This is a genomic window from Intestinimonas timonensis (assembly GCF_900626145.1).
Classification (GTDB): Bacteria; Bacillota; Clostridia; order Oscillospirales; family Oscillospiraceae; genus Intestinimonas; species Intestinimonas aquisgranensis.
Window position 1 is genome coordinate 1 of the sequence record NZ_LR130835.1, and the last position, 57,264, is coordinate 57,264.

51 protein-coding genes and 1 pseudogene (1 of these 52 only partly in view) are annotated in these 57,264 nt (G+C 62.1%); 17 read left to right on the plus strand and 35 right to left on the minus strand.

From position 1 onward, the window contains the following. Window positions 1-294, minus strand: a 294-nt coding sequence (locus tag E0E29_RS17340; protein WP_130850999.1) for an acyl-CoA dehydrogenase family protein, incomplete at its 3' end; no start/stop codon positions are given. Between the two features lie 307 nt (window positions 295-601). Here E0E29_RS17340 and E0E29_RS17345 point away from each other — a divergent pair. Next, window positions 602-2,011: a sigma-54 interaction domain-containing protein gene (locus tag E0E29_RS17345; RefSeq protein WP_130851000.1), complete on the plus strand. Its 1,410-nt coding sequence runs from the start codon at window positions 602-604 to the stop codon at window positions 2,009-2,011. Between the two features lie 269 nt (window positions 2,012-2,280). Here the strand turns inward: E0E29_RS17345 and E0E29_RS17350 are convergent, their stop codons facing one another. Next, window positions 2,281-3,429 carry an acyl-CoA dehydrogenase family protein gene (locus E0E29_RS17350; RefSeq protein WP_165449974.1) on the minus strand — a complete coding sequence of 383 codons (1,149 nt, stop codon included), beginning with the start codon at window positions 3,427-3,429 and terminating at the stop codon, window positions 2,281-2,283. 406 nt (window positions 3,430-3,835) lie between these two features. Here E0E29_RS17350 and E0E29_RS17355 point away from each other — a divergent pair, with 406 nt between their 5' ends. Both E0E29_RS17355 and E0E29_RS17360 read left to right on the plus strand, forming a co-directional pair. After that, entirely contained in the window at window positions 3,836-4,261 is a 426-nt protein-coding gene (locus E0E29_RS17355; RefSeq protein WP_130851002.1) for a MarR family winged helix-turn-helix transcriptional regulator, read from the plus strand. A 193-nt stretch (window positions 4,262-4,454) separates the two neighbouring features. After that, on the plus strand, window positions 4,455-4,655 hold the full coding sequence (locus E0E29_RS17360; protein WP_130851003.1) for an alpha/beta-type small acid-soluble spore protein: 201 nt from the start codon (window positions 4,455-4,457) through the stop codon (window positions 4,653-4,655). Window positions 4,656-4,758: 103 nt separating this feature from the next. On the opposite strand, the gene E0E29_RS17365 is transcribed toward E0E29_RS17360, so the two are convergent. Genes E0E29_RS17365 through E0E29_RS17375 form a run of 3 tightly spaced genes read right to left on the minus strand, consistent with a single transcriptional unit; the run spans window position 4,759 to window position 7,780 of the window. After that, complete coding sequence (locus tag E0E29_RS17365; protein WP_130851004.1) at window positions 4,759-5,901, minus strand: acyl-CoA dehydrogenase; 1,143 nt, start codon at window positions 5,899-5,901, stop codon at window positions 4,759-4,761. 53 nt (window positions 5,902-5,954) lie between these two features. After that, complete coding sequence (locus tag E0E29_RS17370; RefSeq protein WP_130851005.1) at window positions 5,955-6,959, minus strand: electron transfer flavoprotein subunit alpha/FixB family protein; 1,005 nt, start codon at window positions 6,957-6,959, stop codon at window positions 5,955-5,957. Between the two features lie 17 nt (window positions 6,960-6,976). Continuing rightward, a complete protein-coding gene (locus E0E29_RS17375) occupies window positions 6,977-7,780 on the minus strand; it encodes an electron transfer flavoprotein subunit beta/FixA family protein (protein ID WP_130851006.1) in 804 nt (267 codons plus the stop codon). A gap of 366 nt (window positions 7,781-8,146) precedes the next feature. On the opposite strand from E0E29_RS17375, the gene E0E29_RS17380 reads away from it, so the two are divergent. The 3 genes from E0E29_RS17380 to E0E29_RS17390 all read left to right on the plus strand — a co-directional run bounded on the left by E0E29_RS17380 (window position 8,147) and on the right by E0E29_RS17390 (window position 10,521). Beyond that, complete coding sequence (locus tag E0E29_RS17380) at window positions 8,147-8,998, plus strand: transporter substrate-binding domain-containing protein (protein WP_130851007.1); 852 nt, start codon at window positions 8,147-8,149, stop codon at window positions 8,996-8,998. An 85-nt stretch (window positions 8,999-9,083) separates the two neighbouring features. Beyond that, window positions 9,084-9,722 (plus strand): amino acid ABC transporter permease, encoded by a 639-nt coding sequence (locus E0E29_RS17385; RefSeq protein WP_130851008.1) that lies wholly within the window; start codon window positions 9,084-9,086, stop codon window positions 9,720-9,722. A 13-nt stretch (window positions 9,723-9,735) separates the two neighbouring features. Continuing rightward, entirely contained in the window at window positions 9,736-10,521 is a 786-nt protein-coding gene (locus tag E0E29_RS17390; protein ID WP_130851009.1) for an amino acid ABC transporter ATP-binding protein, read from the plus strand. A 53-nt stretch (window positions 10,522-10,574) separates the two neighbouring features. Here E0E29_RS17390 and E0E29_RS17395 read toward each other — a convergent pair whose 3' ends face one another. From E0E29_RS17395 to E0E29_RS17420, 6 genes and pseudogenes are all read right to left on the minus strand, one after another. Then, on the minus strand, window positions 10,575-11,201 hold the full coding sequence (locus E0E29_RS17395) for a single-stranded DNA-binding protein (protein ID WP_130851010.1): 627 nt from the start codon (window positions 11,199-11,201) through the stop codon (window positions 10,575-10,577). A 121-nt stretch (window positions 11,202-11,322) separates the two neighbouring features. Next, a pseudogene (locus tag E0E29_RS17400) lies at window positions 11,323-13,683 on the minus strand (vitamin B12-dependent ribonucleotide reductase); the annotation flags it as partial. Between the two features lie 195 nt (window positions 13,684-13,878). Then, window positions 13,879-15,378, minus strand: coding sequence for a HAMP domain-containing sensor histidine kinase (locus E0E29_RS17405; RefSeq protein WP_130851012.1), 1,500 nt, complete (start codon window positions 15,376-15,378; stop codon window positions 13,879-13,881). 24 nt (window positions 15,379-15,402) lie between these two features. After that, a complete protein-coding gene (locus E0E29_RS18375) occupies window positions 15,403-15,900 on the minus strand; it encodes a hypothetical protein (RefSeq protein ID WP_165449970.1) in 498 nt (165 codons plus the stop codon). Between the two features lies 1 nt (window position 15,901). Next, on the minus strand, window positions 15,902-16,585 hold the full coding sequence (locus tag E0E29_RS17415) for a response regulator transcription factor (RefSeq protein WP_130851013.1): 684 nt from the start codon (window positions 16,583-16,585) through the stop codon (window positions 15,902-15,904). A 24-nt stretch (window positions 16,586-16,609) separates the two neighbouring features. Beyond that, window positions 16,610-17,161, minus strand: a complete 552-nt coding sequence (locus tag E0E29_RS17420) for a UBA domain-containing protein (RefSeq protein ID WP_130851014.1) — start codon at window positions 17,159-17,161, stop codon at window positions 16,610-16,612. A gap of 223 nt (window positions 17,162-17,384) precedes the next feature. Here E0E29_RS17420 and E0E29_RS17425 point away from each other — a divergent pair, with 223 nt between their 5' ends. From E0E29_RS17425 to E0E29_RS17435, 3 genes are all read left to right on the plus strand, one after another. Next, on the plus strand, window positions 17,385-18,581 hold the full coding sequence (locus E0E29_RS17425; RefSeq protein WP_130851015.1) for a polysaccharide deacetylase family protein: 1,197 nt from the start codon (window positions 17,385-17,387) through the stop codon (window positions 18,579-18,581). Between the two features lie 17 nt (window positions 18,582-18,598). Next, entirely contained in the window at window positions 18,599-19,759 is a 1,161-nt protein-coding gene (locus E0E29_RS17430) for an aminotransferase class V-fold PLP-dependent enzyme (RefSeq protein WP_130851016.1), read from the plus strand. A 434-nt stretch (window positions 19,760-20,193) separates the two neighbouring features. Beyond that, window positions 20,194-21,660 (plus strand): carbon starvation CstA family protein, encoded by a 1,467-nt coding sequence (locus E0E29_RS17435; RefSeq protein ID WP_130851017.1) that lies wholly within the window; start codon window positions 20,194-20,196, stop codon window positions 21,658-21,660. Between the two features lie 411 nt (window positions 21,661-22,071). Here E0E29_RS17435 and groL read toward each other — a convergent pair whose 3' ends face one another. The 6 genes from groL to E0E29_RS17465 form a co-directional block, all read right to left on the minus strand. Then, window positions 22,072-23,700 carry a chaperonin GroEL gene (gene groL / locus E0E29_RS17440; protein WP_130851018.1) on the minus strand — a complete coding sequence of 543 codons (1,629 nt, stop codon included), beginning with the start codon at window positions 23,698-23,700 and terminating at the stop codon, window positions 22,072-22,074. Window positions 23,701-23,777: 77 nt separating this feature from the next. Beyond that, the gene (locus tag E0E29_RS17445; protein WP_130851019.1) at window positions 23,778-24,062 is read right to left on the minus strand and encodes a co-chaperone GroES; all 285 of its coding nucleotides are present in this window, start codon (window positions 24,060-24,062) and stop codon (window positions 23,778-23,780) included. Window positions 24,063-24,257: 195 nt separating this feature from the next. Then, on the minus strand, window positions 24,258-25,184 hold the full coding sequence (locus E0E29_RS17450; protein WP_130851020.1) for a diacylglycerol/lipid kinase family protein: 927 nt from the start codon (window positions 25,182-25,184) through the stop codon (window positions 24,258-24,260). Window positions 25,185-25,213: 29 nt separating this feature from the next. Further along, window positions 25,214-25,429 carry a helix-turn-helix transcriptional regulator gene (locus E0E29_RS17455; protein WP_165449971.1) on the minus strand — a complete coding sequence of 72 codons (216 nt, stop codon included), beginning with the start codon at window positions 25,427-25,429 and terminating at the stop codon, window positions 25,214-25,216. A 95-nt stretch (window positions 25,430-25,524) separates the two neighbouring features. After that, a complete protein-coding gene (locus E0E29_RS17460; RefSeq protein ID WP_130851022.1) occupies window positions 25,525-26,652 on the minus strand; it encodes a WG repeat-containing protein in 1,128 nt (375 codons plus the stop codon). Further along, window positions 26,636-27,781, minus strand: coding sequence for a THUMP domain-containing class I SAM-dependent RNA methyltransferase (locus tag E0E29_RS17465; protein WP_130851023.1), 1,146 nt, complete (start codon window positions 27,779-27,781; stop codon window positions 26,636-26,638). Before E0E29_RS17465 ends, E0E29_RS17460 begins: the two co-directional genes overlap by 17 nt. A 221-nt stretch (window positions 27,782-28,002) precedes the next feature. Here E0E29_RS17465 and E0E29_RS17470 point away from each other — a divergent pair, with 221 nt between their 5' ends. Then, entirely contained in the window at window positions 28,003-28,464 is a 462-nt protein-coding gene (locus tag E0E29_RS17470) for an NfeD family protein (protein WP_130851024.1), read from the plus strand. A gap of 37 nt (window positions 28,465-28,501) precedes the next feature. Further along, window positions 28,502-29,437, plus strand: coding sequence for an SPFH domain-containing protein (locus tag E0E29_RS17475; RefSeq protein ID WP_130851025.1), 936 nt, complete (start codon window positions 28,502-28,504; stop codon window positions 29,435-29,437). Window positions 29,438-29,509: 72 nt separating this feature from the next. On the opposite strand, the gene E0E29_RS17480 is transcribed toward E0E29_RS17475, so the two are convergent. Both E0E29_RS17480 and proB read right to left on the minus strand, forming a co-directional pair. Further along, window positions 29,510-30,757, minus strand: a complete 1,248-nt coding sequence (locus E0E29_RS17480; RefSeq protein WP_130851026.1) for a glutamate-5-semialdehyde dehydrogenase — start codon at window positions 30,755-30,757, stop codon at window positions 29,510-29,512. Between the two features lie 68 nt (window positions 30,758-30,825). Continuing rightward, a complete protein-coding gene (gene proB / locus E0E29_RS17485) occupies window positions 30,826-31,635 on the minus strand; it encodes a glutamate 5-kinase (protein ID WP_130851027.1) in 810 nt (269 codons plus the stop codon). 227 nt (window positions 31,636-31,862) lie between these two features. Here proB and E0E29_RS17490 point away from each other — a divergent pair, with 227 nt between their 5' ends. The 6 genes from E0E29_RS17490 to E0E29_RS17515 all read left to right on the plus strand — a co-directional run bounded on the left by E0E29_RS17490 (window position 31,863) and on the right by E0E29_RS17515 (window position 39,676). Beyond that, the gene (locus tag E0E29_RS17490; RefSeq protein ID WP_130851084.1) at window positions 31,863-32,375 is read left to right on the plus strand and encodes a tRNA (cytidine(34)-2'-O)-methyltransferase; all 513 of its coding nucleotides are present in this window, start codon (window positions 31,863-31,865) and stop codon (window positions 32,373-32,375) included. Window positions 32,376-32,485: 110 nt separating this feature from the next. Continuing rightward, on the plus strand, window positions 32,486-33,754 hold the full coding sequence (locus tag E0E29_RS17495; protein ID WP_130851028.1) for a phosphoglycerate kinase: 1,269 nt from the start codon (window positions 32,486-32,488) through the stop codon (window positions 33,752-33,754). A gap of 201 nt (window positions 33,755-33,955) precedes the next feature. Next, complete coding sequence (gene tpiA / locus E0E29_RS17500) at window positions 33,956-34,732, plus strand: triose-phosphate isomerase (protein ID WP_130851029.1); 777 nt, start codon at window positions 33,956-33,958, stop codon at window positions 34,730-34,732. A 210-nt stretch (window positions 34,733-34,942) separates the two neighbouring features. Further along, window positions 34,943-36,463 (plus strand): 2,3-bisphosphoglycerate-independent phosphoglycerate mutase, encoded by a 1,521-nt coding sequence (gpmI, locus tag E0E29_RS17505; protein WP_130851030.1) that lies wholly within the window; start codon window positions 34,943-34,945, stop codon window positions 36,461-36,463. A gap of 310 nt (window positions 36,464-36,773) precedes the next feature. Further along, window positions 36,774-38,078 carry a phosphopyruvate hydratase gene (gene eno / locus E0E29_RS17510; protein WP_130851031.1) on the plus strand — a complete coding sequence of 435 codons (1,305 nt, stop codon included), beginning with the start codon at window positions 36,774-36,776 and terminating at the stop codon, window positions 38,076-38,078. A 647-nt stretch (window positions 38,079-38,725) separates the two neighbouring features. After that, window positions 38,726-39,676: a hypothetical protein gene (locus tag E0E29_RS17515; protein WP_130851032.1), complete on the plus strand. Its 951-nt coding sequence runs from the start codon at window positions 38,726-38,728 to the stop codon at window positions 39,674-39,676. 73 nt (window positions 39,677-39,749) lie between these two features. On the opposite strand, the gene E0E29_RS17520 is transcribed toward E0E29_RS17515, so the two are convergent. The 16 genes from E0E29_RS17520 to E0E29_RS17605 form a co-directional block, all read right to left on the minus strand. Further along, window positions 39,750-42,593, minus strand: a complete 2,844-nt coding sequence (locus E0E29_RS17520) for an S-layer homology domain-containing protein (RefSeq protein ID WP_130851033.1) — start codon at window positions 42,591-42,593, stop codon at window positions 39,750-39,752. A 319-nt stretch (window positions 42,594-42,912) separates the two neighbouring features. Continuing rightward, window positions 42,913-45,291, minus strand: coding sequence for an S-layer homology domain-containing protein (locus E0E29_RS17525; protein ID WP_130851034.1), 2,379 nt, complete (start codon window positions 45,289-45,291; stop codon window positions 42,913-42,915). 34 nt (window positions 45,292-45,325) lie between these two features. Beyond that, complete coding sequence (locus E0E29_RS17530; protein ID WP_130851035.1) at window positions 45,326-46,603, minus strand: ABC transporter permease; 1,278 nt, start codon at window positions 46,601-46,603, stop codon at window positions 45,326-45,328. Then, on the minus strand, window positions 46,600-47,295 hold the full coding sequence (locus tag E0E29_RS17535; RefSeq protein ID WP_130851036.1) for an ABC transporter ATP-binding protein: 696 nt from the start codon (window positions 47,293-47,295) through the stop codon (window positions 46,600-46,602). The genes E0E29_RS17530 and E0E29_RS17535 overlap by 4 nt, the downstream gene beginning before the upstream one ends. A gap of 10 nt (window positions 47,296-47,305) precedes the next feature. Next, window positions 47,306-49,015 carry an efflux RND transporter periplasmic adaptor subunit gene (locus E0E29_RS17540; RefSeq protein WP_130851037.1) on the minus strand — a complete coding sequence of 570 codons (1,710 nt, stop codon included), beginning with the start codon at window positions 49,013-49,015 and terminating at the stop codon, window positions 47,306-47,308. Window positions 49,016-49,992: 977 nt separating this feature from the next. Further along, on the minus strand, window positions 49,993-50,433 hold the full coding sequence (locus E0E29_RS17555; protein WP_242622578.1) for a hypothetical protein: 441 nt from the start codon (window positions 50,431-50,433) through the stop codon (window positions 49,993-49,995). After that, entirely contained in the window at window positions 50,430-50,819 is a 390-nt protein-coding gene (locus E0E29_RS17560) for a hypothetical protein (protein WP_130851039.1), read from the minus strand. The genes E0E29_RS17555 and E0E29_RS17560 overlap by 4 nt, the downstream gene beginning before the upstream one ends. Window positions 50,820-50,845: 26 nt before the next feature. Continuing rightward, entirely contained in the window at window positions 50,846-51,883 is a 1,038-nt protein-coding gene (locus E0E29_RS17565; RefSeq protein WP_130851040.1) for a phage tail sheath subtilisin-like domain-containing protein, read from the minus strand. Next, entirely contained in the window at window positions 51,880-52,389 is a 510-nt protein-coding gene (locus tag E0E29_RS17570) for a hypothetical protein (RefSeq protein ID WP_130851041.1), read from the minus strand. Before E0E29_RS17570 ends, E0E29_RS17565 begins: the two co-directional genes overlap by 4 nt. After that, complete coding sequence (locus tag E0E29_RS17575) at window positions 52,379-52,729, minus strand: hypothetical protein (protein ID WP_242622579.1); 351 nt, start codon at window positions 52,727-52,729, stop codon at window positions 52,379-52,381. The genes E0E29_RS17570 and E0E29_RS17575 overlap by 11 nt, the downstream gene beginning before the upstream one ends. Further along, a complete protein-coding gene (locus tag E0E29_RS17580; protein WP_130851042.1) occupies window positions 52,729-53,082 on the minus strand; it encodes a head-tail connector protein in 354 nt (117 codons plus the stop codon). Before E0E29_RS17580 ends, E0E29_RS17575 begins: the two co-directional genes overlap by 1 nt. Window positions 53,083-53,113: 31 nt before the next feature. Next, on the minus strand, window positions 53,114-54,142 hold the full coding sequence (locus E0E29_RS17585; RefSeq protein ID WP_130851043.1) for a phage major capsid protein: 1,029 nt from the start codon (window positions 54,140-54,142) through the stop codon (window positions 53,114-53,116). Window positions 54,143-54,164: 22 nt separating this feature from the next. After that, window positions 54,165-54,515, minus strand: a complete 351-nt coding sequence (locus E0E29_RS17590) for a hypothetical protein (protein WP_130851044.1) — start codon at window positions 54,513-54,515, stop codon at window positions 54,165-54,167. 34 nt (window positions 54,516-54,549) lie between these two features. Next, entirely contained in the window at window positions 54,550-55,482 is a 933-nt protein-coding gene (locus tag E0E29_RS17595; protein ID WP_130851045.1) for a hypothetical protein, read from the minus strand. Between the two features lie 14 nt (window positions 55,483-55,496). Continuing rightward, the gene (locus tag E0E29_RS17600; protein WP_130851046.1) at window positions 55,497-56,648 is read right to left on the minus strand and encodes a phage portal family protein; all 1,152 of its coding nucleotides are present in this window, start codon (window positions 56,646-56,648) and stop codon (window positions 55,497-55,499) included. A 27-nt stretch (window positions 56,649-56,675) separates the two neighbouring features. Then, a protein-coding gene (locus tag E0E29_RS17605) for a PBSX family phage terminase large subunit (protein ID WP_130851047.1) crosses the window boundary here: on the minus strand, window positions 56,676-57,264 show its 3' end. The gene runs 659 nt beyond the window's last position; the window shows 589 of its 1,248 coding nt (coding positions 660-1,248); the start codon falls outside the window, past its right edge; its stop codon occupies window positions 56,676-56,678.

Genomic DNA, 57,264 nt, shown 5'->3' on the forward strand with positions numbered 1-57,264 from the left:
GTGCTTGAGGAAGATGTCGTTGACCAGGGTGTGGACGGAAATGACCTCGGCGGTGCTGGCGCACTGCTTGGCCAGCTCGGAGACCACCAGCACCTTGCACATGGTGTCCAGCTCGGGGCCGCCGTAGGCCTCGGGCACGTTCAGGGCGGTGAAGCCGATCTCCGCCATCTTGGCAATGATCTCCTTGGGAATCCGCTCCTCCTGGTCGATCTGGGCCGCGATGGGCGCCAGCTCACTCTCGGCAAAGTCCCGGGCCAGCTGCTGAATGGTGCGTTGATCGTCCGTTAAGCGCATAGAAATGACCTCCTTGTTTTTCAGCCGGCGGGAGATACGTCCCGCCAATATTGTTTCATACGAACTATATGCCAGAATTGTGCCAAGTTTGTGGCAATAAGAGAGAAGGAGCAAAAGTTTTCCAAAACCCCGGTATAGGGGGAAAACAGGTCACTACCGGGAAAATATATGGGGGTACCATACGCCTGCGCGGGAAAATGGCTGTATCCATTTTGCAATTGTGCGTCAAAATTTCCACAAATTTGCTTGCAACCGGCTCCCGGCTGTGCTATAACCGGAGTAGAATACGGGACCGGGAGGAAGCGTCATGACAGAGGATCACAGATACCGCCTGATCTTTGAAGAATTCCTGGACAAGACGGAGGATGGCTTCATCGTGGTGGACCGGGATGGCGTCATCACCGACATCAATCAGAATTATTGCGATTTTTTGGCCAAACGCAGGGAGGACGTGGTGGGACGGCCCATTGGCTCGGTCATCACCACCACCTCCATGTACGATGTTCTGGCCCGGCGGCATCGGGGCGACGGGGGTAGCGGCGTATACATCCAGCCCTATGGACAGGGGGAGACCCGGGATGAGGCGGAGGTGTACGCCGTAGCCAACCGGTTTTGTGTCTTTGATGAGACAGGGGAGCTGATCGGCGCGGCGGCCCATATGAAATTCCGCCAGCGGGCCGTGGATACCGCCCGGGAAATCACCGAAGCCGAGCTGCGCTACTACAAAGAGGCCTACCAGGAAAGCCTCTCCAGCGCCAGCGGGTTTTCCGACCTCATCGGAAAGGACCCCAAGCTGCTGGAGCTCAAGCGGGCGGGGACACAGGCGGCTAAGACGGACTTTCCCGTTCTCATCACCGGGGAGACGGGCACCGGCAAGGAGGTGGTGGCCAAGGCCATCCACCTGGAGAGCGACCGCCGGAATGGCCCCTTCGTGGCCGTCAACTGCGGGGCCATCCCAGACAACCTGCTGGAGTCCGAGCTCTTCGGCTATGAGGAGGGGGCCTTCACGGGGGCCAGGAAGGGGGGCAAGCCGGGAAAATTTCAGCTGGCCAACGGCGGCACCCTCTTCCTGGACGAGATCGGAGACATGCCCTTCCCCCTTCAGGTCAAGCTGCTGCGGGTCCTCCAGGACCAGAAGGTGGAGCGGGTCGGCGGTGAAAATCCCATCCCGGTGGATGTGAGGATCGTGGCTGCCACCCGGCAGGATCTGCAGCAGATGATGGCCGAGGGCCGGTTCCGGGAAGACCTCTACTACCGGTTGGCGGTCATCAACATCGAGACCATCCCCCTGCGGGACCGGCCGGGAGACGTGCTCCTCCATGCAGGGTGCTACCTGAATGAGCTCAACCGGCGGTACAAGACCCACATCCTCCTCTCCGACCGGGTAAAAAGCTGCCTGCGGGCCTACCCGTGGCCGGGAAACGTCCGGGAACTACAGAACGTGATCGCCGGCGCCTATGCCTCCTGTGACAAGGTGCTGATCGATGTGGAGGATCTGCCTCCCAAGGTGGCTTTGCGGGCGCCCGCGGCGCAGTCCGCCGGAAACAGCTGCCTGGCCGACATGGTGGATGCCTACGAGGCGGAGATCATCCGCCAGGCCCTGCGCCGGAACGGACAGAACGTCCGGGCGGCGGCCCAGGAGCTGGGTGTGGAGCGGAGCCTGCTCTACAAAAAGATGCGGCGCTTTGGAATCACCATTCAGAGGGTGCTGCGGTAAAAGCAGAAAAACAAACAGCCGTCCCGCTCTTCAGCATGAGCGGGACGGCTGTTTGTTTTTTTCCGGTCCGAAGCAGGCCGTAAAACGGCGTGTGGGAAATGCTGGACCAGAGTTTGGCGCCTCTGTGCCGGGCAGCGAGACAGGGTCACCTCGGTGGGATCTGCCCGGGCACATTGCGGCGGCCAAAAGGAGGGAGCGAACAGCAGTTCATATGCCTGCTGAAGGCGACAAACTGAGCCGGGATCTGCCGGCAGGGTAGGAAGAAATGCTTACTTCAGGTTCATGGAGCCGGAGATGACCATCTTCATGACCTCGCTGGTGCCCTCGTAGATCTCGGTGATCTTGGCATCGCGCATGAAGCGCTCCACGGTGTACTCACGGGCATAGCCGTAGCCGCCCAGCAGCTGCACGCAGCCGCGGGTGACCTCGTTGGCCACGTCGGAAGCCATCAGCTTGGCCATGGCAGCGTAGACATTGTAGGGCTCGCCCTTGTCCTTGGCCACGGCGGCACGCCAGGTCATCAGACGGGCGGCGTCAACCTTGGTCTGCATCTCAGCCAGCTTGAACTGGGTGTTCTGGAAGGAGGCGATGGTCTTGCCGAACTGGACGCGCTCCTTGTCGTACTTGATGGCCTCGTTGATGGCGCCCTGGGCAATACCCACGGACTGAGCAGCGATGCCGATACGGCCGCCGTCCAGAGCCTTCATGGCCATCTTGAAGCCCTTGCCTTCCACGCCGCCCAGCAGGTTCTCGGCGGGCACGCGGACGTCCTCATACACCACGGCGGCGTTGGAGGCAGCGCGGATGCCCATACGGGGGATGTCGGGGGTGACGGTGATGCCGGGGGTGTTCCGGTCCACCAGGAAGGCGGACATGCCCTTGTGAGCGGGCACGGACTTGTCGGTCAGAGCGAAGACAAGGAAGGTGTCGGCGAAGCCGGAGTTGGTGGTGAAGATCTTCTCGCCGTTGATGACATACTCGTCGCCGTCCTTCACGGCCACGGTGCGGGCACCGGCCACGTCAGAACCAGCGCCGGGCTCGGTCAGACCGAAGCAGCCAATCTTGGAGCCGTCGGCCAGGGGGCGCAGCCACTTCTGCTTCTGCTCCTCGGTGCCGAACTCCTCGATGGTGGAGGCGCACAGAGAGGTATGTACGGAAAGGGTGATGCCGGTGCTGGCATCGACCTTGGACATCTCCTCCATGCACAGCACATAGGAGAGCACGTCGCCGCCGGCGCCGCCATACTCCTCGGAGAAGGGGATACCGAAGAAGCCGCAATCCTGCATCTCCTTCAGCAGGCCGCGGTCATACTCCTCCTTCTCGTCCATCTCGTGGGCGAGAGGCTTGACACGCTCTTCGGCAAACTTGCGGTACATGTCCTGGAGTTCCTGGTGCACAGAGTCGAGGGTAAAGTCGATCATGATAGGTACCTTCCTTTCAAAAAAATGTTGATAATCTGCCATTGCCAGTTCTATTATTTGTGGAACTTGCCTATCGCACACAGTATAGCACTCCCATGTAGTTCTGTCAACAAAATATTTTGAGTAAGTATATTTCGGCAAAATGAAATTTATGCATAAAAAGAAAGAGAAAAAGAAGGATTCTGAATAAAATGAACAGAATCTGCGAAATGTGTCTATTTTCAGGAGAAAAAGAAAAGATACTGGCATTTTATATCTTTGTGTGATATAATACTTTACTATCTAAGTGTATTTTAGCGGTGGCTCCGGGAGGAAAGAACGGTTCCGGTAGGTGTGGGAGCCGGTCTGTTAGGGGAGATACCGCACGTTTTAAAAGGAAAACTAAACAAAGGTGATTCGTGACATGGAACTGCAAAATTGTATCAACTACCTTCTGACCACGGCGCAGCATGAGGTATTCCAGACCTTTTCCGCTGGTCTGACCCAATTTAACATCACTCCGGGCCAATATGGTGTGCTCAGCTGTCTGTGGCAAAACGGCTCCTGTACGCCCAAGGAGATCGCCCAGATTCTGAGACTGGAGAACTCCACCATCTCCGGCGTGCTTGACCGCATGCAGAAGCGGGGACTCATTGACCGTGTGGTGGACCCCAACGACCGCCGCAGCGTTCGCGTGGTGCCCACGGAGGAGGGAAGCAGCCTGAAGGACGATGTGCTCCGGCTCATCGATGAGCTCAATGCCGAAATTCTGAGCGGCTTCACAGCTGAGCAGCGGAGTACCCTGCTCAGCTGTCTCCAGCAGATCAGTAAGCTGGATACGCAGGTCTGAACATAAGACACATAACAGGGCCCGCGTCACTGTGCTCTTTTCGCAAGAGTATCTGTGACGCGGGCCCTGTTTTCAGATGTGGGCGGAAACTGGTGATTTACACAAAATATGGTTCACATAGAACTGAGCGCTGGGGTAATGCTATGTCTGGATTCCCAATCCAACAAAAAAACAGTGAAGGAGATGCATTCTTATGTCCAGCAACAACAGCAATCAGCCTGTGGTCCCCAGCGCCCGTGAGGCCATGAACAAGTTCAAGATGGAGGCTGCCCAGCAGGTGGGTGTCAACCTGAAGCAGGGCTACAACGGCGACCTCACCAGCCGTGAGGCCGGTTCCGTCGGTGGCCAGATGGTTAAGAAGATGATCGAGGCCTACGAGAACGGCATGAAGTAAAGCCCTCCCATAGAGGGGCGGCGCAGAGCTGAAATCAGCCGCGTATAAAAAGCGGGTCCGTACCACTGGTACGGACCCGCTTTTTGTGTTGGTGGGAATTTTCTTACTTCACGCCCATCCAGCCGGAGATGACCATCCGCTGGACCTCGGAAGTGCCCTCGTAGATCTCGGTGATCTTGGCGTCACGCATGTAGCGCTCGAAGGGATACTCACGGGTGTAGCCGTAGCCGCCGATGAGCTGCAGGCAGCGACGGGTCACGTCGGAAGCGGCCTCAGAGGCATACAGCTTGCCCATAGCAGCCAGGTGGCTGTAAGGCTCGTGATCCTGCTTGGCCTGAGCGGCGCGATAGATCAGCAGACGGGCAGCGTCCACCTTGGCCTGCATGTCGGCCAGCTGGAACTGGGTGTTCTGGAACTGGCTGATGCGCTTGCCGAACTGCACGCGCTCCTTGGTGTACTTCACGGTGTCGTCGATGGCAGCCTGAGCAATACCCAGAGCCTGAGCACCGATGCCGATACGGCCGCCGTCCAGGGTGGTCATAGCGATCTTGAAGCCCTTGTTCAGCTCGCCCAGCAGGTTCTCCTTGGGAACGATGCAGTCCTCAAAGACCAACTCGCAGGTGGAAGAGCCGCGGATACCCATCTTCTTCTCGTGAGCGCCGACCTTGAAGCCGGGGAAGCCCTTCTCCACGATGAAGGCGGAGATGCCCTTGGTGCCCAGGCTCTTGTCGGTCATGGCGAAGACCACGAACACATTGGCGAAACCGGCGTTGGTGATGAAGATCTTGGAGCCGTTGAGCACCCAGTGATCGCCCTTGTCCTCAGCGACGGTCTTCTGCATGGCAGCGTCGGTGCCGGCACCGGGCTCGGTCAGACCGAAGGCGCCCAGCCACTCGCCGGAGGCCAGCTTGGTCAGGTACTTCTGCTTCTGCTCCTCGGTGCCGTACTCGCTGATGGGCCAGCAGCACAGAGAACTGTGAGCGGAAACCATGACAGAGGTGGTGGCGCAGTGCTTGGCCAGCTCCTCGCACACGCCGATGTAGTTGACATAGCTCAGGCCGGCACCGCCGTACTCCTCAGGATAGGCAACACCCATCATGCCCATGTCAGCCAGTTTGTGCCAGGTCTCCTCGGGGAAACGCTCATTCTCGTCGATCTCAGCGGCAATAGGGGCGACTTCCTTCTCACAGAAGTCGTGCAGCATGTCCAGAACGTCCTGCTCATCGGGGGTAAAATGGAAATTCATGAAAATCCCTTCCTTTACTTTAAGTAAAATATCCCAACACGGGCAAGGGCTGATCAGGCCCGAGCCTTCTTGATCTCCTCAGTGAGAACGGGGAGGACCTCAAACAGGTTGCCCACCACGCCGTAGTCGGCGATGTCGAAGATGGGGGCCTCGGGGTCCTTGTTGATGGCAACGATGCAGTCGGAGCCGCTCATGCCGGCCACGTGCTGAATGGCGCCGGAGATGCCGCAGGCGATGTACAGCTTGGGGCCGACGGTCTTGCCGGTCTGGCCAACCTGGTGAGCGTGAGCAATCCAGCCAGCGTCAACAGCGGCACGGGAAGCGCCCACAACGCCGCCCAGAGCGTCAGCCAGAGCCTTCACGGGCTCGAAGCCCTCGGGGCCGCCCACGCCACGGCCGCCGGACACGATGATCTCAGCGCCCTCAAGGTCAACGTTCTCGCCGTCAGCTTCCTTGATGAGCTCGAGGATCTGAGTGCGGATGTCCTTGGCGTCGACATGGATGTCTTCCTTGATGATCTCGGCCTTAGCCTCGCCGGCATCGCTCTTCTTGAACACGCCGGGACGGACGGTGCCGATCTGGGGACGGTTGTCGGGGCAGAGGATGGTAGCCATCAGGTTGCCGCCGAAAGCGGGACGGGTCCAAGCCACGTTGCCGCTCTCCTCGTCGATGTCCAGAGCGGTGCAGTCGGCGGTCAGGCCGGTGTGCAGACGGCAGGACACGCGGGGGCCCAGGTCACGGCCGTTGTTGGTGGCGCCGATGAGCATGCTGGTGGGGCCGTACTTCTCCACCAGGGTCACCAGAGCGATGGAGTAAGCGTCGGTGGTGTAGTGAGCGTACTCGGGGCCCTCAACCACGATCACCTTGTCGGCGCCGTGCTCGGAAGCGGCCTTCACAGCAGCGTCCACGTTGTTGCCGATGACCACGGCCACCAGAGCGCCGCCCTGCTTGCCGGCCATCATCTTACCAGGAGTCAGCAGCTCGATGCCGACGTTCTTGGCAGTGCCGTCCTCATTGGTCTCTACAAATACCCAAAGATCCTTGGTCTTAGCTTCCATTGTAATCTCCCCCTCCCTTAGATAATGCTGGCATCGCTCAGCAGCTGGAACAGCTTCTTAGCGGAATCCTCAGCGGTCTCTTCCTTGATCTTCACGCCGCCGCTCTTCTTCTGGGGCACGAAGGTCTTCTTAACCTTGGTGGGAGAGCCCTTCAGGCCGGCCTGAGCCAGGTCGATGGTGGGCAGATCCGCCGCGGTCAGGGTGGGGATCTCAGCGCGGTTGGCAGCCATCTTGCGCTTAATGGTGGGGTAACGGGGATCCCAAGCGGGCTTGGTGAAGGTCACAACGGCGGGCATCTTGGCGGCGATGACTTCAACGCCCTCCTCGACTTCCTTCTTCACCTTGATGGTGTCGCCGTCAACCTCAGCCTCCAGGCCGTAGGTCACCTGGGGATAGTTCAGGTGCTCAGCGATCTCGGGGCCGACCTGGGCGGTGTCGCCGTCGATGGCCTGCTTGCCGCAGAAGATCACGTCGAACTTACCCTCCAGCTCCTCCACCTTCTTGATGGTCTCGCTGATGATGTAGCTGGTGGCCAGGGTATCGGAACCGCCGAAAGCACGGTCAGACACCAGGTAGGCCTTATCGGCGGCGATGGCCAGGCACTCCTTCAGAGCGGCCTTAGCCTGCTCGGGGCCCATGGAGAGCACCACGATCTTGGCACTGGGGTCCTTGTCCTTGATCCGGGCAGCGGCCTCCAGAGCATAGCCGTCAAAGGGGTTGACGATGCTGGGCACGCCTTCGCGGATCAAGGTGTTCTTGACCGGATCGATCTTGATTTCGGTCGTATCCGGCACCTGCTTGACGCAAACAAGCATGTTCATTTCTGTTTCCTCCTATTACGTTTTTTGAGACCGGCACAAGGCCCGTCCCATGGCGTTTTTCAAGCCCGCGCCCACGGATGGGCGCACCTGTCCAAAGCCATTTTTCCCGTAAATCATCATATACCGGGGCGACCGGATTGTCAATCGAAAAAGCATTGGTGCTACCACAATTTTAGTAATTTCTTAAAGTGAGCACGGCGATCTTTGTCATTTCGCACAAAGAGCAGGGTATAAAACTAGGCAACCCAACCGTAGCGCCAGAAGGCCTACTTTCCTCTTTACATTAGCGATTTATCGTGGTAATATGTTAAAGCAACCGGCGAAGTCCGGTGTCACAACACAATCATAAACGGAGGATCTGAAACCATGAGAAAGAAACGTCTGGCTGCCTCTCTGCTGGCCCTGTCTCTGTGCTTCTCCCTGGCCGCCTGCTCCGGCGGCAGCTCCGCCACTCCTGCTCCTGAGAGCGATGCTCCCGAGACCACTGCTCCCGTCGAGACCGACCGCGGCGAGAGCGATCTGGACTATGTCCAGACCAAGGGTACCCTGGTGGTGGGCATGACCGACTTTGCCCCCATGGATTACAAGGACGAAAACGGTGAGTGGATCGGCTTCGACGCCGACATGGCCAAGGCCTTTGCCGAGAGCCTGGGTGTGGATGTGGAGTTCCTGGAGATCAACTGGGACAACAAGCTCATGGAGCTGGACACCAAGGGCATCGACGTCATCTGGAACGGCATGACCATCAACGATGAGGTAGAGGCCGGCGCCTCCGTCTCCGAGCCCTATTGCCGCAACGGCCAGGTGGTGGTGGTCCCCGTGGATAAGGCGGAGGACTACCAGACTGTGGAGAGCCTGAGCGGCCTCAACTTCGCTGTGGAGAACGGCTCCGCCGGCGCCGAGCAGCTGGATGCCCTGGGCCTCAGCTATGTGGCCAAGACCACCCAGGCCGACGCCCTGCTGGAGGTGGCCTCCGGCGCCTCCGACGCCTGCGTCATCGACCTGCTGATGGCAGGCGCCATGATCGGCGAGGGCACAAGCTATCCCGATCTCACCTACACCGTGCAGCTCAACGATGAGGAGTACGGCGTGGCCTTCCGCAAGGGCTCCGGCCTGGTGGACGCCTTCAACGAGTTCTGGGCCTCCGCTTACGCCGACGGCACCGTCATGGAGACTGCCACCACCTATGGCGTGCAGGAGTCTGTCATCGAGAAGTAACAACGGAACAACGCACATTCTGCGGGAGTGAGGCAGAGAGTTATATGGCTCTCTGCCTTTCCCTGACTATAGAGAGGAAAAGCCTATGCTGCTGTCTGTATCCCTCACGCTGCTGGAGGGGCTTGTAGTCACCCTGGAACTCTTTGCCCTCACCCTGCTCTTTGCCCTGCCTCTGGGCCTCATCATCTCCTTCGGCTCCATGAGCCGGTGCACTCCCCTGCGCGCGGTGGTCAAGACCATCGTCTGGATCGTCCGGGGCACTCCGCTGATGCTCCAGATCATGATCGTATTCTATGGCCCCGGCCTGATGTTCGGCCTGCCTCTGCTGCCCAGGTTCACCGCAGCGGTGGTGACCTTCGTCATCAACTACGCCTGCTACTTCTCCGAGATCTTTCGGGGCGGCATCCAGGGGGTGCCCGTGGGCCAGCGGGAAGCCGGTCTGGTGCTGGGTATGACCCGGTCCCAGATCTTCTTCAAGGTCACCCTGCTCCAGGTCATCAAGCGCATCGTTCCGCCGCTGGGCAACGAGTTCATCACCCTGGTGAAGGACACCGCTCTGGTGCGGGTCATCTCGGTGTACGAGATCATCTGGATGGGTGAGTCCTACATCAAAAAGGGCATGATCTGGCCGCTCTTCTACACCGCCGTATTCTACCTGGCCATCAGCGGTATTCTCACCCTGCTGCTGGGCTGGTGCGAGAAGAAGATGGACTACTTTAAGTAAGGAGGTTTGCCCCATGCCTATTCTGGACGTACAGCACATCGAAAAACACTTTGGGGCGACCCGGGTGCTGGAGGATATCAGCTTTTCCCTGGAGCAGGGCCAGGCCCTGGCCATCATCGGCTCCTCCGGCTCCGGCAAAACCACCCTGCTCCGCTGCCTCAACTTCCTGGAGAAGCCCGATCAGGGCAGAATCCTGGTCAATGGGGAGAAGCTCTTTGACGCCGCCGACCCCGCCACCCACCGGGAGGAGGAGGTGCGGAAAAAGCGGCTCCACTTCGGACTGGTCTTCCAGTCCTTCAACCTCTTTCCCCAGTATACCGCCCTCCAGAACGTCACCCTGGCCAAGGAGCTTCTGAGCCAGGAGCGGCCCGACTTCAAGCAGAACAAAAAGGCCATTCTGGAGGAGATCCGGGAAGAGGGCCTGTCCCTCCTGGCCCAGATGGGCCTGAGCGACCGGGCGGGGCACTATCCCCACCAGCTCTCCGGCGGCCAGCAGCAGCGGGTGGCCATCGCCCGGGCCCTGGCCCTGAAGCCTGATATCCTCTGCTTCGACGAGCCCACCTCCGCCCTGGACCCGGAGCTCACCGGGGAGGTGCTGCGGGTCATCCGGGGGCTGGCCGAGCAAAAGACCACCATGATCATCGTCACCCACGAGATGGCCTTTGCTCGGGACGTGGCCGACCAGGTCATCTTCATGGACAGCGGCGTGATCGTGGAGCAGGGATCTGCCCGGACGGTCATTGAGCACCCCACCCAGGAGCGGACCCGGCAGTTTTTGGCCCGGTACGCCGAGCAGTGACGGAACTGTTCTTATTTTAAGGAAGGGACGCGGAAGTGTCCCTTCCTTTTCGTTTAGCCGGAGGCGACGGCTGGGGCTGTGGGCGTCAGGGTGGTCACCGACACCTCGAAGGCGGTGCGCTCCTGGGTGACCCCGCCCACCACCTTCTGGTAGAGCCGGCTCTGGAGCCGCCCCTCCAGCTCCACGCAGTCCCCCACGGCGAGACCGCCGCACCGCTGGGCCAGAGCGCCCCAGGCGATACAGGGCAGGTAATCCGCCCGGCCGTAGCGCCGGTTCATCGCCAGCATCAGGTCACAGATCTCCCGGCCCAGAGGGGTGCGCCGCAGCACCGGAGGCTTGCACAGCACCCCGGAGAGGGTGAGCTGGTTGCAGGGGGGCTCCTCCGTGTCGGACAGGGCACGGGCCAGCAGGGTGATGACCAGCCGGCTGCCGGGGCCGGTGCGATTGTTGAAGGTGCGCACCTCACCCGTCACCTCCAGCCGCCGGCCAGGGGTCGGGGGGCACTCCGTCAGCAGGGGCTGCGGGACCACCACGTTGAGCCGGTCCTCCGTGCCCGACAGGCGGGGGACCGACAGGGGAAAGACAAAAAAGTCCACGCCGTGATTGGTGTGGGAAAAGACCGGCTCCGCCGCCGCCGTCCCACGCAGGACGGCGTGATTTTCATTCCAGGATGTCCGCATATACTACACTCCACCTCTCCTTGGTTCCTGGAAGCATGTATATGCGCCCTTGTCCCACGCTATGACGACAATGCCCCCGGAGCTTGTGCTCCGGGGGCATTGTTATAGGATATAGGAAAACTCAGCCGCACTTGGAGTAGCCGCAGTTCCGGCAGGTGACGCAGCCGCCCTCATGCTCCAGAGGGCTGCCGCACTCGGGGCAGAACTTGGCCAGCTTGGCCTCGGCGGGGGTCATGTCCGGGCTGACGGGACCGCGGGCGCCCTGGGGACCGCCGGGCAGGGGAGCCGCCGGGGCGGCGTGGATGGGGGCCGGGCAGGGAGGCAGGGGGGCGTTGGTCTGGGCGGTCTTCATGACCTTCTCGATGGCCTTGGCGATGGCGTCGGGGCAGGAGGTCACAGGTACGCCGGGCTGGCGCAGGCAGGAGGGGCAGCGAATGCCCTTGAGCTGGGTGATGATCTCGTCGCTGTCCACCCCGGCGCGCAGGGCGATGGACACCAGGCGGGCGGTGGCCTCCGACTGGGAGGGGCAGCCGCCGGCACGACCGGTGTTGGTGAAGACCTCACAGATGCCCTGCTCATCGTAGTTGACGGTGATGAAGAGCTTGCCGCAGCCGATCTTCACCTTCTCGGTGTAGCCCATGGTGACGTCGGGCCGGGGCCGGGGCAGGATGGAGCCGTTGCGCAGCAGGCAGGCGGTGGAGTCGCAATTGGATTCCAGCAGCTTCTCCACGTGGTCGGGCAGAGTCTTGTCCTCGGCCTTGCCGTCGTTGACCTTGCCGATGTTGAGCACCTGCTCGTCCCGGCTGCCGTCCCGGTAGATGGTGGTGCCCTTGCACCCCAGCTCGTAGGCCAGACGATAGACCTCGGCCACCTCCTCCCGGGTGGCGGCGTTGGGGAAGTTCACCGTTTTGCTCACGGCGTTGTCGGTGTACTGCTGGAAGGCGGCCTGCATCTTCACGTGCCAGATGGGGGAGACGTCATGGGCGCACACAAAGACCTTCTTCATGTCCTCGGGGATGCCGTCCACGTGGGCCAGGGTACCCTGCTCCACGATGGCCTGCATCAGCGCCTCGGAGTAGAGGCCCCGGCGGGTCAGCTCCTCCTTCAGGATGCCGTTGGTCTCGATGAGGTGGGTGCTGTCCATGACGTTGCGGATATAGGCGTAGGCAAAGACCGGCTCCACGCCGCTGGACACCCCGGCGATGATGGACAAGGTGCCGGTGGGGGCGATGGTGGTGACGGTGGCGTTGCGGAGAGGCTTGCCGTCCTTATAGATGCTCTCGTTGAAGAGGGGGAAGGCGCCCCGGATGGCGGCCAGGTCCTCGCTGGCCTGGTGGCCGATGGTCTGCACCAGCTCCATGACCTCACGGGCCATGGCCACGCCGGCGTCGGAGTTGTAGGGGATGCCCATGTAGAGGAGCATATCGGCAAAGCCCATGACGCCCAGGCCGATCTTCCGGGTCAACTTGGTGACCTTGTCGATCTCGGGCAGGGGGTACTGGTTGACCTCGATGACGTTGTCCAGGAAGTGGACGGCGGTGCGGATGGTCTTTTCCAGCTTCTCCCGGTCCAGGACGTAGCCGCCGGCGGTCTTCTTCAGGTGGTTGACCAGGTTGATGGAGCCCAGGTTGCAGGCCTCATAGGGCAGCAGGGGCTGCTCGCCGCAGGGGTTGGTGGACTCAATCTCGCCCTGGCTGGGGCAGGGGTTGTCCCGGTTGAGCCGGTCCAGGAAGATGATGCCGGGCTCACCGGTGCGCCAGGCGGAGTCCACGATGGACTCAAAGACCGCCCGGGCGTTGAGCCGGCCAGTGATCTTCTTGGAGGCGGGGTCCACCAGGTCGTACTCCCCGCCGGACTCCACCGCCGCCATGAAGGCCTCGGTCAGACCCACGGAGATGTTGAAGTTGGTGATCTCCTTAGTGTCGTTCTTGCAGGTGATGAAGTCCATGATGTCGGGGTGGTCCACCCGGAGGATGCCCATGTTGGCGCCCCGGCGGGTGCCGCCCTGCTTCACCGCCTCGGTGGCGGCGTTGAACACCTTCATGAAGGAGATGGGACCGCTGGCCACGCCGCCGGTGGAGTTCACCGTGGAGCCCTTGGCCCGCAGCCGGGAGAAGGAGAAGCCGGTGCCGCCGCCGCTCTTGTGGATGAGGGCGGCGTTCTTGATGGCGTCAAAGATGTCCTCCATGGAGTCGGCCACCGGCAGCACAAAGCAGGCCGACAGCTGACCCAGGGGCCGGCCGGCGTTCATCAGGGTGGGGGAGTTGGGCAGGAAGTCCAGGTTGGTCATCAGATGATAAAAGGAGGCGGCAGTGGCCGCGGTGTCCGCCTGGGGGTCAAAATGGGTGTCGGCGGCGGCGATGGCGTCCGCTACCCGGTGGAAAAGCTCCTCCACGGTCTCGGTGGGTTGACCCTGCTCATCGCGGATCAAATACCGGCGCTCCAGTACTGCCCTGGCGTTCTCACTGATCGGCATAATTGTCGTCTCCTCTTTCGTTTTTCATTTTGCTCTATCTGTAGGGGAGGATAGGGTCCTCCCGCTAAACGCGCACTACATATTGTATCAGAGAAAATGATGAAGTCAATATATCGTTTTAGACGAAAAAAACGGAGGGGATCTCCCCTCCGTTGCCGGAACCCTTAGAGCCAGACGAAAAACGCTCGTCAAAGGTGATTTTTACCCCTCTCCGCCGGGCAGACTGGACAGGGGAAGCACCAGAGTCATGCGGGTGCCAACCCCCTTGCGGGAGAGGACCTCCAGCCAGCCGCCGTGGCGCTCGGCGATGTACTGAGCGATGGACAGACCCAGTCCGGTGCCGCCCGTCTTCCGGTCCCGGGACTGGTCGGCCCGGTAGAAACGCTCAAAAATGTGGGGCAGGCTCTGGGCGTCGATGCCGTCCCCCTCGTCCTGGACGGACACCCGGGCAGTGCCCTCCGCCGTCTCCAGGGAGAGGGTGATCTCCCCGCCGACGGGAGTATACTTGATGCTGTTGTCCACCAGCACCCGGAGACACTGCTTGATGAGGCCCAGGTCGGCGTGGACCGGCACGGGAGCCTTGCCCCAACGGGCCGCAAAGGGGTGGGTCTGGTCGATCATCCCAGTCTCCTTGTAGACCTGCGCCACCACCTCGGTGAGGTCGAAGTCGGACATCTCCACCTGCATGGTGTCATTGTCACCACGGGCCAGAAAGAGAAGCTGCTCCACCAGCTCCTTCATGGACTCCGCCTCGCCACGGATGGCGTCAATGGCCTCCTGACGGGTGGCGGGGTCGTCCTTTCCCCAGCGGTCCAGCAGGCTGGCGTAGCCCTGGATGACGGCGATGGGGGTGCGCAGCTCGTGGGAGGCGTCGGAGACAAAGCGCATCTGGGCCCGGTAGGCCGCACCCAGCCGGTCCAGCATGGCATTGATGGCCTCGGCCAGGTCCCGGAGCTCCTTCTGGGTGCCGGAGACGGGGATGCGCTTGTCCAGATGGGTGGCGTTGATCTCGTCCAGACGCCCCGCCAGGGCGGAGAGCTCGGCGGCCGACATGTTGGGGGGCGCGCTGCCCAGCCGGGCCGCCGCCGCCGCCAGATCCTGGATGGGGCGGAGCGTCTTTTTGATGGTGCCGGCATTTTTCAGCAGGTTGAGGAGCAGACTGAAGAGCTGGCACACCAGCAGGATGCGCCCGGCAAAGGCCAGAATGGTCACCGGCTGCTCCAGGTCCAGGGTGATGGCGTAGGGTTCCCCATCGTTGGGCAGGGAGAGAGTGTAGGCGGCACCGCGGCCGGGATGGCTCTTCCAGGGACCGAAGAACAGGGCCTCCTCCCCCAGGGTGAGGACCCGCAGGGCCTGCTCCTCCTCCGGGAGCGTCTGGTTCCCCAGAGTCATGGGCAGCAGAAGGCCGCCCAGCCGCAGGCCGGACTCCGACGGCCCATCCTCCAGCGCCGAGACGGTGTAGTCCCCCGCCGACATCCACACCGTGGCCTCGGCGGAGGGCACGCCCCGCTCCTCCACCAGCTGGGAGATCTCCCCGCACTGGCGGTCCGCCCACAGGAGAATGCCGCCCCAGGCCAGCGCCAGCAGCAGCAGGTCGGTGGTGAAATAGATGCCCAGCAGCCGCAGAAAGAGCCGCAGATTGAGCCGCAGGACGATAGAGGAGCGGATGCCGCCTCGGTCCTGCTTTGGTTTGGGGACCATATCCGCCCCTCCTTTCCAGATGGTTTACGGCTGTTCCAGCCAGTCTAATACCGGCTGAAGCTGTTCGCGGCTCACCCAGTTCACACCGTGAACGAGGACTTCCATCAAGGCTCCGGCCTTAGGGTCGCCTTTGGCGGCGGCATGCTTGGTGGACAGGAAGATGGGGGTCATCATGATTTTGGAAAGGCCCTTCACCCGGTCGGGGGCATAGCCGCCGCGGAGGTAAAAAAGAGGGCGGTCCCCCAGGTGGCTGCTCCGGGCCAGACGGGAGACATCCACCTCCGCCGGAGAGGCCATGCCCACGGCGCACACGGCGGCCACCTGCCAGCGGCCCAGTGCCCCCTTCAGCCCCTGGATAGTCCCGGCCCGGAGCCAGCCCAGGAAGAGGACCGGCGTGCCCCGGAGCGGCGCTTCAGGTGCATCCAGTGGGCAGGCGGGCAGACCGGTGGCTTGGGAGAGCATCTTGGCATACTGACGGGTGAAGCCGGTGGACGAGTGATGTACGATGGCGTCCGCCCTCATGTCAACCCTCCTCCCGGATGACATAGCCCACGCCCCGGACGGTGTGGATGAGTTTCACCCCGAAACGCTCGTCCAGCTTGGAGCGGAGGAAACGGATGTAGACGTCCACGGCGTTGGTCTCCCCGGCAAAGTCGAATCCCCACACGTTGTCCAGCAGGGATTCCCGGGAGATGACCTTCTCCTTGTTCTCCAGCAGATAGCGCAGCAGGTCGAACTCCCGCCGGGTGAGTTCCACCGGCGTACCGGAGAGGCTCACCTCGTGGCGCTCCACATCCATGGCCAGAGGGCCGCAGGTGAGCTTGGGGGACTCTGCCGGGGCGGCGGGGTGCTTGCGCAGGGCGGCACGGATTCGGGCCAATAACTCCTCGATGGCAAAGGGCTTGGTCACGTAGTCGTCCGCTCCGGCGTCCAGCCCGGACACCTTGTCCACCACCGCGTCCCGGGCGGTGAGCAGGATCACCGGCGTCTGCCGCTCCTTCCGCAGCCGACGGAGCACCTCCATCCCAGATAGGGCCGGGAGCATGATGTCCAGCAGGATGAGGTCGAAGGTTCCGGTGAGGGCATGCTCCAGACCTGTCCGGCCGTCGAAGGCCTTCTCCACCTCGTAGCCCTCGTACCGCAGCTCCAGTTCTACCATCCGGGCCAGCTTCTCCTCATCTTCCACCAACAAGATCCGTTCCGCCATGGGCGGACCCCTCCTTTTTTCCTCTTATGGACGGCGCAGCCGCGCCAGAAAACGATCCATGGCCTCCCGCAGGGAGGAGAAAAAGCTCCGCACCGTCTCCCCCTCCACCAGGGGGCCGGAGAGCCGGTACCGGAAGCCCAGCAGCAGCCCCACGCCCAGCACCACCGTGATCTCCAGAAAGAAAAAGAGCAGGAGAACCATCAGGATGAGCAGGGGGACCGAGGCCGCCTGCCCTCCCTTCCGCCACACCTCCAGCCGGGTGGCCAGAAAGTTGTGGAAGAAGTCTTTCAGGCCCTCTTTCAGATCGGACCAGGGGACGATCAGCACACCGCCGTGCCGGGCACCGTCCGTACCCTCCGACAGGCTGGGGGAGGAGGGCGGAGGCGTACCGCCGGAGGAGGGACGGGTGGAGTAGAAGCCGCCCACAGGCGGCGTCGGCGTCAGACCCTGCCGCTCCAGCTCCAGCATGGCCGCCAGGGCATCACCGTTGTTCCGCTCCAGGGCCGAGAGCGCGGCAATCACGTCCACACCGGCGGCCTCGCTGATCCGCCGGGCCTGCTCCACCGTCACTGACATGTGCCTCCCCCTCTCCCCGTATACTGACCCAATTATAACCCGCTCCGCCTAAAGAGAGCTTTGGGTTTTCTTTAGATACCATTAAAAATACCGTGCCGGACGGTTTTATGAGTACCATGATGATAGCATATCCGGCCTACCGGGACAAGGGTGGGGGTTTACCCTGGACCCGGTGCTGTGATATAATCGAAACGATTTCATTGAAACAAAGGAGGGATGGTCCATGTGGAAACGGTTCCTGGCCGGGCTGTGCGCCGCCGGGCTGCTGGTGGTTTTCATCCAGAGCTATGCCGCCGGAGAGGAGTGGGACGCCAATATCATCTTCCTGGCCCTCAACGACTCTCCCGTCCCCCTCAGTGACAGCACCATGCCCATCAATGTGGGCGGCACCATCTACCTCCCCTATTTCATGCTGGATGCCAACCAGAACGGCGGCATCCGCCTGGGCATCATCAATGGTGGACAGGACAAGGTGAAAAATACCCTCACCCTCTACAACACGGAGCCCAAAAACCTGACCTTCGATCTGCGGACCGGCCTCTCCTATGACTACTTCCCAGACGGCGAGCGGCAGACCCCCACCGCCATCATCCGCAACGGCCAGATCTATGTTTCGGCCAGCTCTACCTGCTCCTATTTTGACGTGAAGTATATTTACAGCAATATCCAGTTCGGGGACAAGAGCTACCCCTATATCCGCATCCGCACCGATAATGTGGCGCTGGACGACGCCTCCTTCAAGAGCTCGGCCTCCACCACCTACCTCATCCAGCTCCAGAATTATTACCGGTCGGTGACCGGACAAAACGGGGACAACACCACCGCCCCCGTGGTCTCCCCGGCGCCCTCCGTGCCCTCCCAGCCGACGGATAGCGGACAGGACCGACGGGGGGTCCGGGTCTATTTGGCAGTGCGCAGCGATACGGGAGAGGCCGGCAGTGAGATGCTGGACCAGCTGCGCAGCTATGGCTGGGGCTGCCTGCTGCTGGTGCCCGCTGACCAGGTGGCCCAGCGGGATGAGCTCATCCGCCAGGCGGTGGGGGAAGGACATATGGTGGGCCTCATCACCGATGCGGAAAATCTGGAGAAGGCGCAGCGGGAGCTGGAGGAGGCCAACGAGGTCCTCTCCCATGTGGCCCTCACCAATACCTGGATCGTGCTGGCCGAGTACCCGTCAGTGGCCCAGGGTCTGGAAGATGCCGGCTGGCTGTGCTGGGATAACGACATCGACGGTGTCCCCGGTGAACGGAGCAGCAGCACCGTCTACTACCAGATCGAGCGCCGCTTGGAGGACCGGGAGAGTCAGGCAAGTATCACACTGGATGACAGCAGCACCTCCGCCTCCGTGCTCAGCCGACTCCTGGACACCCTGCGGGAGGACGGTTACAGCGTGCGCCTGGCGGTGGAATCGGAATTTTAAGGTGGAGGATGTGCTCTATGGGAAAAAGCTGCTATTTCGATAACGCTGCCACCTCCTTCCCCAAGGCCCCAGGTGTGGCGGAGGCCATGACGAACTACCTTACACAGGTAGGCTCCAACGTGGGCCGTGGGGATTACCAGTCGGCCTACGCCGCCGCCGAGCGGGTGCTGGAGGTCCGGGAGAAGCTGTGCCGGCGCTTCGGCGCCCCTGACCCCAGAAACGTCATCTTCACCCCCGGCAGCACCTACGGGCTCAACGCCGTGCTCAAGGGAGTGCTGCGGCCCGGAGATAAGGTGGCCGCCTCCCCCATGGAGCACAACGCCGTGCTCCGCCCCCTCACACAGCTGGAGCAAGCAGGAGTGGAGATCGTTTGGCTGCCCTGTAGCCACACGGGGGAGCTCCTCCTGGACCAGGCGGCGGAGCTGCTTACTCCCGATCTGAAGCTGTGTGTCCTCACCCACGCCTCCAACGTGTGCGGTACCCGCATGCCCATCGAGGCGGTGGGAAGGCTGTGCCGGGAGCGGGGCATCCTCTTCTGTGTGGACGCCGCCCAGAGCGCCGGCTTCGTGCCCCTGGACATGGGGCCTATGGAGATCGACGCTCTGGCCATGCCTGCTCACAAGGGCCTGCTGGGTCCCCAGGGTCTGGGCGTGCTGCTCCTCACCGACGCCATGGCAGAGGCCATGGAGCCTTTGGTCTCCGGCGGTACGGGGAGCCGCTCCGACCTGCTGGAGATGCCCCCTTTCCTGCCCGACCGACTGGAACCGGGAACCTTAAACCTGCCCGGCATCTACGGGCTGGGCGCCGCCCTGGACTGGTGGGAGGGCCAGGATCAGGCTGCCCTCCGGCACCGGGAGGAGCGTCTCACCGGCCATCTGATCGCCCGGCTGGCTGAGTACGAGGAGGACGGCCTCCGGGTGCTGGGCACCAGGGATGAAAAGAAGCAGGTAGGTGTGGTATCGGTGGACTTTTTGGAAAAGGACAACGCCGAGTGTGCCTACCGCCTGGAGCGGGACTTCGGTATCCAGACCCGCTGCGGCCTCCACTGCGCCCCACTGGCCCACAAGACCCTGGGCACCTATCCCCAGGGCACCGTCCGCTTCTCCGTGGGACCCTTCACCCGATTTGAGGACATCGACTATGTTCAGGGCGCCGTGGCGGAGATCCTGTGCGGATAAATCAATTCAATATATACAGAGCGGACTGATCATGCCGCCGGCATGGACAGTCCGCTCTGTTTTGTAAGTTATGATTTTTGATTCGTATATATCCACCATGTAAGGTGCGACGGCCTTGGATTGGCGGGGAAGTCTCCAGAGCTTCTGCACGGCATGCAGATCGTCTCAGAAAGGTGGCCAATTCTCACTGTTCTGACCAGAATATCTATGGCGTTCTGCCTTGTGGATGCTGTCCCTTTTTGAATGGATACCTTTAATTGGAAATTTTATTGTAAAAAATGTGGAACTGTAAAATTCTGACCTTGACTTTTGTTCACCTGGGTTTATACTGTTAAACGTTTTTGGTAGAGCAATGGGCCCACGTTCCACCAGTAAACTTCACGCTCCTTATGGAAAAACCGGAGACCATATGGAGGACTGGAGGAGACAGTTGTATGATTTCATTTTTTGTATGTCTAATTTTGCTTGTTGTGGGATTTTTTACTTATAGCAAGCTGGTAGAAAAGATTTTTCGCATTGATGACCGTCCTACGCCCGCAGTGGCGCATCCCGACGGCGTGGACTATGTGCCCATGAAAACCTGGCGTATTTTTCTGGTTCAGCTGCTGAATATTGCCGGCCTGGGGCCCATTTACGGTGCTCTGTCCGGTGCCTGCTGGGGACCTTCGGTATACCTGTGGATCGTGCTGGGCACCATCCTGGGCGGTGGTGTTCATGACTTCCTCTCCGGCATGATGAGTGAACGCAACGACGGTAAGTCCATCTCTGAGGTGGTTGGCCTCTATATGGGCAAGGTCATTACTTTTATCATGCGCGTATTCTCCGTGGTGCTGCTGGTGATGGTGGGCGTCAACTTTTCCGTTGGCCCTGCCGGCCTGCTGGCCAAGCTGACTCCTGATTCTCTGTCCACCATGTTCTGGCTGGTGGTCATTATGATTTATTATCTGGTAGCCACCTTCCTGCCCATTGACAAGATCATCGGTAAGCTCTACCCCGTGTTCGGCATCTGCCTGATCGTTATGGCGCTGGGCATCGGCGGCGGCATTCTGATTCAGATGGGCAGCGACATGCCGGAGATCACTCTGGCCAACCTGACTGTCGCCCATCCCGACGGCCTGCCCAAGTGGGCCATGATGTTTGTCACTGTGGCCTGCGGCGCCATCTCTGGCTTCCACGCCACCCAGTCGCCCATGATGGCTCGCTGCATCACCAGTGAGAAACAGGGCCGCACCATTTTCTATGGCGCTATGGTGGCCGAAGGTATCATCGCCCTGATTTGGGCGGCTGCTGGCGTCACCTACTACACCAACCATGGTTCCCTGCTGGATGGCATGACCGGACTGACCAACGCAATTGCTGCCGGCGGTTCCGGCGGTGTGGTCTTTGAGATCTCCACCGGTCTGCTGGGTACGGTGGGCGGTATTCTGGCCATGATCGGCGTGATCGCCTGCCCCATCACTTCCGGCGATACCGCCTACCGGGCTGCTCGACTCACCATCGCCGACTGGTTCCACATCGACCAGTCCAAGGTTGGCCCCCGTGCCGCGCTGTCCATCCCCCTGCTGGGTGTGGGCGCCGTCATTGCTCTGGCGCTGCCTTGGGACGTGCTGTGGCGCTATTTCTCCTGGTCCAACCAGACCCTGGCCATGATCGTGCTGTGGACTGGTGCCGTGTTCCTGCACAAGTACGGTTTCCCGCCCAAGGCCTGCCTCATTGCCGCCCTTCCCGCTACCTTTATGTCTGCGGTATCGGTGACTTATTTCTTCCAGGCACCTGAGTGCCTGAACCTGCCCACCTCCATCGCCTACCCGGTGGGTATTATCGTGGCCGCCGTGTTCCTGGCCATCTTCATTTGGCGTATCCTGATTATGGCCAAGGATGACGTTGTCAAGGCCGATTGAATCCGTAAAATAAAAAACGAATGATATGCTTCCCTCTGCGGGTGACAGTGCAATCAAACGCTGTCAATCGCAGAGGGAGTTTTGTTATGCCGCGGAAGCAAAAGTAAATTCCAAAGAGACTGAGTTATAAGAAACTTACCTCTAGCTACAACGGCGAGGATTTTATCTAGGACCTGGTACGAGCGGAGTGATGCGCATCTGTGTGGTCCATGCGGCCTGGGTGTGCGTGCTGACATCGAAATATGCTGGAGTAACTTAACACTGCCAGACGGGGGAAAGTGCTCTCTATTGTCTTACTTTGTCGATCCTGTTCTCCCTGGCAGGGCTGAAGGGGGCCTGGAGTTACTCTCTTGAATAAGCAAGAAAAAGCCCACGGCACGGGGCCGTGGGCTTTGTAAGTGGGTACTTCTATTAGTACATGCCGCCCATGTCGGGAGCAGCGGGAGCAGCAGGAGCGGGGGGCTCGGGCTTGTCGGTGACCAGGCTCTCGGTGGTCAGCAGCACGCCGGCCACGGAAGCGGCATTCTCCAGAGCGGAACGGGTCACCTTGGTGGGGTCAACGATACCGGAAGCGATCATGTCGCAGTAGGTCTCGTTCAGGGCGTTGAAGCCATAGCCAACCTTGCGGGAGTTCTTCACCTTCTCCAGCACCACGGAGCCGTCGATGCCGGCGTTGGCGGAGATCTGACGCATGGGCTCGGTCAGGGCGCGGGCCACGATCTGGACACCGGTCTTCTCGTCGCCCTCGGTGGTCTTCAGCAGCTTCTCCACAGCGGGGACAGCGTTCACATAGGCGGTGCCGCCGCCGGCCACAATGCCTTCCTCAACGGCAGCGCGGGTGGCGTTCAGGGCGTCCTCGATGCGGAGCTTCTTCTCCTTCATCTCAGACTCGGTAGCAGCGCCCACGCGGATGATGGCCACGCCGCCAGCCAGCTTGGCCAGACGCTCCTGGAGCTTCTCGCGGTCGTAATCGGAAGTGGTGACCTCGATCTGGCTGCGGATCTGAGCCACGCGGTCCTTGATGGCCTGGGCGTCGCCGGAGCCGTCCACGATGATGGTGGTGTCCTTGTTGACCTTCACCTGACGGGCGTGGCCCAGCATGTCGGCGGTGGCCTCCTTGAGCTCATAGCCCAGCTCGGAGGAGATCACGGTGCCGCCGGTCAGGATGGCCATATCCTGGAGCATCTCCTTGCGGCGGTCGCCGAAGCCGGGGGCCTTCACGCAGCAGACATTCAGGGTGCCGCGCAGCTTGTTGACGATCAGGGTGCTCAGAGCGTCACCCTCCACGTCCTCAGCCACGATGAGCAGCTTCTTGCCGGACTGGACAACCTGCTCCAGAATGGGCAGCAGCTCCTGGATGTTGGAGATCTTCTTGTCGGTGATGAGGATGGCGGCGTCGTCCAGAACGGCCTCCATCTTCTCGGTGTCGGTGACCATATAGGGAGCGATGTAGCCCCGGTCGAACTGCATGCCCTCGACCACCTCAGAGTAGGTCTCAGCGGTCTTGGACTCCTCAACGGTGATGACGCCGTCGTGGCTGACCTTCTCCATGGCCTCGGCGATCAGCTTGCCGATGGTCTCGTCGCCGGAGGAGACGGCGCCCACGCGGGCGATGTCCTCGGTGCCGTTGACGGGCTTGGAGTTCTCCTTGATGGCCTCGATGGCGGCGGCGGTGGCCTTGGCAATGCCGCGCTTCATGATCATGGGGTTGGCACCGGCGGCCAGGTTCTTCAGACCCTCGCGGATGATGGCCTGGGCCAGCAGGGTGGCGGTGGTGGTGCCGTCGCCGGCCACGTCGTTGGTCTTGGTGGAGACCTCCTTGACGATCTGGGCGCCCATGTTCTCAAAGGGATCGGGCAGCTCGATCTCCTTGGCGATGGTCACGCCGTCGTTGGTGATGAGGGGAGTGCCGAACTTCTTATCCAGCACCACGTTGCGGCCCTTGGGGCCCAGGGTGATCTTAACGGTGTCGGCGAGCTGGTTGACACCGCGCTCCAGAGCGCGGCGGGCGTCCTCGCCGTAAATGATCTGCTTGGCCATGAAAAATTACCTCCTATACGATGACGGACCGGCGGCAGTCCCGCCGCGCCCTGAAAACTGAAAATACAGACCGGATCTTACTCCACGATGGCCAGGATGTCGCCCTGACGGACGATGGTGTACTCCTCGCCGTCCAGCTTCACCTCAGTGCCGGCGTACTTGCTGGTGATGACCTTGTCGCCCTTCTTCACGGTCATGACGACTTCCTTGCCGTCCACCATGCCGCCGGGGCCCACCTCGATGACTTCGGCCATCTCGGGCTTCTCCTTGGCGGCGCCGGTGAGGATGATGCCGCTCTTGGTGGTCTCCTCGGCCTCCACCATCTTGATGATCACTCTGTCTGCAAGGGGCTTGAGCTTCATTTGAGGTTCCTCCTTATATGGTTATGGTTTTGTCCATCTACGTTCAGGTGTTAGCACTCGAAAAACATGAGTGCTAACTTCGAGTATGATGATACCTCTCCTTGCCAAAAAAATCAACCCCCAATTTTGAAAATTGGGGGCTGTTTTTCGGAAAATTCACCTTTTGTTCACAAAGGGACAGGCGGAGTGCCAGACTCAGCCGCCGGGGATGTGATAATCCAGACCGGCGGGGTAGAAAAACCACACCTTTTTGGGGGAGAGGAAGACGGTAAATGACTTGGAACGCATGACTTCTCCGTCTACCACCGCCGTCAGCTCCTGAGGGGAGGAGAAGGAGAAAGACGTGCCGTGGAAGTGAGAGAGAACCTCCGGGTGATCCCGGTAGTGACCTGTGGAATAGGCGCCCAGAAGGCGGAAGAAGGTGAAACGGCTTACCTTTGGGACCACCAGCATGTCTAGGATACCGTCGTCCGGCTGGGCATCTCCCACCGGCATGAAGCCGCCGCCGTAGTGGCGGCCATTGCAGATGCAGATGATGGTGCTCTCGCCGTCCAGGACGGTGTCCCCGGCCCGGATAACGGTGGGCCGGCAGAGACCCTTAAAGAGGACGTTGACCACCAGAGAGGCGGTGTAGGCCGCCATACCGCCCAGGAAGGGGAGGGCCTTGTACTTGTGGACGTCGGCGGCGATGCGGGCGTCCACCCCGGCACAGCACACGTCGATGCCCAGGCGGCCGTTGCAGTCCATGAGGTCAAAGGCGGCCTGAGGACCGGCAGCCAGGGCAGCCAGGTCGGAGAAGGCCGTCCGGTAGGTGGGGCCGAAGAGCTTGATGAAGTCGTTGCCGGTGCCCTTGGGCACGTTGGTGACGGCGGCGTTGTCAAAGCCGGCGGCGGCGTTCACCACCTCGTTGAGGGTGCCATCGCCACCGCAGGCATAGAGCCGGACCGGTTCGCCTGACTCCGCCGCCGCCCTGGCACGGCGCTCACAGTCCCCGGGGGCGGCGCCCAGGAAGAGCTCGTGGTCCAGCCCCAGACCGGTAAAGGTCTCCGTGATCTGGCGGCACAGGGCGTCGGTGCTGCCCCGCTTGCCCGCGGCCGGGTTGATGAGAAAGAGGTGCTTCAAGGGAAGAGCCTCCTTTTGGTGTGGATCAGTCACTGGCAGGGCGGTGTCCGGCCAACCAGCTCATCCAGCGCAATGCCGTAGAGATCTGCCAGCTTTACTGCAATGGAAAGGGGCATGTCCCGCTCTCCGGACTCATACCGCCGATAGCCGCTGTATGAGATGCCCAGATGCGCAGCCAGCTGCTCCTGGGTCACCCGATGAGACTTGCGGAGCTGTTTCAGTCGTTGAAAAAATTTGCCTGTCAATTCCAACACTTCCTATTGACGTTCCATATGGAATGATTGGAAGTAAATAGGGAGCAATCCATGCGGGAAGCGGTGGACCCTTTTGGGGGAAGAACTTACCACAGGGAGATGCGTTGCTCGGCCCGGGCCATGCGGGTGACGATAGCGGCGGCCTCCGCGCGGGTGAGGCTGTCGTTGGGCCGGAAGGTGAGGTCTCCGTCACTGCCGGTGAGGATGCCCTTGGCATAGAGGCCGAAAATGGCTTCGGCGGCATAGTCGCCGGTCTTGACATCGGGGACAGCGGCCTTCACCCGGTTCAGACTGTTGATCTCCGGGATGCTCCGGCCCAGGCTGGTGCGGGAGAAGATATAGGCCATCTCGGCCCGGGTCACCGGCCGCCCAAAGTCGGTAAACTCCCCGGTGGAGATAATACCGCTGGCCTCACAGTAGGTCACCGAGGACTTGTACCAGGGGGTGCCCGTCACCGGCTGGAGGTGGAAGGTGTCTCCGGTAGCCTGGCTCTCCATGAAAGCGGCCAGCTTCAGGGCTTCGGCCACCGTCAGGGTCTGATTGGGGGCGAAGGTGTCGTTGCCCACGCCCTGCATCAGGTTCAGGTTGTAGGCCAGGTCCGCCCACACAGAAAACCAGTCCCGGGGGGAGACGTCGGTGTAAGAGGGGAGACGCCCCTTGATGAGGGGGAACTGGGCAGAGGGGACCTGCCGCTGGACCATCTGGTCCTTTAGGGTGGAGAGGGGAACCACTGTATCGGCGCCACCGGCCGTGAGCACCAGGGCGTCCAGACCGTCCACCTTGTCGGTGCGGACGGCGTCATAGACAAAGGGGAAAAACTCCTGGGTGGTGCCGCCCTGCTCATCGGGGAAGGGGAGCATGCTCACCACCCCCCACTGGTTGCCCTTCTCAGCCAGGTACAGGCCATAGCCCAGGTTCTCCAGGGTGTCGTACTCCGGCTGGAGCAGATAGGTGCCGTCCTGCCGGATGAGGCCCATCTTGTTGTTGATGCGCACCAGAGCTGTGCCCAGGGTGAAGTCCAGCACCGATTGGTACTGGATGGGGATGACCACCTTGCCGGAGGAATCGGCAAAGCCCCACAGACCGTTCTCGCTGGCCTTGGCCAGACCCTCCTGGTAGCCGTGGATGGTGGGGGCGGCCAGGGCGCAGGACAGGGTCATGGACAGGGCCAGGACCAGGGCCGCCAGGCCACGGAGCTTACCGCTTCTTTTCATGCTGAGCACCTCGCTTTCCGTAGAGGAAGAGATCGCATTTGAGCATGCCGTTGTAGAGCTTGCGCTTCCGGTCGGCATTCCGGCCGAAGGTGCGCTCGAATTCGGTGTGAGAGGAGAGGAGGGAGAGGGTCCAGCCGTCGGGGAGGGACCGGAAGGCCTTGCCGAAGCCACGGTACAGGTCCTCGGCCTCCTTCTTCTCCATGATCCGCTCGCCGTAGGGGGGATTGGTAACGATTTTTCCGTAGGGGGCCTCCCGGTGGAAGGAGAGGGCGTCGGCCACCTCGAAGCGGACCAGGTCCTCCACCCCCGCCTTCTCGGCGTTGGAGCGGGCGATGGCCACCGCCTTGGGGTCGATGTCGCCCCCCCAGATGTCATACTCCCCGTCGAACTCCTTGTCCATGGCCTCGTCGGCGGCCTCCATCCAGGCGCTGGCGGGCACGAACCCCCACTTCTGGGCGGAAAAGCTCCGGTCCAGGCCGGGGGCACGGTTCTTGGCAATGAGGGCGGCCTCGATGGCGATGGTGCCCGAGCCGCAGAAGGGATCACAGAAGGGGTCACGGCCCCGGTATTTGGAGAGCATCACCATGGCGGCGGCCAGGGTCTCCCGCAGGGGCGCCACCACACCCACCGCACGGTAGCCCCGCTTGTGGAGCCCGGCGCCGGTGGTGTCCAGGTAGAGGCTGGCGGTATCCTTCATGATGGCGAACTGGATCTGATAGAGGCTGCCGGTCTCGGGGAGCTGCTCCAGGCCGTATTTGGCGCCCAGCCGGGCGGCCACCGCCTTTTTCACGATGGACTGACAGGCGGGGACGGCGTGGAGGGCGGAGTTGAGACAGTGGCCCTTCACCGGAAAGGCGGCGTCCCGGGGGAGAAAGTCCTCCCAGGGCAGGGCGCGGACCCCCTCGAAGAGGGCGTCAAAGTCCCCGGCGGGGAAGCTCCCCAGCAAAACCAGTGCGCGCTCGCCGGTGCGCAGGTTCAGATTGACCCGGGGGATGTCGGCGGGGCGGGCGGCGCAGAGGACCCGGCCGTTCTCGGCCCGCACGTCGGAAAGGCCCAGCCGCCGCAGCTCGTCGGCACACAGTCCCTCCAGACCGAACAGGGTGGGGATGGCCAGCTCCAGATGTTCCATACATTGCTCCTATTCCTCCCCGCGTCCGCGGACGTGGGGAAATCATGCATTCAAGACGATAAAAATGTCATTTTACCTCATTATACCGGAGTCCTGTGGAATTGGCAAACCCTTTTCCAAATGGCAGATAATTTACTAGCTATTCGCTGGGAGATGTGATATGATGAAGCCAGAACCGGAGGCCCTGAAACGGGGCCGTCCGTACATAAGGAGGGATATGGATGAGTATGAGTCTCTTTTGGCTCATTGCCATGGTGCTTTTCGGCGTGCTGGAGGCGGTGACGGTGGGGCTCACCTCCATCTGGTTCGCCCTGGGCGCCTTGGGTGCACTGGCCGCAGCTGCCGCGTCGGCGCCGGTCATCGTGCAGATCGTGGTGTTCCTGGGGGTCTCTTTCCTGACCCTGTTGCTGGTACGCCCCCTGGCCCAGCGCTTCGTCAATGACCGAAAGGTGGCTACCAACGCCGACCGGGTCATCGGACGGGAGGCTGTGGTCACCGAGGATATCGACAACATCCAGGGAAAGGGACGGGTCTCCATTTCCGGCGCCGACTGGACCGCCAAGACTGAGGACGACCGGCCCATTCCCGCGGGCAGCAAGGTCCAGGTGCTCCGCATCGAAGGCGTCAAGGTCATCGTCGCCCCTGCCGGCGTTGCCGGCGATCCCCAGCAGGCCCAGCCCTGAATCAGCGCTGCGGCATCTGAGAAAAGGAGGAAGTTTTATGGAGCTATTGGCCGCTATTGGGGGATTCATCGTCCCCATCATCCTCATCATTCTGGTCATTCTGATCCTGGCCGCCAACATCAAGGTGGTCCAGCAGTCCAAAGCCTACGTGGTGGAGCGTCTGGGCGCCTTCCACTCCGTGTGGGGCGTGGGCATCCACTTCAAGGTCCCCTTCATCGAGAAGGTGGCCAAGGTGGTCTCCCTCAAGGAGCAGGTTGTGGATTTTGCCCCCCAGCCCGTTATCACCAAGGATAACGTCACCATGCAGATCGACACCGTGATCTACTTCCAGATCACCGACCCCAAGCTCTACACCTACGGCGTGGAGCACCCCATGAGCGCCATCGAGAACCTGACCGCCACCACGCTGCGTAACATCATCGGCGAGTTGGAGCTGGATCAGACCCTCACCAGCCGGGACATCATCAATACCAAGATGCGCATGCTTCTGGATGAGGCCACCGACCCCTGGGGCATCAAGGTGGGTCGTGTGGAGCTAAAGAACATCATCCCGCCCAGAGAGATCCAGGACGCCATGGAGAAGCAGATGAAGGCCGAGCGCGAGCGGCGTGAGTCCATCCTCCAGGCCGAGGGCCAGAAGCAGTCCCAGATCCTGGTGGCCGAGGGCGAGAAGCAGTCCCTCATCCTCCGGGCCGAGGCCGCCAAGGAGGCTGCCATCAAGAAGGCCGAAGGCGAGGCCGAGGCCATCCTGAAGGTCCAGCAGGCCACCGCCGAGGCTCTGAAGCTCCTCAACGAGGCCGCCCCCAACGATCAGGTGGTGAAGATCAAGGCCCTGGAGGCCTTCCAGGCCGCCGCCGACGGCAAAGCCACCAAGATCATCATCCCCTCCGAGATCCAGGGCCTGGCCGGCCTGTGCGCCTCCGCCAAGGCCCTCCTGGAGAGCGACGTCAAGGACCCCAGCGTGAAGAAGTAAAAGGATACCAAAAAGCGCGGGACCAGTTCAACTGGTCCCGCGCTTTCTTGTTTTGGTCGGACACGCAGGTGTTTACCGCACCTGGCCGTTGCCGTAGATGATGTACTTGGAGCTGGTGAGCTCGGTGAGTCCCATGGGTCCCCGGGCGTGCATCTTCTGGGTGGAGATGCCGATCTCCGCCCCCAGGCCGAACTCAAAGCCGTCGGTGAAGCGGGTGGAGGCGTTCACATACACCGCCGCCGCGTCCACCCGGTCCAGGAAGGACTGAGCGGCGGAGTAGTCCTCGGTGACGATGGCTTCGGAGTGGCCGGAGCCATGGGTGTTGATGAAGTCCAACGCCCCGTCGAAGCTGTCCACCACCTTTACGGCCAGGATGTAGTCGCCGTACTCAGTGTCCCAGTCGCTCTCCTGGGCGGGCACTACGCACTCTCCCAGAATGGCCGCCGTCCGGGGACAGCCCCGCAGCTCCACATGCTTCTGATCCAGCAGCGCCTTGGCCTTGGGCAGAAAGTCTGCCGCCACGTCGGCATGGACCAGCAGGCACTCGGCGGCATTGCACACCGAGGGGCGGGAGGTCTTGGCGTTATAGATGATCCGGGCCGCCATGTCCAGGTCGGCCTTGGCATCCACGTACACATGGCATACGCCCACTCCCGTCTCGATGACGGGGACCTTGGCATTCTCCACCACCGCCCGGATGAGGCCGGCGCCCCCGCGGGGGATGAGCACATCCAGATAGCCGGTGAGCCCCATGAGCTCATTGGCGCTCTCCCGGCTGGTGTCCTCCACCAGGGCCACGCAGTCCCGGGGCAGGCCCGCCGACTCCAGAGCGTCCCGCATGACGGCCACAAAGGCCTTGTTGGACCGGAAGGCCTCCTTGCCGCCCCGGAGGATGACGGCGTTGCCCGACTTCAGGCACAGAGCGGCGGCGTCCACCGTCACATTGGGCCGGGCCTCGTAGATGATGCCGATGACCCCCAGGGGCACCCGTCGCTTGCCGATGATGAGGCCGTTGGGCCGGGTGGACATCTCGGTCACCTGACCGATGGGGTCGGGCAGAGCGGCCACCTGCCGCACGCCCTCCACGATGCCGTCCATCCGCTGGGCGCTCAGGGCCAGCCGGTCCAGGAGGGACTGCTTCATCCCCGACGCCATGGCGGCGGCCAGGTCCTTCTCATTTTCCGCCAGAATGTAACCCTGATTCTGATAGAGTGCCTCGGCGATGGCCTCCAGCGCCGCGTTCTTTTTGGCGGTGCCGGCCACGGCCAGAACTCGCTCGGCGTGCTTGGCTGCCAGGCCCTGTGTCTCCAGAATGGTCATGAAGATCCCCCCTGATTCAAAGTAAGAAGTAAGAGTGAAAAAGGAATAAGTATATATAAGGTAGGTGGTCAGGAACGGACGGCCAGGAAACGGGTACCGATGTCCTCCCCGCGCAGGATGCCGTACAGGTCCTCCGGTCGGGTGCCGTTGGTGATGACCATGTCCACCCCGGCCGCCATGGCAATCTCCGCGGCGTTGAGCTTGGTGGCCATGCCCCCAGTGCCACGCCAGGAGCCGGCGCCCCCCGCCATGGCACGGAGCTCCGGCGTTACCGCCTCCACCCGGTGGATGAGCTTGGCCTCGGGATTCTGCCGTGGGTCGCTGTCATAGAGACCGTCGATGTCGCTCAGCAGCACCAGCAGGTCCGCCCGGCACAGCCGGGCCACCATGGCGGACAGCGTGTCGTTATCGCCCAGCACCTTGCACTTGCCTGTCTCGATCTCCGCGGAGGACACCGAGTCGTTTTCGTTTACCACCGGGATGATCCCCAGCTCCAGCAGGGACTCAAAGGTGTTGTGCAGGTGCTCCGCCCGCACCGGGGCGTCCACGTCCTCGCCGGTGAGCAGGATCTGGGCCACCACCCGGTTGTATTCACCGAACATCTTGTCGTAGAGGTGCATCATCATGCACTGGCCCACCGCCGCTGCCGCCTGCTTCATGCGCAGCTGGGTGGGGCGCTCAGCAAGGCCCATTTTGGCCGTGCCGATGCCGATGGCGCCCGACGAGACCAGAATGATCTCATGTCCCATCCCCTCCAGATCGGAGAGGGTCCTGGAAAGCCGCTCCATACTATATAAATTGAGCCGTCCGGTATCGTGGGTGAGGGTGGAGGTGCCCACCTTCACCACGACCCGCTGACAGCCTTCTCTCTTTGCCATATGAGGTCACACTCCTATTAAAAATCCTACCCCAGTTTATCATATCATAGCACATCTCCCGGGGGAGGGAAAGCATTCTTTTCGATTTTGGCCTATTTCTGTGCTTCAGTTGAAAAAAGATTGAAAATTTTGCGCCATTTCGCAATTTTTATGTTGTAATTCTGACGGTGTTGCGTTACAATGTAGTGCGCTGGCAAACTGTCGATTGAAAGGGGTAGGGCTTGTGTATGATAAATATCGTGCTGGTCGAGCCTGAGATCCCCATGAACACCGGCAACATCGCCCGGACCTGCGCCGCCACCGGGAGCCGCCTCCATCTGGTGCGGCCCCTTGGCTTCGACATCTCCGATAAGGCGGTGAAGCGGGCCGGCCTGGACTACTGGTCCCTGCTGGACCTCCATGTCTACGACAGCCTGGATGACTTCTTCCGGCAGCACCCGGAGCCCGACCTGTGGCTCACCACCACCAAAGCCGACCGGTGCTACGCGGACGCGGCCTATGCCGACGGCTGCTGGATCTTTTTCGGCAAGGAGACCGCAGGGCTCCCACAGCCGCTCCTGGAGCGGTATCCACAACGCTGCGTCCGCCTCCCTATGCGGGAGGACGCCCGCAGCCTCAACCTGGCCAACACGGTGGCGGTTGTGACCTATGAGGCACTCCGCCAGATGGACTTCCCCGGTCTCGCCAAGGATGGCGGCAGCGCCTGGCAGACCCAAAAGGCGGCCCATATCCGTCGTTGAATAGCCCCCGCATCTGCTGGGCGGCAAGCGTATCCATAAACGATTCCAGCCAACCCCAAAGCGTTCGTTTCCGTAGTTTCTGCCTCGAAATGATGAAAGGAGCACAGCAAATGAACTACAACAAGAAGACCGTCAAAGACATCGATGTGGCAGGCAAGAAGGTCCTGCTCCGCTGCGATTTCAACGTGCCCCAGGATAAGACCACCGGCGCTATCACCGATGACAAGCGCATCCGGGCCGCTCTGCCCACCATCCAGTACCTGCTGGACCAGAACGCCGCCGTCATTGCCTGTTCCCACCTGGGCAAGCCCGTGGCCACCTTTGACTCCTATGTGAAGAAGCAGGCTGAGAAGGGCAAGGACCCCGCCTCCATCACCGAGGAGGAGTGGAAGAAGTCCCTGGCCAAGCTGTCCCTGGCTCCTGTTGCTAAGCGCCTCTCCGAGCTGCTGGGCAAGGAGGTCATCATGGCCGCCGACGTGGTGGGCCCCGACGCCCAGGCCAAGGCCGCCGCTCTGAAGCCCGGCCAGATCATGCTGCTGGAGAACACCCGCTTCGAGAAGGGTGAGACCAAGAACGACCCCGCCCTGGCCAAGGCTATGGCCTCCATGGCTGAGGTCTATGTGTCCGACGCCTTTGGCGCCGTTCACCGTGCCCACGCCTCCACCGCCGGTGTGGCCGACTACCTGCCCGCCGTCAGCGGCTTCCTCATCCAGAAGGAGCTGGAGATCATCGGCGGCGCCCTGGCCAATCCCAAGCGTCCTCTGGTGGCCATCCTGGGCGGCTCCAAGGTGTCCTCCAAGATCGGCGTCATCAACAACCTGCTGGAGATCGCCGACACCATCATCATCGGCGGCGGCATGACCTACACCTTCCTGAAGGCCCAGGGCGGCTCCGTGGGCAAGTCCCTCCTGGAGGAGGACTGGCTGGATTACTGCAACGACATGATGAAGAAGGCCAAGGAGAAGGGCGTCAAGCTCCTCCTGCCCGAGGACACCGTGTGCGCCAAGGAGTTCTCCGCCGACGCCGAGCCCATCACTGTGGACAGCATGAACATCCCCGACGACTGCATGGGTATGGACATCGGCCCCAAGGCCATCGCTGCCTACGCCGACGCTGTGAAGGACGCCGGTACCGTCATCTGGAACGGCCCCATGGGCGTCTTTGAGTTCCCCGCCTTTGCCGCCGGCACCAAGGCCGTGGCTGAGGCCCTCAGCAAGAGCAGCGCCATCACCATTATCGGCGGCGGCGACTCCGCGGCCGCTGTGCAGCAGCTGGGCTACGCCGACAAGATGACCCACATCTCCACCGGCGGCGGCGCCTCCCTGGAGTTCATGGAGGGCAAGGAGCTGCCCGGCGTGGCTTGCTTGCTGGACGCATAAGAAGCGCGGAGGCGTGCGGAGCAGCGGGCTAAGACCGGAGCGAAGCAGAGAGCCCAAGGAGGGCCATGGGCCCGGATGGGTCTCTGCGGAGTCGAAGGGCTAGCACCGCGTCGCGCAGCCGCCATAGCGTGACAGTACAGCGCCATCCACCGTATTTTATCCGCACACATACTGATGAGGAAAGAAAGGGGTCCCGTACCCATGAACAGAAGATACCGGAAAACCATCATCGCCGGAAACTGGAAGATGAACAAGACCCTCTCCGAGACCCGGGCCTTTGCCGAAGAGCTCAAGCCCATCCTGCCCAAGGGCAAGTGGTGCGACGTGGTGCTCTGCGTCCCCTATGTGAACATCCCCGCCGCCATCCGCCTCTTCAAGGACTGCCGGGTGGCCATCGGTGCCGAGAACTGCCACTATGAGGCCAACGGCGCCTACACCGGCGAGGTGTCCGCCGAGATGCTCAAGGAGCTGGGCGTGAAGTATGTCATCATCGGCCACTCCGAGCGCCGCCAGTACTACAACGAGACCGACATGACCGTCAACAAGAAGGTCCACTCCGCCCTGGAGGTGGGCCTGCGGCCCATCGTCTGCGTGGGCGAGAGCCTGGAGCAGCGGGAGCTGGGTGTCACCATGGAGCTCATCGCCTATCAGGTGAAGTGCGCTCTGGCCGGCGTCAGTGCCGACAAGCTCCGTCACGTGGTCATCGCCTATGAGCCCCTGTGGGCCATCGGCACCGGCAAGACTGCCACCGCCGAGCAGGCCGGTGAGGTCTGCCAGGCCATCCGCGCCGTCATCCGCAAGCTCTACGGCGCCCGTGTGGCCCGCTCCGTCACCATCCAGTACGGCGGCTCCATGAATCCCAAGAACGCTGCCGAGCTCCTGGCCCAGCCCGACGTGGACGGCGGCCTGATTGGCGGCGCTTCCCTGAAGCCTGACCAGTTCGTGGAGATCATCAACGCGGCCAACCAGGAAGACTAAAGGCCGCGCATGTTCTGCGGAACATGCATAGCGCTGCGCGCGCGGCCTCGCGGGCGGGAACCTGTTCCCCCCGCGTGCCCCCCCTCCGCTCTCCGAGGGGGCTTTGACGGCCCACATGGGGAACGGACGGCGCCTTGTTCGCTCCGCAGAGAGCTCCACGCTGCTGTGAGTGGGCATTTTGTGACTTGAGTTAGAATACGAGGTTCAGATATGAATAAAACACCTACCACGCTGATCATTATGGATGGTTTCGGCCTGCGTGAGGAGACCATGGGCAACGCCATTGCCAACGCCCGGAAGCCTCACCTGGACCGCATCTTTGCCGAGAACCCCGGCTGTAAGCTGTCGGCCTCCGGCCTGGATGTGGGTCTGCCCGACGGTCAGATGGGCAACTCCGAGGTGGGCCACACCAACATCGGCGCCGGCCGCGTGGTCTTCCAGGACCTGCCCCGGATCACCAAGGCCATCGCCGACGGCGATTTCTTCACCAATGAGGCCTATGTGGCCGCTATGGACGACTGCAAGGCCAGGGGTACGGCCCTCCACATCATGGGCCTGATGTCCGACGGCGGCGTCCACAGCCACATCGACCACATCTTCGCCGCCTTGGATATGGCCAAGCAGCGGGGCCTTACCAAGGTCTATGTCCACGCCTTCCTGGACGGCCGCGACGTGCCCCCCGCCTCCGGCAAGGACTTTGTCGCCCGGCTTCAGGCCAAGTGCCAGGACCTGGGCAACGCCCACATCGGCGTCATCTCCGGCCGGTACTACGCCATGGATCGGGACAAGCGCTGGGAGCGCCTCCAGAAGGCCTACGACGCCCTGGTCATGGGTGAGGCCCCCTTTGAGGCCGACCCCGTGGCGGCTGTCCAGAAGTCCTATGACGCCGAGGTCACCGACGAGTTCGTGGTGCCCGTCCTCTGCTGCAAGGAGGCCGTCATCTCCGAGAATGACTCCGTTATCTTCATGAACTTCCGCCCCGACCGGGCCCGGGAGATCACCCGCGCTCTGGTGGACCCCGACTTCACCGACCTGGAGCGGAAGAAGGGGTATTTCCCCCTCCACTTTGTGTGCACCACCGAGTACGACGCCACCATGCCCAACGTGACGGTGGCCTTCCCCAAGCAGAAGCTCACCAACATCTTTGGCGAGTATATCTCCAACCTGGGGCTCACACAGCTGCGCATCGCCGAGACCGAGAAGTACGCCCATGTGACCTTCTTCTTCAACGGCGGCGTGGAGCAGACCTTCCCCGGCGAGGACCGGGTCCTCATCCCCTCTCCCTCCGTGCCCACCTATGACCTCAAGCCCGACATGAGCGCCAAGGAGGTCACCGACGCCTGCGTGGAGCGCATCGAGAGCGGCAACTACGATGTCATCATCCTCAACTTCGCCAACTGCGACATGGTGGGCCACACCGGCGTGTACGAGGCCGCCCGGCTGGCAGTGGAGACCGTGGACGAGTGCGTCAACCGTGTGGTGGAGGCCACCTCCAAGATGGGCGGCATTTCCCTCATCACCGCCGATCACGGCAACGCCGACCGTATGCTGGAGGATGACGGCGTCACCCCCTACACCGCCCACACCACCAACCCGGTGCCCTTCTACATCGTGGGCGCCGACGTGAAGCTGAGGGATGGCAAGCTGGCCGACATCGCTCCCACCATGCTGGACCTGATGGGCCTGGAAAAGCCCGCCGAGATGGACGGCGAAACCCTGATCCTCAACTAAGGGCTTTTTCAGGACCGGCGCGTATGCGCCGCACAAGCGTCTTGGCGGAAAGGCCAAGACCTTGGCACAGGCGGGATTCATTCCCGCCGAGCATGTGTAGTCATTCCCGGGGGACCCCGTACGGCGGAAGCCGCATGGGGGGAGAAAGCCCGCCGAGATGGACGGCGAGACCCTGATCCTGTAAAGGGTATCCGGCGGGAGGGACCTTCCGCCTTACCATAAAAGTTGACCCGGCGGACGGAGGTCCGCCCCCACAAAACGTCCCTGTATGGCGGGCACGCCCGCCTCAACATGAAAGGAGTTTTTATCCATGAAGCAGATCATCGAGATCGTTGACGTCCTGGGCCGTGAGATCCTGGACTCCCGCGGCAATCCCACCGTCGAGGTGGAAGTCTATCTGGAAGACGGCACTGTGGGCCGCGCCAGCGTGCCCTCCGGCGCCTCCACCGGCGTCCATGAGGCCTGCGAGCTCCGGGACGGCGACAAGGAGCGCTACCTGGGCAAGGGCGTGCTCAACGCCGTGGAGAACGTCAACAACGAGATCGCCGAGTGCCTGGTGGGCATGAACGTGCTGGATCAGACCGCCATCGATAAGGCCATGATCGAGCTCGACGGCACCCCCAACAAGAGCCGTCTGGGCGCCAACGCCATCCTGGGCGCCTCCCTGGCCTGCGCTAAGGCCGCCGCTGAGAGCCTGGGCGTCAGCCTCTACAACTACATTGGCGGCGTCAACGCCAAGACCCTCCCTGTGCCCATGATGAACATCCTCAACGGCGGCGCTCACGCCACCAACAACGTGGACATCCAGGAGTTCATGATCATGCCTGTGGGCGCCTGCTGCTGGAAGAAGGCCCTCCAGATGTGCGCCGAGGTCTTCCACACCCTGAAGACCGTCCTCAAGGAGAACGGCACTCCCGCCGCCGGCGTGGGCGACGAGGGCGGCTACGCCCCCAACCTGAAGAAGGATGAGGACGCCTTCAAGTGCATCGTGGCCGCCATCGAGAAGGCCGGCTACAAGCCCGGCGAGGACTTCATGATCGCCATCGACGCCGCCGTGTCCGACTGGTACAACGCTGAGACCGGCTGCTATGACCTGCCCAAGGCCAAGAAGACCATGACCAAGCAGCAGATGGTCAACATGTGGAAGAAGTTCGCCGACAACTACCCCATCATCTCCATGGAGGACTGCATGGGCGAGGACGACATCGAAGGCTGGCAGATGCTGACCAAGGCTCTGGGCGACCGTGTGCAGCTGGTGGGCGACGACCTGTTCGTCACCAACACCGAGCGCCTGAAGATGGGCCTGGAGAACAAGATCGCCAACGCCATCCTCATCAAGGTCAACCAGATCGGCACCCTGACCGAGACCCTGGACGCCATCCAGATGGCCAACCGCGCCGGCTACACCGCCATCGTGTCCCACCGCTCCGGTGAGACCGAGGACACCACCATCGCCGACATCGTGGTGGGCACCAACGCCGGCCAGATCAAGACCGGCGCTCCCAGCCGCACCGACCGCGTGGCCAAGTACAACCAGCTGCTGCGCATCGAGGAGGAGCTGGACGAGGTGGCCCAGTACCTGGGCAAGGACGCCTTCTTCAACCTGAAGAAATAAGTTCAGATAAGCACGCGGGGCCGCTGCCAATGGCAGCGGCCCCGCTTTTTGCTCGTCCAGCTCCGGGGCCCCCGACCGAGCCCAGCGAAGCGGGTCGGTCGGGGAAAGGAGGAGCAAGGGAGCGGAAGGAGGGATGCCCACACTTGGGCGTCCCGACGGAAGCGGACTTTGCGACGACGCGGACGAGGTGGCTCAGTACCAGGGCAAGGATGCCTTCTTCAACCTCAAGAAGTAAGTTAAGATAAGCACGCGGGGCCGCTGCCATTGGCAGCGGCCCCTTTTTTGCTCGTCCAGCTCCGGGGCCCCCGACCGAGCCCAGCGAAGCGGGTCGGTCGGGGAGAAGGAGGAGCAAGGGAGCGGAGAGAGGGATGCCCATGCCTGGGCTTCCCGATTGGAGCGGACTTTGCGACGACGCGGACGAGGTGGCTCAGTACCAGGGCAAGGATGCCTTCTTCAACCTCAAGAAGTAAGTTAAGATAAGCACGCGGGGCCGCTGCCATTGGCAGCGGCCCCTTTTTTGCTGTTTTGGATTGGTTGCGTCCAGGTTATAGGGCTGGGCGGGGGAGAAGGGCAGGGGAGGGCCCAGGTGATGGGTAGGGCGTGCAACATGGGGCCTCGGAGCGCCCAAGGGTGAGGAGGGATGCTTGATGGCAAGCGGATACACCGAAAACTATGGCCTGTGTCAGTGGCAGGGGGAAGACAAATTCCTGCGGGAGGAGTTCAATCAGGACAACGCAAAAATCGACGCCGCACTGGGCGGGCTGCGGACGGGGCTGGATGCCGCCGCCTACAACGTCTACAACCTGATCCTGCAAAACTACTATGAGGGCAAGTACACCGGCTACAAGCGGGGACTAATCTTCGACGGCTTCCTGGACGAGAGCGGCGTCGAAGAAAAGGACGACGAACTGTTGGTCCGGGACAAGGCCCTGCGGCTGTCTTCCGTGGACGAGGAGAGCTGGACCGACGCCGGAAGCAGCTACGGCACACCGTATTACGGGGCATTCTACACACAGACCCGCACAGCGGTGGGGGCGGGGGTTTTGGCCGGATTCCGATTCACCATCAGATACACAGGTTCGTCCAGCACCGTCAAGTTACAGATCTGGCTCAATGGGACCCAGGTGCGGGAGCAGGAGGTGACCTTTACAACCCTGACCGGAAATCGGGAGGTAACACTGGAGGAGCCGCTGCTCCTGTTGCCGGGGGACCAGTACTGGCTGGGCTTTCCCAAAGGCGGAGCTTCCTCTCTGGACTTCGCCGTGACCAGCGAAAACTGCCTAGCCGGCACAGCTCTTATCACACCGCTGGCGGCGGAGGAGGGGACCCTGACTGTCACAGAGCAAGCGATGCCGGAGGGTTGCGCCCAGGTGATGCTGTTCGCCCGGTCGGCGGGTGGGGCGGTGACACCCACATTGGCGGGCACGGAGCTGACCCTGTACAGCACCCGGCAGACCCAGACCATGGACGGAATAGCCTGCACGGAGCAGGAGTGGCGGGGCAGCGCCCCGGCGGGGGAGACACTCACCCTCACCTGGACCCTCACCGCGGGGGAGGACGGCTGTACCCTTTACGACTACGGCCTGCTCCTTTTGTAAACCGGTATAGAAACGTGTAAAAACACCCCCGGGCTCTTGGAACCCGGGGGTGTTTTATGTGCTGAGAAGATGTTTAGCTCAGGGTAACGGTGAAGAGGCTGTAGGTAGCGTCGTCATCGGCGACCACAAAGAGCTGATAAGAGGTAGCAGAAGTACTAGTACTGGTGACAGCAGCACTAGAGATGGTACCAAGCTCGGTGCTGGTCAGGGTAGCAACATCAGCGGGAGTGCAGGTAGCAGCGGGGACCAGGTAAGCAGTAGCGCCACCGGAAATGGTCAGCTCGCCCAGAACCGCGTTGCCAGTGGACAGAGTGCTCCAAGCGCCGGCAAAGGTCTTAGTGGAAGAAGTATAGGTCAGGTTGGAACCATACTTCACGACGTTGGCATTAGCCTCGTCGTAGGACTCCAGCACATAGATGGCATCGATGTCCTTCACGGAGTCAGCCTTCACGATAACCACGTCGCCCTCATTCAGAGTGGCTTCCAGCTCGGTGTCAGAGCCGTCAATAGTGGCATACACAGTGTCGGACTGGAGGGTGTACTCGTTATTATCGCTCAGGATGATGGAGTTGCCGTCCAGACGATCGATGGTACCCAGTACACCAGTGCCGCCAGTGGTCTTGTAATAGCCCTTGGAGGTGGTGGTGTAGGTGTAGAGGCCCAGATCGTTAGCGGTGGTCTTGGTTGTGACGGTAACGTTCTCCACCAGCTCGCCGTCGATGATGGCATTGTACAGACCGCCGTTGGAGTTCCGGCCCAGGAACTGATACAGGTAAATGTAATCAGAGGTGCCGGTGGTAGAATCGGTGACAGCCACAACAGCCTTGATGTTGTTATCAGAGTCAGCGTAGTAGATGAAGTCAGTGGTGGTGTCCAGACCAGAGACATTGTCCTTGCCCACATAGACGTTCACGTCATCAGCAATAAGCTGACGGCCAGAAGAACCGACGTTGGCAACCAGGATGGAGTCATTGGTCAGAGAATAAACATTACCTCTGGTCACCTTATCGGAGACATAGAAGAACACGGTGTCGGAGTCAGCGTACTTGCCGCTGATACCGGTCACGGTAGCATTGCCCTTCTTCACCTCGATGGCGGTGTTGCTGACCTCAGTGGCAGACACAGCGTCCAGAGCGATCTCGTTGTCATCGCCCAGGGTGTAGGTGCAGAGGACGTTCTGAGAAGTAGCGGTGATGCCGGTGCTGTTGTCCTCGTCCAGAATGTAGGTCTTAACGGTGCCGTCATTCAGGGCAACCTTGACCTCGATCTGGGCGTCAACACCACTCAGGGTGGCAGCATCCATCAGGAAGGCATAGTCGCTGCTGGCGGCGCTACCGTCCACGGCAATCACATAGCCGGACTTATCCAGGTAGAAGGTAGCGGTCTTGTCCAAAGTGGCAAAGCCATTGGCAGCCACTAGCTTACCGCCGTCAGCATAGAAAGCCAGGTCGGAGGTAGTGTACTTGGTGCCGTCCACGGTCAGGCTCTTGTTGGCGTTGTAGGCCTCCAGCTCGCCCTTAACGGACTCAGCCTTCTCCACGTACAGCTTGCCGCCGATCTCGGCGTACAGGACATAATCGCCCTTGGCCACGTCGTCGAAGCCCACAACATCCTCAGCGTCATACTCCAGGCTGGTGGAGCTGTTCAGCTTGATGGAGTCATCAGTCTTGTAGGTGGTGACCTTGCCCAGCAGGTAGGACTCGGTCAGGACGTACTCGACAATGCCGTCATCGTTGTTGTCGATCAGGGTGCGGACAGTGCCGCGGACACCATCGGCAGTGGAGGCAGCAGAGGTCAGGTAAGAAGCGGAGCCATAGCTGGCAGCCACCTGAGTAGCAGCAGCCTGAGCAGTGGCGCCATCACTGGACTCGGCGGTCTTCAGCTCCAGCTTGTTGTCGTCAGCCACATCGGCCAGGGAGTCACGGCCATTGTCCACAACAACGGTGTTGTCGCTGTTGGTGATGACGGAGCCGATGACAGTGCCCTTGGTGGAGGTAGAGGCGGCGGTGGTGGAGGGCTTGACGAACAGGGTCACAGCCTGGCCCAGCTCGGCCTTGCCGGTGGAGACCTTGAAGGTGTTGTTGCCGTTGCTGTAGGTGCTCTGGCCGTCGTTGTGGTTGGTGACGTTGACGCGGGTCTCACCCTCGTCCATGGCCTTGGTGCCGTCCAGGTTGGCGAACTCGTTGGCGACCACGACGCCCTCGACGGTGGCAACACCGAACTTGTCGGCCAGCACGGTGGTGGTGCCAACTTCCAGCTCGGGGATGGAGCTCATGGAGCTGCCGTCGGTGACCAGGGTGTACTTGTAGGTGACCACGTAGGCGCTCAGGGCGTTGTACACCATCTGGGCGGCGTTGTCGCGGGACAGGCCCTCGGAGGGGTTGATGGCCAGGCCATCGTACAGGCCCACCTGGTTGGCGCGGACGTTGGTGGCAACAGCCCAGTTGGCGCCGGTGAAGCCCTCGATGGCGGCCTGGTAGCCGGCGGCCACCAGCAGCATCTTAGCGGCCTCGGAGCCGGTCACAGTGGCGTTGGGGTTGAAGTTGCCGGTGCCGTCGCCGGCCACGATGCCCAGGTTGGAGCAGTACTCGATGTACGCAGCAGCCCAGTGGCCCACAGTGTCGTTGTAGCTGTAGTTGGCCACGTTGCCCAGGCTGGGATCCTTGCCGCCGTTCAGGACGACGCAGATCATCTTGGCCATCTCGGCACGGGTCACGATCCCGGTGGGATCATAGGAGCCGTCGTCCTTGCCGGCGATGACGCCCAGCTCGACCAGGACAGAGACGGCCTCGGTGTTGACGATCTCGTCCTTGTCGGAGAAGTCGTCATAGTTCGCGGCGCCGGCACCGACGACCATCATGGACAGGACCATGACAGCGGCGAGAGCCAGACCGAGAACCCGCTTGAGGTTTCTCATTTGGAATTCCTCCTTCTAAAATTTGGGGTTTTGGGGGTCAAACGCCTGAAAATACGAATTTTTTGCGTAATACGGGCGTATAACGCCCCTTGCATTGCAAAAAACGGGCAGTCTTTTCCACATTTTGTGGAAAAGACTGCCCGTTTTGATGAGAATAGTTCCCTTGGTAGCATCTTGGTAGCATTTTATTTCGACTGTTTTCTGAACCCATTGCGCCCCAATGGTTTGAGGTGGTTTTCTGGTAGCATTTTGGTAGCAGGAATAAAAAAGCCTCTGGGAGACAAATGTCTCCCAGAGGCTTGGAGTGAGCGGGGAAAAGTTAGCCGACTACGACCAGACGGACCTTGCCGCCCTGGTCAGGAGTCTTATCATAGTAAATAGTGACGTTCTCGGAGAACGCACGGGCCAGATTGAGGGCCTTCACATAGTCCTCGTTGTTCTTTCCCTCACCCACAGAGAACCACTCCTTGGTGGTCTCGTTATAGCACATGACCCGGTCGGAGATGGGAATAACCATACTATTCGTAGTAACGGTCATGGCATCCACATCGAAGGCGGAACTCTTAACGTCAACGGACTGGAGCTCCACGAATCCGCCCAGAGTGACCTTGCCGTCGGTACGGGCGGGACCGGTGACGATGCCGCCGGCCTTGTTGTTCCGCAGGCTCTCGCCGTTGTTCATCAGCAGATTGCTGCTGCCATTGGGCGTGAGGGCATTGATGATGGACACATAGTCCATGCGCTGGGTGGTATTGCCCTCGGTGTCGGTCTGGCCACCTTCCGTGGTCACCTTGAAGAAGCCGTACTCATAGCGGTCACCGGTGACGTCGTTGAAGACCACAATGTCGGCATTGCCGACGTAGTCCTTGTGTACGTAGGTGATCTGCTCAGCGGGAACGGTGGTGCGGGTGATGTCCTCAAGTTCGATCTCGGTGAGGGTGCTGCGGCCCACCTGCTCGTAGAGCTTCACATTATCGGAGAGCTTTACCGTATTCATCCGCTTTTCGTCGACGTTCAGCGGGGCATCGGAGCCCTTGCCGGTGAGCTTGGAGAGGCTCAGACGGCCCTTGGAGGCGGAGGAGACAGTGACCAGCTGGCCAACCATATCATCAGCGCGGCTGCCGGTGTAGGAGGTGGTGCCGGAAAGCTCCAGAGGCTTTCCGCTGGCATCCGTCATATTTATGGAGGTCACCACTGTGGTGCCGGAATCCTTATCCACGCTCTTTACGGTGCCAACGGCAGTGGATTTGGCCACAGAGGGCTCCACGGCACCGGCCACCTGACCGTTGTAGGACAGAAGCAGGGTGATGGTGTCACCAATCTTGAAGCTGCTCAGATCAGAGGCTGCACTGGAGAGCACGGGGAACTCGTGGCCCATTACAGTAATGGTAGCAGGTGTTTCACGGTTGGGATAGACGTTCTCGTAAATGCCAGTGATGCGGGCATCCGAGACGTACATCACATTGCTGGCCTCGTCAAAGGTGGTGACGTCGTACTGGCGGATGTCCGAACCCTTGGCCAGGATGCCGTTCTTGTAGACGGTGTAGGCCAGGTCGTCGGAGTAGTTGGGCTTGTTCTTCACCACACGGGTGGTGCTGTCAGATTTGGCAGAGCTGCGCAGGAAGATGTACTCCAACTCACCGGCTGCGGAATACTGCAGCAGTGCCTGGGTACCGGCAGCCATACCGGAGAGGTAGAGCTCCTCGTACGTGGTCTCCTTGCCGTCCTTCCACACCACGGTATCCTTAGGCTCCTCGATGGAGATGCTGGAGCCGCCGGAGATCTTCATGGCGTCGTAGTCCAGGCTCTGGATGGTGATTACCTTCTGTGTGCCGGAAGTGGAGGTCTGGATGTCCACAACCTTCTCATCCTTGTCCAGCACCAGCTTGGCCCGTCGGCCCACCAGATCGTCGGAGAAGGGGGCGTGATCGGTCTTATAGACCTTGTCCTGAGCCACCTTAATGCCGGAGGAGCCGTCGGGAGCAGTGGCAGCCACGTCAAAGAGGATGGTCTCGTCGGTGATGGTGCAGCCAAGAGTAGTCAGGTATTCCTTGCCTTCCTTGCTGTTGGTGAAGAGCAGGTTCTCCATCATCAGAGCGGCCTGGCCACGGGTAATGGTGTCGTTGGCGGTGAGGTTCAGGCCCTCTGTGATCTCCAGCTCGTCAGCCTTGGCCAGATAACCGTCCGGCCAGACCATGCCCACATCACTGTCCCCATAGCCCAGGATGCGGACCAGAATGGTGACGGCCTCCCCATAGGTGATGGCCCGGTCGGGATTGAAGTTGCCGTAAGCGTCGCCCCGGATGATGCCAGGGGTGGTGACGGCGGTGTCACCGGAGCCGGTGGTGGTGCCCCGAGTGGCAACCGCGATATAGCCCCTGGCCCAATGGGTGCTGGGCACATCCTGGAAGACGGTGCGGTTCATTTGGGAGGCAACCTTGTCGCCGTTGCCCATGAGCTCCACCGCCAGCTTGCAGAACTCCGCCCGGGTCAGTGCCCGGTCCGGGGAGAAGGAGGTGCCGCCAGTGCCGCTGACGATACCCAGCAGCCGCAGGGTCTCGGCGGCCTGGGCAACATTGGTGTCGTAAATATCAGTAAAGGTAGTGGTAGCGGCGGCGCCGGCAGAGGACGGGAACACCAGCATGCCGGCGATGGCCGCGCATGCCAGCAGCAGCGCCAGGAGTCGTTTCATTCTCATAGCTTTTCTCTCCTTGCAGTTGGGATCGGCCGGATCAATCCGCCCGCAGGGCCTCTACCGGCTGAAGACCACTGGCCTTCACGGCGGGATAGAGACCGAAGATGATGCCCAGGGCCACCGAGATGAGGAAGGCCCCTACGGTGATGCCCGCGCTGGGGATCAATATGATATCAAAGTTCATCTTGCCTACGATAAGCGTACCCAGATACCCCACGATGATGCCGAAGATGCCGCCAATGCCGCAGATCATGGCGGCTTCAATGAGGAACTGGACAATGATGCTCTTGCGCTCGGCACCGATGGCCTTGCGGATACCGATCTCCCGGGTGCGCTCGGTGACGGTGACCAGCATGATGTTCATGATGCCGATACCGCCTACCAGCAGGGAGATGGCAGCGATGCCGCCCAGGAAGCGCTGCTGGAGCTTGTCGGCCTCAGCCTGCTCATTCTGGTAGCTGGTGGGGTTGTCAATGTAGTAGTAGCCGTTGTCGTCGCTGATGAAGCCGGCCAAGAAGCCGTTGACCAGGGTGGAGACCTCCTTGAGGGACTCGGCATCCTTGGCCTTGATGATGTAGTTTTCAATGGGCTGGTTGTTGTTGAAAAGCCGGGTCATGGTGGAGGGCAGCAGGAGCATGTAGTCCTGACGGTTGATGGTGTCCTGGATCCACTGGCTCTCCTCAGAGCTGCCCACATTGACTCCGGCACTCTTGCTCTTGTAGACGCCCACGACCAGGAAGGGGGTACCGTTGATGGTGATGGTCTTGCCCACCGGGTCGGCAAAGCCGAAAAGCTCGTCGGCCACTGCGGAACCCAGGACACACACCTGATTCTCCTTCTCTATATCCAGGTAGGATAGGTCCCTGCCCTTGGCGATCTTGTAGTCGTTGCATAGGCCATATTTGTCATTGCCCAACACGATATTGGGGTATTCGCCGGAGGACATCATGGCTCCGCCGCCCATGTTCTGCCGCTGGCGGGCAATGGTCTTGGACTCAAACTTGATGACAGGGTCGGAATAAATGTATCCAGTGGGGGAGACGCCCAGCACCAGGTCGTCCAGCTGGAGGCAGTAGTCGTAGAGGGCGGAAGCCACATCCACGCCGCCCCGGTAGGAGTAGGCGGAGACGGTGATGGTGTTGGTGCCCATGCTCTCATAGTAAGCTCTCATGGCCATATTCTGGCCTTGCGCATAGGACACCAGGATGATGACAGCGGCCAGACCGATGATGACGCCCAGCATGGTGAGGGCGGACCGGCCCTTATTGGCCGCGATGGACTTGGCCGCCATTTTAAAGGCCTGGGAGAAATTCAAAGCCCTACCTCCTCTCTAGAGCCGTCGGCGATGATGTGTCCGTCGGAGAGGCGGACGATACGATCGGCGGTGGCAGCAATGCCGTTGTCGTGGGTAATGAGGATGATGGTGGAGCCGTCCTCGTGGAGGCTGTGGAGGATCTCCAGTACCTGGCGTCCGGTCTTGGAATCCAGAGCGCCGGTGGGCTCGTCGGCCATGATGATAGGGGGACGGGCGGCAATGGCCCGGGCGATGGCCACACGCTGCTGCTGGCCGCCGGACATTTCTGAGGGCTTGTGGTCAGCTCGTTCGGCCATGCCCACCCGCTCCAGGGACTCCATGGCCCGCTCCGCGCGCTGGCCCATACCCACCCCCTGGTAGATGAGGGGGAGCTCTACGTTCTCCCGGGCGCTGAGAGCGGGGATCAGGTTGTAGCCCTGGAAGATGAAGCCGATCTGCTTGTTGCGGATGTGAGCAAGCTGCCTGTCGGAGAGCTCGGTGACGTCGGTGCCGTCCAGGTGGTAATCCCCATAGGTGGGAATGTCCAGGCAGCCCAGGATGTTCATGAGGGTGGACTTGCCGGAGCCGGACTGGCCGATGATGGCCACGAACTCGCCCCGATCGATCTGGAGACTCACCCCATCCAGGGCACGGACCTCGCTTTCATGGCCCTCATTATATATTTTATAGAGGTTTTTGATGTCAATTAGCATGTCGGTCACCTTAACCCCAACTGCTGCCCTGGTCCACGTAGTAGTTGACGAAGACCGTCTCGCCGCCCTGAAGGCCCTCCTTGATCTCCACGTTGTAGTTGTCGGAGAGACCAGTGGTGACGGGGACAGGGTAGTAACCGTCAGCCTCGGTGGGATAGGTGGGGGTCTGGCCGGGCTCCACCTCGGGGATGTCCAGCTCCACGGCATTTTCAGGCTTCTCGTCGGCCTGGATGAAGACCACGGAGGAGGTGTTGCCGTCGGCGTCGGAGACGTACTTCACGGCCTGCATGGGCACCACCACGCACTGGTCGGACTGGCTGGCCACGAAGGAGTAATCCAGCCACATACCGGCCAGCAGGGTGCCGGCGGAGTTGTCCACGTCCAGGGTGACGGGGTAGCTGGTCATACCGTTGGAGCTGTTCTCACCGATGCTCATGTCGATGCTGCTGACGGTGCCCACGAAGACGTTGCCGTTGTAGTCGGTGAGATCCACGGTCATGCCGGGCTGGACGAAGGAGATGTTGCGGTCGTCCACGGTGATCTGGACCACCATGTTGGTGTTGTTGGAGATGGTGATGACGGTATCCCCGCTCTTGACCTCGGCGCCGGGGGTGAGGGTGCAGGAGGTGACGGTGCCGTCAATGGGGGCGGTGGCGTTGAAGTTGGCCAGGGCCTTCTGGGCCTCGGTGAGCTTGGTGGTGGCGTCGTCGATCTCCTTCTGCTTGGCGCGGATATCGGAGTCGATGGTGTCGGAGCCCAGGACCAGGAGGGCGTCGCCGGCGTTGACATTGGCGTAGCGCAGCAGGTTCTGGGAGAGAACGGGACCCTGGGACTCGGTGACGATCTTGCGCACCTCGTAGTACTCGGTCTCACCGTTCTGGTAGGGGTAGATGGCGGTGCCGTCGGCGGTGGTGAGGGTGGCGGAGGCGGTCATGCCCTCGGTGAGGGTGTTGGGGTTGTCAAAGACCACGATGACCTCGAAGTAGACGGAACCCTCGGGGGAGATGTAGCTCACCTTATTGATCTTCTCCACGGTGCCGGGGAAGGTGTCCATAACGGCGGGGATGGAGACCTGAACGCTCTGGCCCACGGAGATGTCGTTCTCGTAGGCGTAGCTGAAGTAGAGGGAGAGCTTGAGCTTCTTGTCGTTGGCCAGGGTGCAGACGGCGGCGCCCTCGGAGACCTTGTCGTCGATCTGGAACTCGCTGACCTCCACCAGCTTGCCGGCAAAGGGGGCGCGGACGGTGAGGTTGTTGGCCTTCTCCACCAGGTCGGCCATGTCCTTCTGGAGATTGGTGACCTTCTCCCGGGCGGCGGCAACCTCGTCCTCGGCGGCCTGGCTGCGGATGGTATAGAGCGGCTGACCGGCGGTGACGGTGTCGCCGGCGGTGACAAAGACCTCCTGGACGGTGCCGCCCTGGGTCAGGGTGATGGCGGCCGACTCCTTGGCCTTGGCGTTGCCGGAGCCCTGGACGGTGCTCTGGATGGAGGAGATCTCAGCCACCTGGGACTGAATCTGGCTCTCGGCGTCGTTTTGAGCGGTGAGGAAGCGGTAGAGGAAGAAGCCGCCCACGCCGACGGCGGCGAGGATGATGACGGCGGCAATGATGCTCTTGGTCCGTTTCTTCCGTTTCTGGAGCTGCTCCTTGGATTTCTGGGGTTTCTGGGGCGGCGCGGGGGTCTGAGTAGGCGCGTTGGCCTGCTGGGTCATTTCAGCCATAGTGTCTTCCCTCCTGATTTACTGTCCCTTTCATTGTATCACGCGTCGGGACGGGCGTAATTACAATCAGATGACAAATTCTTAAGGTTTTCTGAACCTTCCGCCCGGTGGCGAAGCGGTCACCCTATAAGACGATTCAAAGGAGAGAAAAGTTACACCCAAAGCGAAAAAATTTCCACGCCGTATTTTCGCTTTATTTTATAAGGAGTGAGACGGAGGACGGTTCCACTGCTCTGCAGCCGCTGTGGATAACACCCCTCCCGTCCTCCGTCCCGCCGCCACACCCCTCACAAATTTGCGGCGTAGTTGCACGGTAACGTACAACTTTTCCACGGGTTGTGGGATATTGTGAGGAGTCCTCGTTTTTGGGGCCAACAGCGGAAATTTCCCCTGAAAAAACGGGGAACCTTTTCAAAAAGCCGCCGTCTAAGGGTTAAAAGGGCCCCTGAAACCCTGTGTAACGCTATTTTACGGTTGTGTTACAAAACCCGCCATCCCCTTGACGGGAGGGGGGCAAATGGGGTATCATGTGCCCAGAGGTGAGGGGAGTTATACGCCCGTAGCANCGGGCGCTCGCTCACTTCCGCAGCCTCATCCGTAGAGGTCGCGGCCACCCGCCCCACAGCTCCTGTCGTGCCGCTCCTCTCTTCGGCGACCGCTCCGGTTCCCTCCGCTGCATCCCCAGACAGAACGTGTGCCTTCAGGTCCAGGTCCTCTCCCTGGTCCTCTTCCTCCTCCAGCTCCTCCAGGAGCCAGTCGAGCCAATCGGTCATGTGATCACCCCCCGCCTCAGCTGTTCAAAGCGTTCCTGGTCAAAGGCGGGGTTCTCCCCCACCTGGTCCCCGCCGGTGGGCGCGCCGCACACGGGACAGCGCGCCTCCAGCGCCCGCTCCCGGCAGGCGGGGCACAGCTGGGCGAGGGTCTCCTCGTCGTCCAGCTGTGCCCNTTGACGGCGCACCAGAGGTAGTCGCCGTCGGTCATGGCTCTGGCCCGCGCCTCGGTGGGCAATGCCCCAAAAGCCCGGAGCACACGCCACTGAAGGCGCGCATCAGGCGTGTGCTCCAGGCTTTTTTTAGGCTGTCTACCGCCTCCGGGTCTCGTGGGGAGGGATCGGCCTCCCTGGAGAATACCGCCCACTGCCGGGCCAGTTGGGCGATCTCCGCCACGGTGAGCACCCGGAGGACGGCCTCCCCGTCGGGAAAGACAGGTTCGCCCTTTCGTTCCAGGGCTCTGGAGAGCAGACAGGCGTTGGCGCACAGGGCGGCCTCTCGGCCTGTTTCCTCCATGACCCTGCCCTCCCGCCGGGCCTCCAGCACCTCCCAGGCGGAGAGGACCCGCAGGGTGAGGCCGGGGCGGCCCTCCACTGCCCTCCGCCGGGTGCCGCAGGGCGGAAAGGGGCTCATCTCTCTCCGGCTCAAGCGGTGGTCTCCAGCCGCTTGGCGGCCACGATGGTCACCTTTTCCACCACCATGTCGCCCAGGGTGCCGGTCTCGCCGATGGAACTCCACTGACAGCCTGAGTAGATGACCCGCCGGTCGGGCTTGCAAATCACCAGGGAGAAGTCCTCCAGGGTGTGGAAGTCGATGCCGTCCCGGATGGCCTCGTCGGTGGCGTAGAGCCGGGTGAGCTCCACCACGTGGTTTTGCTGGCCGGGGATGGTGGCCACGGGCTGATCCTCGCCGAAGGCCTCCACCGTCCGGCTGGTCTTGGTGGTCTTGGCGGTGTAGCTCTGGACCACGGCGATCTTTTTGCCGTCGGCCTCCAGGTAGATGTCACTGCTGGTGGGAAAACCAGTCGTATTCATGTGCTTCCTCCTCTCTCATGGGCCGGTCAGACCGTGATGTGGGCGCTCAGCCAGATCTGGTTGAGGCCGTGGGCCACGGTGAAGGAGAACTCCACCAGGCAGACGGTGGGGTCGTCGGCCAGGGCGGAGACGGAGACGGCGTCGTAGCCGGTGATGATCTCCCGGCTGAGCTTGTTCTCCAGCTCCACCACCACCTGATCCCGGATGGCGTTCCGGCTCTGCTCGGTGTTCTTGGCCCGGTTGAAGCGGCTGCGCAGGCTGTTGCGCACGGTGGGGATCACGTCGTCCACGATGCGGATGGTGGTGAGCTCCCGCCAGGTGGTGTCGCTGGCCTCGCCGGTCTTGGTCCGGGAGGTGACCGCCCGGACGATGGAGACCACGCCCCCCACATTCTCCACAGCGGTGACGCCACCCCGGACCAGCAGGTCGATCTCGTTGTCGGTGTACCGTGCGGCAATGTCTTCCACTCCCTTGAGGGCGGCGCCGCCCATGGGGATGGCGGGGTCGCTCTCTCCGGCGATGGCGCCGGCCACGGCGGCGGCCACCCGTGGTCCGTCTCCGGCCTGGGGGCTGGGGGCAGTCACCACCACCCGCTCGCTGTTGATGGCCTGGGCCCGGGTCACCAGGGCGCTCACGTCCTCACCCTGACCGCCGGGGACCACACAGATGCGCTCCTTCCGGGCCTGGGAAGCCGCCGCCACGCTGTCCCGCAAGGCCTGCTGCACGGTGAGCTCCCCGCTGTCGCACACCACGATGCCCACGTCCTCCTCCGCCTCCAGGGCGGAGAAGGCGTCGGCGTAGTCATCCGTGCCCGTCACCGCCACGACCCGGACGGCGGCGGCGCCGTTGAGGAGAAGGAGCCGCACCAGCTCCGTGAGGGCGGTGCCGGCGCCGAAGGCGGCCACCGCCTCCTCCTGCCGGCTGATGGGGATCACCGTCCCCATCTCCTCGCAGGTGCCCACGGCCACAAGGCCCACGGTCTTGCCAGCGCCGCTGCCGCTGACGATGGCAGAGGCGTCATAGGAGGAATATACTCCCGGCCGCTCATGGTCCGTCATATTCATACGATCTCTCCCTTCACCACAAAGTCTGTAAAGCTGCCGCTCTCCTGGGCGGAAGCATAGAGGTAGGCCTGGCAGCCGGCCTCCACGGGACACTTAAGCACGTCCAGATCCTGGTCGTAGCCCACCTCACCCCGGGCGAGGGTCCGTACCCGCAGCCCACCGGAGCCGCCGGTATTCAGGGCTCCGGCCAGGGCGTCAAAGCCCTTCTGGCACGCCCCGCCGCCCCCTTCACCGGGGGCGTAGAGGTCCAGGCCGAAGACCACCTCCAGCCGCCGGCCGTAGCGCTCCCGCCAGGTCCTGGTTTCGGGATCCAGCTCCTCCCCCAGATACTCCCAGAAGGCGCCGGGCTCGGCCTTGCAGGAGCGGATGGAGACGGCCGCCACCACGCCAGTGAGCCGGGGCCGCTCCTCCCGGGGCCAGGCCTCCATGGCCTCCACCCCCTGCTCCCGCAGGAGGGTAGTCATATAAGTCCGCAGGGCATCCAGCTCGGTCCGCTCACTGCCCATCCTGTGCCACCTCCCTGTCCCGCACTTTGAGCACGGCCCACCAGTGGCTGAGCACCTCGCCCACCCGGATGGGCTGTGCCGCCTGGACCTCGTAGTCCACGCCCAGGCAGGTCACCTTGTCCCCCATGCTCAGGGGGAGACCCGGCTCCCCCAGGTAGAGAAACCGGTCTTTTCTGGCCAGGCCCAGGGGGCTGGGCCGCCGCTGCTTCCAGTCCTCCCGGCGGTCCAGAATGGGCTGGATGAAGGCCCGGCCGGCAGCCGTCTCCTGGGTGGTTCCGCTCCGGACGGTAACGGCCTGGCCGTACCGGTCCAGCAGGCCCTGAAGGACGCCTGTCATCATCAGCCCCTCACCCCCCGAAAGCAGAAGCCACCATCCAGCAGATAGGGAGCCATCAGCCGGCGGGCCCGGCCCCGAAGCACGTCGCCGGAGGCTCCCTCTCCGGTCTGGATGGAGAGATTGCCCGCCGAGAAGGCGGTGACTCCGCTGGCGGCGTCACCGGTCCGCAGGTCGGCCAGGGCCAGCCAGGCGGCGGCCAGGATTAGGGTGTCGCCGCAGTCCTGGGCGGTGACGTCGCCCCGGAGCTGTCCCTCCAGCTCCCGCCGGGCGTTCTGGCACAGCACCTCCAGCCGCTGCCGGTCGCTCTCGCTCACATTTCCCAGCACCATGGCCAGGGCAAGGATCTCCTGGTCCACCGGCTCACCTTCCTTTCTCTCACCGCCGTGCTCAGACTTTCAGCACCTTGGCTGCGTCCTGGAAGAGCTTGGCGAAGCCGGCGATGGCGGTGATGGCGGCCCGCTCCATCTGCCGGTCGATGAGCTTGTCGTACTCCACAGTGACGTCGGAGCCCTGCACCATCTCCAGGGCGAAGCGGCTGTCCAGGCCGATGAGCTTGCCGGACTCCATGGCGGAGGTCCGCAGGAGCTTGGCGCCCATAGGGGTGGCGAGCTTGCCGGTGCCCTGGAAGTTGAGACCGGTGAGGGGGTTCTGGAACTCAGGCAGCTTGAGCATGCTCACCATGACGTCGGTGGGCACCAGCAGGGTGTTCATCTCGTAGGGCTCGAACTGGGCCCAGAAGTCCACCAGAGCGTCGTAGTCCAAGGTGCCGGAGGAACCGCCGATATCGCCGGAGCCCACGGAGAAGACCTCTGCGGGGTTGCCGTTGCCGTCGCCGTTCACCAGCACATCGATGGCGTCCTCCAGGAGCATGCGGTTGATGTGGGCGCCGATCTGCCGCAGGGTGACGGAGAAGAGGTCCAGCTTCTGGTAGCGGATGGCCTCGTAGGAAGCCACCAGCATCCGACCCCGCTTGTGGAGCTTGACCAGGTTCTCCTGGGTCTTGACGGTGGTGGCGGGGATGGCGGCGCCCTCCTCCACCCGGCGCAGCTCCTTCTCCTCACCGGGGGCGGAGGTGATGGAGCGGTAGTCCAGGCCGTCGAAGCGGGTGACGGCGGCGGTGATCTCGGGGAGGAGGTTGGACTCCTCCATGCCCTGCCGGACGGAGCGGGCGATGTACTCGGGGAAGAGGACGGCGGAGTCCGAGGTGCGGAAGAACTTCTCCACCACGTCGGAGCCGGTGCCCTTCACCTTGATGTCAAAGCGCTTGAGCTGCCGCTGGTAGGCGTCCAGGCCCTCCAGGGCGGTGCCCCGGTAGGCCTCGCTGGGGTCGCAGCTCTCCAGCACCTGGGTAAAGCTCTTCCCCGCCTCGTGGTACATCCCCTTTTCCAGCTTCAGGGCGTCATAAGTGTAAGCCATATTCAGCATCCTCCCTTTCTTCTTAGAGCAGCACCACAGCGGTCTGGGCGTCGGCGTCGGCGCTGACCACCAGATACTCCCTGCCGCCGCTGGCCGCTTTCTTCACGCCGCCGGTGCCGTCGGCGGCCAGGGCCACCCAGCCGGGGGTGACGCCGGAATCGCTGCAGGGCACCTGGGCGAAGCCGGACACTTGGACACTGGCCACGCGGTCTCCGGTGACGTCCAAAGCCAGGCCGCAGAACTTGCCGTCGGCGGTGCAGCCATCCACGGTGTCGGCGGCGGAGAGGTTGACCATCTGACCCTTTTTGGCGTTTTCGCCGGCCAGGAAGGTGGCCACCACCGCGCCGATCTCCTCAAACGAAACCTTCTTCATTCTCTCGACCTCCATATATAAAATGTGTGGGAACTCAGATCAAAAAGGCGCCGTCCTGCCTCTCGTCGTTTCGGTGCTCCCCCCGGTAGGTGAGCTGCACCTCCACGGGGAAACGCTGGGCCACCCTGGCCTGATAAGCCTTCTTCAGCTCCAGGAGCTCGGGCTCCTCCAGCTTGTCCACCATGGGCCGGAGGGCGGCGGCGTCCAGGCCGGTGCCGGCCAGGCCGCCCAGCCTGGCCACCTCCTTCCGGAGCCCCTCCAGGTAGCGCCGGCCCAGTCCGGCCTCCCGCTCCAGCTGCTCCAGGGCCTCCATGGGCCGTTCCTGTCCCGCCAGTGCCTTCCGCAGCACACCGGCCGCCTTGGACTTCTGGAGCACACCGGCCTCGGGCTGGGCCGGGACGGCCACGAAGGACCACTCGTAGACGTCGGTGAGCCCGGTGAGCTCTCCCCAGCACAGCTTTCCGTCGTACTCGTGTCCCTTGATGTGGCCGCAGTCCCCGGCGGCCATGTTGCCGCCGCAGATGGAGCAGACGGTCCGCTCCACGGCGCAGCCCACGGAGACCTCCTTTTTGATGCCGCCCTCGATCTCGGCGATGAGGTCGGCGTTGGCCTGGGTCCGGAGCATGTAGGCCCAGCCCTTGAGGTAGCGGTAGGGATCTCCCGCTCTGGTGAGCCGTGCGGGCTCGTCCACCACCTCCGCCCGATAGATGCGGGCGGTCTGCCCCCGGGCGCTCCACTGGTGGTCGAAGATCCCGCTTTTGCCCACAAAGGCCTGTGCCAGGGCCTCCAGGGTCTCGGGGGCGAACCGCTCCCCGTCCCGGTCCACCTCGTTGTCGCACAGCCGCACCGTAAAGAGGTACACCTCGTCAGCGGTGAGCTGTTTCCGGCTGAACCGGTTGATGAGGGCCAGCTCGGCCTCATCGGCAGCCTGGCCGGCGTCCACACCAGCAGCTTTTTTTACCTCCAAATCCACCCCTCCAATCACTTCTCTCCGTCGTTCTGCATGGCCAGGGCCCTGGCCTGCTCCCGGTAGAGGGCGGCCTTGCCCTCCTCCACCTCATCCTGCAAGTTAATGTCCGCCCACTCGATGCGGATATCGGTGCCGAAGCCGTGGACGGCCAGCCACAGCCGGCAGATTCGCCGGACCACCGGCTCCAGGGAGCGGCGGATGGCGGTGATCTCGCTGGTCATCATGTCGGCCTGCTGTGTGCTCATCCGCTCGGTGGAGGACCAGGACAGGCCCAGCAGGAAGGGCGGGATGCCGGTCCTGGCCACCAGCTGCTCCAGAATCTGCCGTACAGGCACCTGGCTGTCCAGGATCTGGTTGTCGGCGCCGATGACCTTAATGTCCACGTCGCCCACGGCCACGAAGTCCCGGACGCTGCCGTCCCGACCGGCCTGCATGGCGGCGGACCACTCCCGTGCCAGGGCGGAGCACCGCTCCTGGGCGCTGGCGCCGTCCAGGCCCTGTTCGGGCCGGTTGATGACGGCGAAGCGCAGATTCCCCACCCGCTCCCAGTTCATGCCCACCGCCTGATAGATCTTTAGGAGGATCTCGGTGAGGAAGGGCATGGACCGCAGGAGGGACACGCCGTAGGGGCAGTCGGCCTGGGGCTGGAAGGGGGTAAAGAGGAGCAGTTCCGGGTAGGGCAGGGGTTTGATCTGCCCGCTCTCATCCCTGGCACACAGTTGGAAGTCCAAGGGGGAATCCCCCTCCCGGATCTCCAGGAAGGCGGGGTCACCGCACAGGAGGGCGATGATCTCCCGCCCCTCCCGGTCCAGCACCAGCTCTCCCACAGCCCGTCCGCAGGTGAGCATGGTGTCTAGGTAGCAGTCCAGGAAGGACTGCAAGCCCCGCTGTCCCCTGCCGGTGTCCACCTCCGTGAGGAACCGTTCCAAACCCGCCTGGGCGGCGGTGTGGTCGCAGACCACTGTCAGCCCGCCCACCAGCCGGATGAGCTTGGAGAGGGCTGCGTCCACGATGGGAACGGCCTCCCGCACGGCCCGGTAGAGGGGGATCTGTGCGGTGTCCAGGGGAACGTACCGGTCCAGCACCCCGAAGGGGTGTCGCCCGCTGTCCCGGAGCTGGGCGGCAACGGTGGCGATGGCGGGCGGTTTCTTTTCAAAGCGCAATGGCAAACCCTCCTTTGTCAGTCGTTCTCAAAAGCGCCCCCGCTCCACGAAGCCCACGGCGGCGGCGCTGCCGGTCTCGGCGGCCAGGTCGGCGGCGAAGTAGCGCATGTCGTCCATGGCGTGGTCAAACTCCTTCCGCACCCGGTCGCCGCCGGCCTTCTGGTCCCAGCGGTAGAGCCCGAACTCCCGCAGGATGTCAGGGCAGTCCTCACAGATGACGATGCGTCTCTGGCGCAGGAGCTCGGCGGTGGTGCGGATGCCGGAGAGGACGTCGTTTTTGGCCTTGACCACGGGGAAGCCCTCCCGGCGGAGGGCCTCCAGGAAACTGGCGGCAGCGGGGTCCACGATGACCCGCTGGAGCTTCCGTCCTCCGGCCAGCTGTCGGAGATCCCGGACGTACTCACCGTCAGTGCGCTGGCAGCCCTCCTTTTTGGAGTCGAAGTAGAACTCCCGCACCCGGTACCAGACTCCGTTTTGTTTCCCCCACAGACCGAAGGAGGCGGGATTGACGGTGCCGTAGTCGCAGGAGATCCGCCAGGCCTCCATGGGCTCCTCCGGGGCCTTTTGGATGTAGTCGGGGCCGAAGAAGTCGTAGACCAGGCCCTCGGGTGTGGTC

What these genes read in the sequence shown, in the direction of transcription:
- E0E29_RS17460 (WP_130851022.1), bottom strand. Translation starts at nt 26,652, where the DNA reads ATGAAAAGAAGCGGTAAGCTCCGTGGCCTGGCGGCCCTGGTCCTGGCC.
- E0E29_RS17575 (WP_242622579.1), bottom strand. Translation starts at nt 52,729, where the DNA reads ATGATGACAGGCGTCCTTCAGGGCCTGCTGGACCGGTACGGCCAGGCC.
- E0E29_RS17395 (WP_130851010.1), bottom strand. Translation starts at nt 11,201, where the DNA reads ATGCGGACATCCTGGAATGAAAATCACGCCGTCCTGCGTGGGACGGCG.
- E0E29_RS17525 (WP_130851034.1), bottom strand. Translation starts at nt 45,291, where the DNA reads ATGAGAATGAAACGACTCCTGGCGCTGCTGCTGGCATGCGCGGCCATC.
- E0E29_RS17360 (WP_130851003.1), top strand. Translation starts at nt 4,455, where the DNA reads ATGTCCAGCAACAACAGCAATCAGCCTGTGGTCCCCAGCGCCCGTGAG.
- E0E29_RS17570 (WP_130851041.1), bottom strand. Translation starts at nt 52,389, where the DNA reads ATGGGCAGTGAGCGGACCGAGCTGGATGCCCTGCGGACTTATATGACT.
- E0E29_RS17445 (WP_130851019.1), bottom strand. Translation starts at nt 24,062, where the DNA reads ATGAAGCTCAAGCCCCTTGCAGACAGAGTGATCATCAAGATGGTGGAG.
- E0E29_RS17565 (WP_130851040.1), bottom strand. Translation starts at nt 51,883, where the DNA reads ATGAATATGACGGACCATGAGCGGCCGGGAGTATATTCCTCCTATGAC.
- E0E29_RS17495 (WP_130851028.1), top strand. Translation starts at nt 32,486, where the DNA reads ATGAACTACAACAAGAAGACCGTCAAAGACATCGATGTGGCAGGCAAG.
- proB (WP_130851027.1), bottom strand. Translation starts at nt 31,635, where the DNA reads ATGGCAAAGAGAGAAGGCTGTCAGCGGGTCGTGGTGAAGGTGGGCACC.
- E0E29_RS17560 (WP_130851039.1), bottom strand. Translation starts at nt 50,819, where the DNA reads ATGAATACGACTGGTTTTCCCACCAGCAGTGACATCTACCTGGAGGCC.
- gpmI (WP_130851030.1), top strand. Translation starts at nt 34,943, where the DNA reads ATGAATAAAACACCTACCACGCTGATCATTATGGATGGTTTCGGCCTG.
- E0E29_RS17540 (WP_130851037.1), bottom strand. Translation starts at nt 49,015, where the DNA reads ATGGCTGAAATGACCCAGCAGGCCAACGCGCCTACTCAGACCCCCGCG.
- E0E29_RS17465 (WP_130851023.1), bottom strand. Translation starts at nt 27,781, where the DNA reads ATGGAACATCTGGAGCTGGCCATCCCCACCCTGTTCGGTCTGGAGGGA.
- E0E29_RS17590 (WP_130851044.1), bottom strand. Translation starts at nt 54,515, where the DNA reads ATGAAGAAGGTTTCGTTTGAGGAGATCGGCGCGGTGGTGGCCACCTTC.
- E0E29_RS17470 (WP_130851024.1), top strand. Translation starts at nt 28,003, where the DNA reads ATGAGTATGAGTCTCTTTTGGCTCATTGCCATGGTGCTTTTCGGCGTG.
- E0E29_RS17405 (WP_130851012.1), bottom strand. Translation starts at nt 15,378, where the DNA reads ATGGTCCCCAAACCAAAGCAGGACCGAGGCGGCATCCGCTCCTCTATC.
- E0E29_RS17480 (WP_130851026.1), bottom strand. Translation starts at nt 30,757, where the DNA reads ATGACCATTCTGGAGACACAGGGCCTGGCAGCCAAGCACGCCGAGCGA.
- E0E29_RS17435 (WP_130851017.1), top strand. Translation starts at nt 20,194, where the DNA reads ATGATTTCATTTTTTGTATGTCTAATTTTGCTTGTTGTGGGATTTTTT.
- E0E29_RS17385 (WP_130851008.1), top strand. Translation starts at nt 9,084, where the DNA reads ATGCTGCTGTCTGTATCCCTCACGCTGCTGGAGGGGCTTGTAGTCACC.
- E0E29_RS17355 (WP_130851002.1), top strand. Translation starts at nt 3,836, where the DNA reads ATGGAACTGCAAAATTGTATCAACTACCTTCTGACCACGGCGCAGCAT.
- E0E29_RS17535 (WP_130851036.1), bottom strand. Translation starts at nt 47,295, where the DNA reads ATGCTAATTGACATCAAAAACCTCTATAAAATATATAATGAGGGCCAT.
- E0E29_RS17475 (WP_130851025.1), top strand. Translation starts at nt 28,502, where the DNA reads ATGGAGCTATTGGCCGCTATTGGGGGATTCATCGTCCCCATCATCCTC.
- eno (WP_130851031.1), top strand. Translation starts at nt 36,774, where the DNA reads ATGAAGCAGATCATCGAGATCGTTGACGTCCTGGGCCGTGAGATCCTG.
- E0E29_RS17430 (WP_130851016.1), top strand. Translation starts at nt 18,599, where the DNA reads ATGGGAAAAAGCTGCTATTTCGATAACGCTGCCACCTCCTTCCCCAAG.
- tpiA (WP_130851029.1), top strand. Translation starts at nt 33,956, where the DNA reads ATGAACAGAAGATACCGGAAAACCATCATCGCCGGAAACTGGAAGATG.
- E0E29_RS18375 (WP_165449970.1), bottom strand. Translation starts at nt 15,900, where the DNA reads ATGAGGGCGGACGCCATCGTACATCACTCGTCCACCGGCTTCACCCGT.
- E0E29_RS17390 (WP_130851009.1), top strand. Translation starts at nt 9,736, where the DNA reads ATGCCTATTCTGGACGTACAGCACATCGAAAAACACTTTGGGGCGACC.
- E0E29_RS17380 (WP_130851007.1), top strand. Translation starts at nt 8,147, where the DNA reads ATGAGAAAGAAACGTCTGGCTGCCTCTCTGCTGGCCCTGTCTCTGTGC.
- E0E29_RS17425 (WP_130851015.1), top strand. Translation starts at nt 17,385, where the DNA reads ATGTGGAAACGGTTCCTGGCCGGGCTGTGCGCCGCCGGGCTGCTGGTG.
- E0E29_RS17370 (WP_130851005.1), bottom strand. Translation starts at nt 6,959, where the DNA reads ATGGAAGCTAAGACCAAGGATCTTTGGGTATTTGTAGAGACCAATGAG.
- E0E29_RS17515 (WP_130851032.1), top strand. Translation starts at nt 38,726, where the DNA reads ATGGCAAGCGGATACACCGAAAACTATGGCCTGTGTCAGTGGCAGGGG.
- E0E29_RS17420 (WP_130851014.1), bottom strand. Translation starts at nt 17,161, where the DNA reads ATGTCAGTGACGGTGGAGCAGGCCCGGCGGATCAGCGAGGCCGCCGGT.
- E0E29_RS17375 (WP_130851006.1), bottom strand. Translation starts at nt 7,780, where the DNA reads ATGAACATGCTTGTTTGCGTCAAGCAGGTGCCGGATACGACCGAAATC.
- E0E29_RS17415 (WP_130851013.1), bottom strand. Translation starts at nt 16,585, where the DNA reads ATGGCGGAACGGATCTTGTTGGTGGAAGATGAGGAGAAGCTGGCCCGG.
- E0E29_RS17490 (WP_130851084.1), top strand. Translation starts at nt 31,863, where the DNA reads ATGATAAATATCGTGCTGGTCGAGCCTGAGATCCCCATGAACACCGGC.
- E0E29_RS17585 (WP_130851043.1), bottom strand. Translation starts at nt 54,142, where the DNA reads ATGGCTTACACTTATGACGCCCTGAAGCTGGAAAAGGGGATGTACCAC.
- E0E29_RS17345 (WP_130851000.1), top strand. Translation starts at nt 602, where the DNA reads ATGACAGAGGATCACAGATACCGCCTGATCTTTGAAGAATTCCTGGAC.
- groL (WP_130851018.1), bottom strand. Translation starts at nt 23,700, where the DNA reads ATGGCCAAGCAGATCATTTACGGCGAGGACGCCCGCCGCGCTCTGGAG.
- E0E29_RS17520 (WP_130851033.1), bottom strand. Translation starts at nt 42,593, where the DNA reads ATGAGAAACCTCAAGCGGGTTCTCGGTCTGGCTCTCGCCGCTGTCATG.
- E0E29_RS17365 (WP_130851004.1), bottom strand. Translation starts at nt 5,901, where the DNA reads ATGAATTTCCATTTTACCCCCGATGAGCAGGACGTTCTGGACATGCTG.